This is a genomic window from Paraburkholderia aspalathi, from assembly GCF_900116445.1.
In the GTDB taxonomy this organism is placed as follows: Bacteria; Pseudomonadota; Gammaproteobacteria; order Burkholderiales; family Burkholderiaceae; genus Paraburkholderia; species Paraburkholderia aspalathi.
The window spans coordinates 171,944-216,058 of the sequence record NZ_FPBH01000014.1 but is presented as its reverse complement, the minus strand read 5'-3'; the positions used below and the strand labels follow the sequence as shown (position 1 = coordinate 216,058).

General features: G+C 57.0%; 36 protein-coding genes and 1 pseudogene (1 of these 37 running past the window's edge). 24 read left to right on the top strand and 13 right to left on the bottom strand.

The features are described 5' to 3' along the window. Window positions 1-75 precede the first annotated feature (75 nt). The 13 genes from BM438_RS22130 (at window position 76) to BM438_RS22070 (ending at window position 15,778) form a co-directional block, all read left to right on the top strand. Window positions 76-810 carry a hypothetical protein gene (locus BM438_RS22130; RefSeq protein ID WP_093637763.1) on the top strand — a complete coding sequence of 245 codons (735 nt, stop codon included), beginning with the start codon at window positions 76-78 and terminating at the stop codon, window positions 808-810. A gap of 104 nt (window positions 811-914) precedes the next feature. Beyond that, a complete protein-coding gene (locus BM438_RS22125) occupies window positions 915-2,087 on the top strand; it encodes a polysaccharide biosynthesis/export family protein (RefSeq protein ID WP_244179424.1) in 1,173 nt (390 codons plus the stop codon). Then, window positions 2,084-2,524: a low molecular weight protein-tyrosine-phosphatase gene (locus BM438_RS22120; protein WP_208620687.1), complete on the top strand. Its 441-nt coding sequence runs from the start codon at window positions 2,084-2,086 to the stop codon at window positions 2,522-2,524. The genes BM438_RS22125 and BM438_RS22120 overlap by 4 nt, the downstream gene beginning before the upstream one ends. Before the next feature lie 15 nt (window positions 2,525-2,539). Next, complete coding sequence (locus tag BM438_RS22115; RefSeq protein WP_093637755.1) at window positions 2,540-4,783, top strand: polysaccharide biosynthesis tyrosine autokinase; 2,244 nt, start codon at window positions 2,540-2,542, stop codon at window positions 4,781-4,783. 81 nt (window positions 4,784-4,864) lie between these two features. Further along, window positions 4,865-6,112, top strand: coding sequence for an oligosaccharide flippase family protein (locus BM438_RS22110; RefSeq protein ID WP_093637752.1), 1,248 nt, complete (start codon window positions 4,865-4,867; stop codon window positions 6,110-6,112). Between the two features lie 219 nt (window positions 6,113-6,331). Next, window positions 6,332-7,414 carry a Coenzyme F420 hydrogenase/dehydrogenase, beta subunit C-terminal domain gene (locus tag BM438_RS22105; protein WP_208620686.1) on the top strand — a complete coding sequence of 361 codons (1,083 nt, stop codon included), beginning with the start codon at window positions 6,332-6,334 and terminating at the stop codon, window positions 7,412-7,414. Window position 7,415: 1 nt separating this feature from the next. Further along, a complete protein-coding gene (locus BM438_RS22100) occupies window positions 7,416-8,663 on the top strand; it encodes a polysaccharide pyruvyl transferase family protein (protein WP_208620685.1) in 1,248 nt (415 codons plus the stop codon). Window positions 8,664-8,689: 26 nt separating this feature from the next. Beyond that, the gene (locus BM438_RS22095; protein WP_167378432.1) at window positions 8,690-9,676 is read left to right on the top strand and encodes a glycosyltransferase family 2 protein; all 987 of its coding nucleotides are present in this window, start codon (window positions 8,690-8,692) and stop codon (window positions 9,674-9,676) included. Window positions 9,677-9,690: 14 nt separating this feature from the next. Further along, on the top strand, window positions 9,691-10,875 hold the full coding sequence (locus BM438_RS22090) for a glycosyltransferase (protein WP_167378431.1): 1,185 nt from the start codon (window positions 9,691-9,693) through the stop codon (window positions 10,873-10,875). Next, complete coding sequence (locus tag BM438_RS45580; RefSeq protein ID WP_093637739.1) at window positions 10,868-12,157, top strand: hypothetical protein; 1,290 nt, start codon at window positions 10,868-10,870, stop codon at window positions 12,155-12,157. Before BM438_RS22090 ends, BM438_RS45580 begins: the two co-directional genes overlap by 8 nt. Beyond that, entirely contained in the window at window positions 12,154-13,269 is a 1,116-nt protein-coding gene (locus BM438_RS22080; protein ID WP_167378430.1) for a glycosyltransferase, read from the top strand. The genes BM438_RS45580 and BM438_RS22080 overlap by 4 nt, the downstream gene beginning before the upstream one ends. A gap of 19 nt (window positions 13,270-13,288) precedes the next feature. Beyond that, complete coding sequence (locus BM438_RS22075; protein ID WP_093637733.1) at window positions 13,289-14,431, top strand: glycosyltransferase; 1,143 nt, start codon at window positions 13,289-13,291, stop codon at window positions 14,429-14,431. Window positions 14,432-14,437: 6 nt separating this feature from the next. Beyond that, a complete protein-coding gene (locus BM438_RS22070; protein WP_093637730.1) occupies window positions 14,438-15,778 on the top strand; it encodes a DUF4832 domain-containing protein in 1,341 nt (446 codons plus the stop codon). A 700-nt stretch (window positions 15,779-16,478) separates the two neighbouring features. On the opposite strand, the gene BM438_RS44925 is transcribed toward BM438_RS22070, so the two are convergent. The 6 genes from BM438_RS44925 to BM438_RS22040 all read right to left on the bottom strand — a co-directional run bounded on the left by BM438_RS44925 (window position 16,479) and on the right by BM438_RS22040 (window position 21,606). After that, on the bottom strand, window positions 16,479-16,745 hold the full coding sequence (locus BM438_RS44925; RefSeq protein ID WP_143131736.1) for a hypothetical protein: 267 nt from the start codon (window positions 16,743-16,745) through the stop codon (window positions 16,479-16,481). A 1,359-nt stretch (window positions 16,746-18,104) separates the two neighbouring features. After that, window positions 18,105-19,742: an MFS transporter gene (locus BM438_RS22060; RefSeq protein ID WP_093637727.1), complete on the bottom strand. Its 1,638-nt coding sequence runs from the start codon at window positions 19,740-19,742 to the stop codon at window positions 18,105-18,107. A 19-nt stretch (window positions 19,743-19,761) separates the two neighbouring features. Next, window positions 19,762-20,046: a DUF3303 domain-containing protein gene (locus BM438_RS22055; RefSeq protein ID WP_093637723.1), complete on the bottom strand. Its 285-nt coding sequence runs from the start codon at window positions 20,044-20,046 to the stop codon at window positions 19,762-19,764. A 488-nt stretch (window positions 20,047-20,534) separates the two neighbouring features. Continuing rightward, window positions 20,535-20,762, bottom strand: a complete 228-nt coding sequence (locus BM438_RS22050; protein WP_093637719.1) for a hypothetical protein — start codon at window positions 20,760-20,762, stop codon at window positions 20,535-20,537. A 183-nt stretch (window positions 20,763-20,945) separates the two neighbouring features. After that, a complete protein-coding gene (locus tag BM438_RS22045; RefSeq protein WP_093637715.1) occupies window positions 20,946-21,230 on the bottom strand; it encodes a hypothetical protein in 285 nt (94 codons plus the stop codon). An 88-nt stretch (window positions 21,231-21,318) separates the two neighbouring features. Beyond that, a complete protein-coding gene (locus BM438_RS22040; RefSeq protein WP_093637712.1) occupies window positions 21,319-21,606 on the bottom strand; it encodes a hypothetical protein in 288 nt (95 codons plus the stop codon). A 415-nt stretch (window positions 21,607-22,021) separates the two neighbouring features. Between BM438_RS22040 and BM438_RS22035 the strand changes: the two genes are divergently transcribed. Then, entirely contained in the window at window positions 22,022-24,229 is a 2,208-nt protein-coding gene (locus tag BM438_RS22035) for a serine/threonine protein kinase (RefSeq protein ID WP_093637709.1), read from the top strand. Between the two features lie 27 nt (window positions 24,230-24,256). Here the strand turns inward: BM438_RS22035 and BM438_RS47035 are convergent, their stop codons facing one another. Beyond that, on the bottom strand, window positions 24,257-25,516 hold the full coding sequence (locus tag BM438_RS47035; protein WP_425270745.1) for a formylglycine-generating enzyme family protein: 1,260 nt from the start codon (window positions 25,514-25,516) through the stop codon (window positions 24,257-24,259). Next, a pseudogene (locus BM438_RS47030) lies at window positions 25,496-26,143 on the bottom strand (caspase family protein); the annotation flags it as partial. The gene BM438_RS47035 and the pseudogene BM438_RS47030, both read right to left, overlap by 21 nt. A 615-nt stretch (window positions 26,144-26,758) precedes the next feature. On the opposite strand from BM438_RS47030, the gene BM438_RS22025 reads away from it, so the two are divergent. The 9 genes from BM438_RS22025 (at window position 26,759) to BM438_RS21985 (ending at window position 39,369) form a co-directional block, all read left to right on the top strand. Beyond that, window positions 26,759-27,163 (top strand): DUF4399 domain-containing protein, encoded by a 405-nt coding sequence (locus BM438_RS22025; RefSeq protein ID WP_234487025.1) that lies wholly within the window; start codon window positions 26,759-26,761, stop codon window positions 27,161-27,163. Window positions 27,164-27,210: 47 nt separating this feature from the next. Continuing rightward, window positions 27,211-27,654, top strand: a complete 444-nt coding sequence (locus BM438_RS22020; RefSeq protein ID WP_093637699.1) for a DUF4399 domain-containing protein — start codon at window positions 27,211-27,213, stop codon at window positions 27,652-27,654. Between the two features lie 268 nt (window positions 27,655-27,922). Then, a complete protein-coding gene (locus BM438_RS22015; RefSeq protein ID WP_054035557.1) occupies window positions 27,923-28,207 on the top strand; it encodes a hypothetical protein in 285 nt (94 codons plus the stop codon). 329 nt (window positions 28,208-28,536) lie between these two features. Beyond that, window positions 28,537-29,949, top strand: coding sequence for an efflux transporter outer membrane subunit (locus BM438_RS22010; RefSeq protein ID WP_093637696.1), 1,413 nt, complete (start codon window positions 28,537-28,539; stop codon window positions 29,947-29,949). 230 nt (window positions 29,950-30,179) lie between these two features. Then, a complete protein-coding gene (locus BM438_RS22005; RefSeq protein ID WP_093637693.1) occupies window positions 30,180-32,786 on the top strand; it encodes an FHA domain-containing protein in 2,607 nt (868 codons plus the stop codon). Beyond that, the gene (locus BM438_RS22000) at window positions 32,764-34,137 is read left to right on the top strand and encodes a beta-barrel domain-containing protein (protein ID WP_093637690.1); all 1,374 of its coding nucleotides are present in this window, start codon (window positions 32,764-32,766) and stop codon (window positions 34,135-34,137) included. Before BM438_RS22005 ends, BM438_RS22000 begins: the two co-directional genes overlap by 23 nt. A gap of 37 nt (window positions 34,138-34,174) precedes the next feature. Beyond that, the gene (locus BM438_RS21995) at window positions 34,175-34,927 is read left to right on the top strand and encodes a peptidylprolyl isomerase (RefSeq protein ID WP_093637686.1); all 753 of its coding nucleotides are present in this window, start codon (window positions 34,175-34,177) and stop codon (window positions 34,925-34,927) included. A gap of 30 nt (window positions 34,928-34,957) precedes the next feature. Further along, window positions 34,958-38,014 carry a peptidase domain-containing ABC transporter gene (locus BM438_RS21990; protein ID WP_093637683.1) on the top strand — a complete coding sequence of 1,019 codons (3,057 nt, stop codon included), beginning with the start codon at window positions 34,958-34,960 and terminating at the stop codon, window positions 38,012-38,014. Then, window positions 38,011-39,369, top strand: coding sequence for a sigma-54 interaction domain-containing protein (locus BM438_RS21985; RefSeq protein WP_093637679.1), 1,359 nt, complete (start codon window positions 38,011-38,013; stop codon window positions 39,367-39,369). The genes BM438_RS21990 and BM438_RS21985 overlap by 4 nt, the downstream gene beginning before the upstream one ends. A gap of 23 nt (window positions 39,370-39,392) precedes the next feature. On the opposite strand, the gene BM438_RS21980 is transcribed toward BM438_RS21985, so the two are convergent. Continuing rightward, on the bottom strand, window positions 39,393-40,145 hold the full coding sequence (locus tag BM438_RS21980) for an SDR family oxidoreductase (protein WP_093637676.1): 753 nt from the start codon (window positions 40,143-40,145) through the stop codon (window positions 39,393-39,395). Window positions 40,146-40,335: 190 nt separating this feature from the next. On the opposite strand from BM438_RS21980, the gene pdxR reads away from it, so the two are divergent. Next, on the top strand, window positions 40,336-41,865 hold the full coding sequence (gene pdxR, locus BM438_RS21975; protein WP_093637673.1) for a MocR-like pyridoxine biosynthesis transcription factor PdxR: 1,530 nt from the start codon (window positions 40,336-40,338) through the stop codon (window positions 41,863-41,865). Between the two features lie 6 nt (window positions 41,866-41,871). Here pdxR and BM438_RS21970 read toward each other — a convergent pair whose 3' ends face one another. The 4 genes from BM438_RS21970 to BM438_RS21955 all read right to left on the bottom strand — a co-directional run. Beyond that, window positions 41,872-42,546: an FMN-dependent NADH-azoreductase gene (locus BM438_RS21970; RefSeq protein ID WP_093637669.1), complete on the bottom strand. Its 675-nt coding sequence runs from the start codon at window positions 42,544-42,546 to the stop codon at window positions 41,872-41,874. Next, complete coding sequence (locus tag BM438_RS21965) at window positions 42,543-43,010, bottom strand: GNAT family N-acetyltransferase (protein ID WP_093637664.1); 468 nt, start codon at window positions 43,008-43,010, stop codon at window positions 42,543-42,545. Before BM438_RS21965 ends, BM438_RS21970 begins: the two co-directional genes overlap by 4 nt. A 119-nt stretch (window positions 43,011-43,129) precedes the next feature. Continuing rightward, complete coding sequence (locus tag BM438_RS21960; protein ID WP_093637660.1) at window positions 43,130-43,900, bottom strand: PP2C family protein-serine/threonine phosphatase; 771 nt, start codon at window positions 43,898-43,900, stop codon at window positions 43,130-43,132. Window positions 43,901-43,905: 5 nt separating this feature from the next. Continuing rightward, a protein-coding gene (locus tag BM438_RS21955) for a hypothetical protein (protein ID WP_093637794.1) crosses the window boundary here: on the bottom strand, window positions 43,906-44,115 show its 3' portion. It continues 78 nt past the right edge of the window; 210 of the gene's 288 nt are visible here — the last part of the coding sequence; its start codon lies off the right edge, out of view; its stop codon occupies window positions 43,906-43,908.

Genomic DNA, 44,115 nt, shown 5'->3' with positions numbered 1-44,115 from the left:
ACGGTTTGCAGGGTGTAAGCGACGGACGGGCACTGGTGCCGGTCAATTGTGAATGACTTTCTTTGGAGATAGGCGATGAAGCTTCTAAACGGCGCCACGCTGCGCACGCTGCAGTTCGGATCGATAGTGCTGGCGACCAGTGCGCTGGTTGCATGCGGTGGTGGAACCAGTAGCGGCGGCTCGCCGGTCGGGACGGTGGGCGGTACGGCCGCTGTCGGCGCGGCACTGGCTAACGCGAGCATCACGCTGACTTGCAAGAACGGTTCGGGTAGTGCGACGGCTAATGCCAGCGGCGCTTATACGGCGACGTTCGCGTTTGATGGTCCTTGCGCGATTACGGCGACAGGTGGTGCGGTCACTATTCATTCGTTTGCGGCAGGGGCGGGCACGTACAACGTGACTCCGCTGACCGAATTGCTGCTGGACTACCTTGCGGGACAGTTGGGTACGACGGTTAGTGGGTTGCTCGCCGGGATTACTTCTAATTCTTCGTATCAGAGCGCGCTGTCGAATAGCACGGTGATTGCGAATGCTCAGGCTGCGGTTGTGAAGCTGATCAAGGACACGTATGGGATCACGCTTTCTTCTTCGTCGTTCTTGACGGTTTCGTTTACGCCGGGCGCTCCGGGTGCGGATGCGGATCTCGATACGTTGCTGGCGGCTGGGGCGATTACGAGTAACGGGCAGCCGGCTGCTTCTTTGGTTGCGGCTGCGCAGGCGGCAGGGGCTGCGGCGCCGATTGGTAGTGGGAGTGGTGGGTCGACGGGTGGGACGGGGGGGAGTGGAGGGACGGGGACTACGACGAAGTAATTGACTGAGGTTATTACAAACAATCTTCGCATTCGAGTCGGGTCGTTGTTTGAGACGGCGACTCCACTTGAATGACGAGGGGAGGACCAGTTTGCGAGGGCAGGATGATCACTTTTCAAGAAATAGTAGGTGGAAGGCGCGGATGCCGCGTGGCAAGGGCTAGGACGTTAGGCATTGGTCTGGCCACCTGTGCTGTGTTATCCGCGTGCGCTGTCGCGCCAGGAATGCGCATGTCCGCCCCGGCGACGCTTCCAGTTAGTAGCGCGGATTCTCGCGCACCGGCTGACCAGATCCAAATTCCGATCTCTGACATAAATCTGTCGCTGATTAAACAGATGCATGAATCGGCGGCGGATGACGGCGCACAAGAGGCGAAAGAACTTTTCGATAAGCCAGGTGCGTATCGGCTTGGCGCCGGCGACGTACTGCAAATCACTGTCTGGGACCATCCGGAACTCGCTGCCGCTCTTGGCACGCAGACACAAACGAATACGCGTCCGTCAGACCCGGTGCCTGGATTCATTGTGGATAGCGAGGGGGATGTTCAATTTCCTTATGTGGGTAACGTCCCAGTTGCCGGCTTGCGTGTTGAAGACGCACAGGCAAAGTTAACGCAGCGATTGTCTCAGGTGTTCGTAAAGCCGCAGGTTACGCTGCGCGTTGCCTCCTTCAGAGCGCGACAGGTTTATGTCGACGGTGAAGTCCATACACCAGGTGCTCAGCCAATCAACGACATTCCCATGACCCTCTATGAAGCGATCAATCGCGCAGGGGGGTTCAATCCGACAGCAGATCAGAGTCGAATTTTGCTGGTGCGAGATGGAGCTTCGTACCCCCTCAACCTCTCTCAAATGCTGGAACGCGGCATCAATCCGGCTAATGTGGTGTTGAAGGGGGGGGACATGCTGCGAGTGATGTCGCGTGACGATAACGGCGTATTTGTGATGGGGGAAGTTAACAGGCCCGCGACTGCGCTGCCAATGAAGAGCGGGCGGCTAACCCTAAGTGATGCGCTCTCTCAGGCCGGCAGCCTTAACACTAGCAGTGCCGATGCTGCGCAAGTCTATGTCATTCGCGGATCGTTCGACAAAACACCGAAGGTCTTTCGCCTAGATGCGAGTTCGCCCATATCTATGATCCTCGCCAATCAGTTCGAGCTGCAACCGAAGGATGTCGTCTACGTCGACGGGAACGGACTTGTTCGATTTAGCCGCGTGCTCAATTTGTTGTTGCCTGCAATTAACGCAGGGCTAACAGCCGCAATCGTCACGAAATGATGGAAAAAATTCTGGTCATATGCGAGGGGAATATTTGCCGAAGCCCTATGGTGCAGGCGTTGCTTTCCGTCGCTTTGCCCGAAGTCAAGGTCACTTCGGCAGGACTCGGGGCACTCGTCGGTATGCAGGCTGATCCGCACGCGATCGACTTGATGGCGCAACGAGGCGTTGATTTGAGTTTGCACGTTGCTCGACAGTTCTCGTGGGCGATGGCAAAGGATGCAGACCTTATATTCGCAATGGACTCCGGTCAGAAGAAGGCGGCTGAGAGCGCGTTTCCGTTCGTAAGCGGCAAGGTGTTTCGCCTCGGCGAACACAGCAAGATTGACGTCTTGGACCCGTATCGAAAAGGCCTTGCAGCGTTTGAGCAAGCACTAGCTGCGATTGATCGCGGGATCCTAGATTGGTTGCCCGCACTGAAAAAATTGACTAAATAATCTAAATACACGGCCATGGCAAACTCAACGGAAGCGCAGAGCAATCTGATCCAGAACGAGGAAGACCTTGATTTGATCAACTTCCTCTCCGTTATCTATGATTCAAGATGGCTCATAGCTATAGTGGTTTGCGTCGTAACCGCCTTCAGCGTGATGTACGCATTCCTGGCTAAGCCCATATATGAAGCTAACGTCATCGTTCAGGTTGAGGACTCCGACTTCTCGGCAAAGAACCTGCTTGGTGACCTTAGCCCTCTGCTCGACGCAAAATCGGCGACTACGGCAGAGATAGAGCTGATCAGATCTCGCCTCGTTCTGACAAATGCAGTTTCCTCTTTGCGCCTATTTATAGTCGCTACCCCGAAATACTTTCCGATCTTTGGCTCGTGGCTGGCAGGGCACAACGAGGGCGCCTTGATGGCAGCGCCAAAAGGTACGATTGCTACACCGTTTCTCGGGCTGGACTCCTTCGCTTGGGGAGGGGAAAGCATCGACACGTCTGAGTTCAATGTACCGTCCACCTACTGGGAAAAAGAGTTTACCGTCGTCAAAAGAGACGGCGACAAATACGAACTTTTCGCACCGAATGGCGATCTTGTGCTCAAGGGTACGGTTGGGCGGCAGGCTGTAGGAAGTGTCGATGATGGGCGTGTTAGTTTGACCTTGAAGTCGTTGCATGCTCGTGCGTCTACAAAATTTACACTTATCAGAAATTCTGAGCTCGACACCGTCGAAAAACTTCAGGATAACCTCAAGATTGAAGAGCAAGGGAAGCAGTCTGGCATTTTGAGCGTAACCCTTCAAGGGCCGAGTCCGCTGTTGACGCAAGCAACCTTGAATGCGTTGTCCGCTGAATATGTAAAGCAAAACCTTGATCTCAAATCTGCTGATGCGGCGAAGACGATTGCCTTCTTAGAAAAGCAGCTTCCGGAGCTGAAAAAAGAGCTCGATGAGGCGGAAGAAAAGTATAACCAGTTTAGAAACAAGAGCGGGACCATAAACCTTAGCGAAGAAGCTAAGCTGATTCTTCAGCAATCTGTCGACTCGAAGGCCGCTCTGTTAGATATGGAGCAGAAAAGGCTAGAACTTGCGCAACGTTTCACTCCGTCGCATCCAAGCGTCGTTGCTCTCGATAGTCAAATTGCTTCGGCAAAAGAGCAGGTGAATGCACTGAGTAGCCGCATTGCGACTCTTCCAAACGTGGAACAATCCGCTCTGCGGCTTATGCGTGACGTTGCTGTTGATACAGATCTATATACCGGATTGCTCAACAATACCCAGCAACTTCGTGTCTTAAAGGCCGGGAAAGTCGGCAACGTACGCGTCGTCGACTACGCGCAGCTTTCCGAAAAACCGGTGAAGCCAAAGAAGGCTATCGCTATAGCGTTAGGTATCGTTCTTGGATTTGTGTTTGGTATCTCTGCCGCGTTTGTTCGGAAAAGCCTTCGAGGTGGCGTTGAGAGCGGTGATGCAATTGAGCGCGCAACCGGATTGGCTGTATACGCAGCTATTCCGCACAGCGAGCAGCAACGGCGAATCAATACCGCAATTGGTCGCCACGAAGGTGGGCTTCAGATCCTTGCGGCGCAGTGTCCCGACGACGTCACCGTGGAGAGTCTCCGGAGCCTCAGAACATCACTTCAGTTTGCGATGCTTGATGCACCGAACAATATCGTGGTGGTTACCGGGCCAAGCCCGGGCGTTGGAAAGTCATTCGTCTCTTCCAATTTGGCCGCCGTGCTCGCAACCTCCGGGCAAAAGGTTCTCCTGATCGACCTTGATTTGCGCCGTGGGCACGTACACGATTTCTTCGGAGTCGATAGAGCCGGCGGGATCACGGAACTAATCAGTGGAACGAAGGCGTTAGACAATATCGTCCATTCCGAGATACTGCCAAATCTAGATTTCATTTCGACGGGGGCGACTCCTCCACACCCATCAGAGCTTCTACTCAATAGGCGATTTGCCGAGGAATTGACAGAGCTATCTGACCGGTACGATATCGTAATACTGGATACGCCACCTATCCTGGCAGTAACTGATGCCGCTATCGTCGGCAAGTATGCGGGCACGACGCTTCTGGCTCTCCGGCATGGAAAGCATCCGATGGGCGAAATTGTTGAGTCTGTTCGCCGTCTCCGGCAAGCGGGGGTGTCACTAAAGGGCGTTCTTCTCAACGATTTGCCGCGTCGCTCTCTGGGCTATGGCGGCCAATACGCAGGCTACTATAGCTACACGCACTCGCGCGAGGTTGTTTGAGCATGCTTCCGAACTCGCAAACGAACGGGGGCAGAAAGTGAGTTCCCCCCGTGCCCTGCTACCTCTTGTCGTGAGCGGACAATGAAGCTCATCCACATTCGACAGCTTGGATTGATGACAGTTACGACCGGGGTGCGCCTGGGTGCCAACTTTGTGACCTTGGCAGTGATCGCGCGCATTCTCGGAGCGAATAAGTTCGGCATCTTGATGATCTGGTCAGGTGTGGCAGGTCTTCTGGCTCTCCTATGCAACTATGGTTTCACCTCCTATGTCTTGCGCGAGGTGGGTCGCAGACCGTCATCGAACGTAACGATATTCAGTGGAGTGCTGAGTTCAAAACTAATCGTCGCATGCGCTTTGATTTCCCTTAGCCCCATTGTTTTGCGTTACACGAGCCTGCACAGCTGGATTTTATTCGCCACTTTGCTTTGTGCAGCACTTGTCGACACCTTCATCGAGTTCTTTGGTGCAACTTTGAGATCTGTTGGTAAATACGCTACGGAGTCGAAGTTCTCGCTGCTTGGAGCTGTTTTGTACGGAGGGACGGTGACGTCAGTTGTCATGCTACGGCGCTCGGAGCTCTCGGCGGCAACTGCGATAGTGACCGCTCGTCTAGTGACTGCCATTTTGTTCTTGTTGGCGGTCGTCAGATATCTCCCGGGAAATTTGACGGTATCGCCACGTCGCGGAGTTGAGTTTTTAAAAAAGGCGCGCGCATATGCTTTCGACTTCGGACTGCAGGGTCTTTTTGGACAAATTGATAATGTGATTATTGGATTTTTCTTGGGAGCTTCCTCCGTTGGGATTTTCCAGGCCGGCATGAAATTGACAATCGGACTGTTGCAAGTCGCGCCGATATTTTCAAGTGTTTTTCTTCCGAAATTGTCATCAAAAAATCTAGTGCCCGAGGAGTTTAAGGCAGAGCTGAAAAGGGTGCAAATTGCATTTTTTTCTGTGGGGGGCGTTTCCGCTGCCGCGATGTGGCTATTTTCTCGTGAAATAGTCGATCGAACGTTCGGCGTTCAATATGCGAGTTTGGAAGCGATCCTACCTTGGTTTGGCTTCCTCTTCGTTATCCGCATGATCGCCGCAGGATGGGGGCTTGCTTTGACTGCCGTCGGATTGCAGAGCAGTCGAGTCGCAGTCGGGATCGCCAATTGGATTATCGCCATAGGCCTCGCGGTCATCCTTTTGCCTCGTTTTGGAATAATAGGTTGGCTATATAGCTTGCTGATTTCAAATGTATTCGTTGCCGTGTCATACGTAATAATTTTTAGTCGCTCCGGGCATTCGCGTCAGGTGGTATGTGAAAATAATCTTGGGGTATGACGGTCATTAGTTGAAGTGGTGTTTAATTAAGTTGGATTCGAATAGCATAATTTTATATTCGAAGCGACGAAAATTTTAATCGGGGTTGATATGGTCAAGTCGGGCTTGCTAGAAAGCGTATTGGAGTCGAACTCTTGCACCGGATGCGGCCTATGCGAATCGGCGCTGGATAGCAATCCTGTCCGTATGCAAATGTCGGGTAATGGATTTCTTCGACCTGTGATCATCAAACCCTTGACTCGCGATGACGAAGATAAATTGGCTTCATTTTGTCCGGGCGTTGTTGTTTCCCATCAAAAAACAGAGGGCCAGTTTCACCCCATTTGGGGACCACTAGTTGAGACGCGGGTCGGACATTCCTGCGATGAAGAAATTCGTCGGGTGGGATCTTCGGGCGGAGTTCTGTCTGGCTTGCTGCTGCATTTATTGGAGAGTGGCTCCGTAGATTTTGTCGCGCAGATAGCTGTATCGATACCCGACCCATTGGCCAACGAGCTCCAGATTAGCCGAACTCGCGCCGACGTACTTCGGGCGGCCGGCTCTCGCTATGCACCGTCCGCGCCGTTGAAAGATATCCGATCGATTCTAGACGGAGAAGAGACAGGAGCCTTCGTTGGTAAGCCATGCGACGTTGTGGCTCTCCGTCAATTGGCGCGTGTGGACGAACGTGTGGGAAAAAGGTTTCGATACTTTATTTCGTTTATGTGCGCCGGAGTGCCAAGCCAGAATGGCACGTACGAAGTGCTAAAACAATTGGATATGACGAAAGACGAGGTTGGAAGTTTTCGCTATCGGGGGAATGGCTGGCCAGGGAACGTACGAGCCGTTTCTAAGTCAGGGGACGTGCGAGAAATGGACTATTCCAAATCTTGGGGGACGATTCTCAATCGCTTTTTGCAATTTCGATGCAAGATTTGTCCTGATGGAACAGGTGAATTTGCCGACATTGTGTGCGCAGATGCGTGGTACGGAAAAGACGGTTATCCGGACTTCTCGGACAGAGATGGTCGAAGTCTGATTTTGATCAGAACCGATGTGGGTCGTCAACTTATGGAAAGAGCTACACAAGCTGGCGCGCTTTGCTCGGACGCAATTAGCGTAGGAGAAATAGAGTCAATGCAACCTTACCAGAGCGAACGGAAGAGATTTGCCTTGGCTCGTTTAATCGGGGCCCAGCTCGCATTTGGTCACGCTCCGCGCGTCCGTCGACTAGGCCTGGTAAAAGCTTCGCAATCGTCGAATATGTTTAGCCTGCTAAAAAATTGCGTCGGAACGTATCGTCGGGCGAAAAATGAAAACTAACTTGAACCTCCTGGATAGCAATCGGCCTAGCGAAGACTTTCAAGAATCCGCAATTGAAATTGTGTTGCTTTGGCATTCCGTTACGTCGGATAACTTGGGCGTCGGTGCTTTGACGGACTCGCAAATGGAAATCTGTAAGGCTGCTGCACGACGTGCGAACGTGAGGCTTACGTGCACAGTCCTAGGAACGAAAGGAGGAAGCAGGTATGCCGCAGGCGAAACGTTCGTCGAGCAGGGTCGTAGCCTTTCATTGAAAAATATTTTTTCGCTTGATTCGGAATTTCGTCGCCAAATACGAAAGTGCGACGTTGTTCTTGATATCGGTGAGGGCGACAGTTTTACTGATATCTACGGTCTAAAACGATACTTCTTGCTTCTGGCCACAAAATTACTTGTTCTGGCTGCCGGAAAGCCGCTGATATTGAGCCCGCAGACAATTGGGCCATTTAATCATTGGTGGGCACGTATGGGAGCACGCCTTGTTTTGCGTCGATGCGAAAAGATTGTCGCTAGAGATGGATTGTCGGCCGAGTTCGTCCGGAATCTTGGGATATCAAATAACCTTACTGAAGCGATTGATGTTGCGTTCAGATTGCCATATGAAATCAAATCGACCAGCAAAACTTCGGTTACTCGTATTGGCTTAAATGTTTCAGGTCTTCTGTATTCCGGAGGCTACGATGGCACTAACCAATTCGGACTCGCGTTGGATTATCGCCAATTAATGCGCGGGCTACTTGACGCGTGGACTAGCTGTCCGGAGACGGAAGTGTGGCTCATTCCGCACGTTGTTCCCGACAATATACCAAATGATGATGACAGAGTTGCGATTGAGGACCTACGGAAGGATTACCCTGGCTTAAAGATCGCACCGAGCTTCAGTGGTCCACGGGCAGCTAAATCATTTATTTCGGGTATGGATTTCGTCAGCGGTGCGCGTATGCATGCTTGCATCGCCGCGTTTTCTGCCGGAGTACCTGTGGTCCCTCTGGCCTACAGCAGAAAATTCAGTGGGTTGTTCTCAGCATTAGATTACCCATGGGTAATTGATGCACGCGTTGACAGCACGAAGGATGCCTTAGAAAAGATCTTGGCAGCGTGCAAAAATCGCGCTGAGCTTAAAGCCCGCGTTGGATTGGGCAACGAAATAGCCGCGAATAGATTGATGGATTATGAGAACACGCTGGTAGACGTATTTCTGGCACTTCGCTCTAAAGTCACGCAGCAGTCTAGAATTTGCGAGGTCTGAGGATGCGGCCAAAAACGGAAAATTTAATGGTCGTCGTGGTTGTCCTCAATTGGAACCGCGGTGAGGATACTGTTTGCTGTCTGGAGAGCTTGTATAGGCAGTCTTATACAAACTATTCGGTAGTGGTTGTGGACAACGCGTCTACCGACGATTCGCGCGCGCGTATTTGGCAGTGGGCCAGCAATCAGCCTTCGTTAAGTGAAAGCCGATTCCAAACAACTAAATCAAGTTTGCGCGATGGGGTGCTATTTTCGATTAATCGCGGAGATTTCATTATGGTCAATGCGGAATCAAATGGAGGATATGCCGCTGGCAATAATATCGGGATCAATCTGGGGGTTTCGTCGAGCGCGAAATATATTTGGCTGCTCAATAATGACACGGAGCTACACAGAGATGCGCTAGCGGAATTGGTTGCCGCAGCGGATGATGACGATCGAATAGGGATGTGCGGATCGCTGTTAATTGATTATCGAGAAAGAGAGATCATACAGGCCATCGGGGGCGTCAAGTTCAATGTTTTCAGGGCGAGTGGACGTCAAATTGGAAACGGAAGTCATCTTTCTGACGGCTGTGAAGAGATCACACGTCCCACATACGTTGCCGGTGCTTCATTACTTGCCCGAACTGAAATGGTTCGCGAGATCGGACTTCTTGAAGAGCGGTATTTCTTGTATTACGAAGAGATAGATTGGGCACGACGAGCATCCCAGTGGGAAATAGGCGTAGCGAGTAAAAGCATCGTGTACCACAAGGAGGGGGGGACCATTGGTACTAGAACTTCCGACGGACGGTCGGAACTCTCTCAGTACTATCTGGCTCGAAATATATTGCTTTTTTATTTCAGGTTTCATCGCGCTTTTTACGTGCTGGCGGTATTGAAGGTAGTCAAAGAAATTTTTGCCGAATTGATTAAGGGATCGGGTTTGGCTCGAGTAACACTTCGCGCACTACTGGATGGCCTAAATCAAAAAACCGGCGCCGCGGAAATAGAAATCATAAATCGGCAATAGAGATGGGGATTGACATGAGAGCTGGCTTGACGAATCGCAGTACAAGCACCGTCGCAATGTTTGCACCAACACCTGCCGGGGGCCATGCGTTGTATACGGAAGAAGTGATGGTTGCACTCAATGGCGTCGCTCGTCCTGACAGGAATTATGAGCTTCTCACAAGCCGCGATTTGGACGCAGCAAGACGGAACGCTGCGTATGCGATCAATGACATCTTGCCTGCCCTCAAGTTGCGCGAGAATTTTCGTTTCAAGATCCAGTGGGTGATTTCCCGTCTGACGCATTATTTCCGGCGTGATTTTTTGACCTTCACTTGGTTGCTAAAACGCCCAGATGTTCGGGTGATACATATGCAGGAGTTTGCCACTTGGACCGCCTGGGCCTTAGTTCCAATGGTCCGGATGGCTTTGCAGAGGCGCGTCGGAATAACCGTTCATAATATATATCCTCATCTGTATCCACGATATATCCCACGATTTTTTGTGGATAAAATAAACAAATTTATCTTTTTGAATTGTGAATTTCTGATAGTTCATAGCGAGAAGTTGCGCCATGATCTAATTCAATTCGTGGGGGAATCTCGCCGAGATAAAATTTATGTCGCCCCTCACGGAGTTTGGACTCCCAAAGCAGGTCAAGTCTCGGCGGTAGCTTCTGAGCAGCTTGCGACAGCGTTATTTTTTGGAACAATCAGAAAAAATAAAGGTTTGGATGTACTGCTTGATGCTATGACTTTCTTGTCCAAGAAGGTGCGACTCCTTATAGCGGGATTTCCGGATGACATGGCATATTTTAATCAAATTATCAGGCCAAAGATTGACGCTCTGCGTGTTGATGGTTGTCAGATCGAATTGATTGCTTCGTATATTGACGAAAAAAATTTGCCAGATCTGTTCGCATCCGCCCGGTTGTTAGTGCTTCCTTATCGGGAATTTTCCGCTCAAAGTGGCGTGCTATTTAACGCAATTGCCTTTGGGCTTCCCGTTGTGGCTACGTCAGAAGGCGCTTTGGGGGAAACCGTTGACCGTTTTCGCATCGGCGTCACGATCAAAGAAAATAGTCCGGAAGAAATCGCGGCTGCGATAGAGGCGGTGCTACTTTCTGATTTTAAGAAAACATTTCAGTCTGGATTCGAAGCCGCTCGCGCAGATTTGAGCTGGGACCGTCACGCCGAAATATTGAGCTATATATATGAATAAATATCTCGAATATTCGTCCCGGGAATCTTACTCTCGAACAACCGCATTCGAGAAATTCGTCGGAGTTTTTTCGTTCTGTGTGCTGTTCCCCTATCCCGCATTACCGGTGGGAAATAACACAGGATTGCAATTGGGGCATGTAATCACGATTGCCGCACTATGGCTAATGGCCAAGCGGGTTTTCGTGAAGAAAGATCTTATTGCTTGCTATCTTCTCCTAGTTGTTCCGTCGTTGTTGCCACTGATTCTAGGCCGTCAAAGCGACGTAAACGTCAATGCGACAGCAACGCAGGCTTTTGCGCTTTTGACGGTTATTGCGGCGGGTGGCGCTGTCTCGCGCAAAGGGGCCATACGAAATTTCTGCGTCGGCGCTGCTCTGGCCATGCTCGTCCACGGGGTCGTTGGAATAGTGCAGCAAATATTTTACGTGAACGAGGCCTTCCCGTTTATTCAGATTTATGTTAATCCGTCGTTCGCAGAAATGGAGTCGGGTAAAATAACGGATCTATATGCGGTTTACACGAAAAGGTCATTTGGACTATTTCCCGAACCTTCGTCGATGTTTGCGGTGTTGGCTCCGTGGATTGTTATCTTATTCAATGTCGTATTCGTAGGGAGCTGGAAGATTCGCCGTTTGGAAAGGTTGATATTTATTCAATCGTTAATATTCGGTGGTCTCCTTATATATTTTGCCAAGTCCGGCGGGATGCCGTATCTCGCGCTTGGCATGCTTCCTTCATTAGCTTTGTTTTATAGGAAAACATTACGTCGGCCCTTGCTCCAGAAGCTCGCGATTAGCGTGGTCTCCGCACTAATTTTGGCACTTGCTGTGTACGCATTCCTGATGTCATTTCAAGAGCGGGCGTACGCTGAACTCGACCACGGAGTCTCGTGGACAGAGCGTCTGACATCGATCCTGTTTGCCTTGCAGTCGGTGTTCAGGGGCGATCTAATGCCATTTTTTTTTGGATACGGCTTAGGCGATGTTTCGACTTTGGCTCTGCAGGCGACCGGATCGTCCGGTATTCATAGCTGGATTATAGCTACCTTCATGGGCACCGGCGTGGTTGGTGCGATCGGCATGGCGCTGGTTGGAATGAAGGCGATCAGGAGTATTCGATCTTCATCTCAACGAATGCTCGGATATTCCGTATTTTTTGTTTGGGTGGCATGTGCTGCTTTGGTTACTGGCTACATTCAACTTCTTGGAATGTGGGCAGTTTTAGGAATCCTTTTGCAGTGGAGCACGGCTTTCCCCGCATCGCGGAAGAATTTGCTATGAAAAAGAAAAAAGTGATGTTCGTGATTACGGGCCTCAACATGGGCGGGGCGGAAAATCAAATCGTATTGATAGTTAGGGAATTGTGCCAACTCGGTTGGGAGGTGGCTGTGGTTTCGCTGATTGCACCTCGTTATTTTGTTGACGAGCTGGAGGCGTTCGGTGCGTCGGTATATTCAATGAACATGACCCCGGGAGTTGCGGATCTTAGGGCGATACTTAAATTTGTGTTTCTGGTTAGGAAGTGGCGACCGCAGATTATTCATTCGCACATGTATCATGCAAACGTCTTTGCTCGCATCGCACGGATTTTTTTTCGCAACATTCCATTGGTTTCGACGGCTCACAATATTGATGAATTTGAAGGAAGTCGATTAAAAATACTTGCTTATAGATTGACCAGTCGCTTATCGACCTATATGACCAATGTTAGTCAGGCGGGCTATTTTCGATATGTTTATCTAAAGATTATTGACTCGAAAAAGGGTGGATTTATACCTAACGGGGTTGATACCGAAAGGTTCGATTGGAATTCGGCTACTCGTTCGAAGGTACGAAACATTTTTGATGTGAAGGATGAATTTGTCTGGTTGGCGATAGGGAGATTGGTCCCGGCAAAGGATTTTGAGAATTTGATTGCGGCACTGGCAGAGCTTCGGGAAAGAGGTTGTTCAAAATTTCGCGTGTTCATCGTAGGGGAAGGACCCCAGGAATTCATATTGAAGCAACGAGTGATCGAACTTGATCTTGCCAATAACGTAATCTTCCTGGGGGCGCGTCGCGACGTTCCGGAATTAATGTGTGCGGCAGACGCTTTCGTTATGTCATCAGCTTGGGAGGGTCTGCCGATGGTGATACTCGAAGCAATGGCTAGCGGTCGCATTGTCGTTGCGACTGATGTTGGCGGGGTGGGCGAACTGGTAACTCCACAAGTTGGAAGGTTAATACCGCCACACCAACCAGTTGCTCTGGCTTGTCAGATGTGGGAGGTGATGCAGCTGTCAAATAGTGAAAAAGAGAAAGCGGAGAAGCTTGCGCGAACCTTTGTAAGAAATGAGTTCTCAATAAAAGACGTCGCGCTTCGCTGGGTGGAAGTTTATAACAAAGTAAAATAATAGACCGCAGAGGGAAGAGATGAAAAAAAGTCCGGGGTGTGTACTTCACGTTACGGAAGCATTGGGCGGGGGAGTTCTGTATGCCGTTGCGCAGCTTGTGAATAGTCAAGTCGATCAGGGTTGGGTTGTTGTATTGGCGCACTCCGTTCGGTCAGATACTCCTCCCACTGCCGATCTGGACGAGATTTTTTCGTCACGAGTCAAACGTGTGGTCATACCGATGGTGACTGCACCGGATATTTGGCGGGATTTCTTAGCGATCCTCTTGATTTGGCGCCTTGTAAGACGCGTCAGTCCGACAATTGTTCATCTGCATTCTTCGAAGGCCGGCGTCGTGGGGCGCTTGGCGGGTGTTTTGGCTGGATATCGTCAACGGCTATTTTATACCCCGCACGGATATGCTTTTCTTCGGCAAGATGTTTCAAGAATAAAACGGAAACTTTTTCTATTATTTGAACGTATGGCGACATTCGTTAGTGGAAACGTCATTGCTTGCTCCCCGAGCGAGGCTGAAATGGCAAGGCATAGAGTTTTCGCGCAGCGGGTGCAGTTGGTTGAAAATGCTGTTAGACCGAGAGTGTCAAAGATTGCATCGCTCGAGGAGGGGCGATTGAAAGTTGCTACCGTAGGCCGAATTTCACCGCAAAAGGCGCCAGGCAGATTCAAGGCGATAGCCGATCGGTTCTCGCATTCGCACGCTGAATTTGTCTGGATTGGCGACGGGGAATCAAAGAGTGAATTGATGACGGCGGGTGCCTCTGAACAGACGGTAAGCGTCACCGGTTGGATCAGCCGAGAGGGTGTGCAGGAGACGTTGTTGACAGCCGACGTCTTTCTCCTGCTGTCCCAATGGGAGGGGCTGCCACTCTCATTGATTGAAGCGCAACTAATTGGTTTACCAGCTATTGTCTCCGACATCGATGGATGCAGGGAGGCCGTGATTGACGGTGTCACCGGGTTCGTTTGTCATTCAGACGAAGATGCTGTTTCGGCACTTCAACGCCTGATTGATGACCCTATTCTGCGAGAGAAAATGGGCCGCGCCGCTCGGCTTTTCGCGACGAAGCGGTTTGCCTTGGAAAAAATGGTCGAGGGCACATTTGACGCGTACGGAGTAGATAGGCAAACGGCGCTTGAGAGTGGCTCTCTAGCTAATGGGTAATCAATAATGACGGTCTTAAATTGGAGGTCGATTCTGCGATGCGCAGTATACTTACTGTTGTTGTTCTCTAGGACCACGCCGGCGCATCCTCAGGAAATCTTAACGATCCAACCGACGGAAGATCTTACGCCTTTGATAAATCCTGGGAAGGGCTGGATTTCCTACGATGATCCGTCCAGGAAAACGGCTGAGGAACTATCTCTAACTAGTGTTGGGTACACCAGATTCGCTTGGAGCCAGATCCAGCCAGATGGAGTGGGACGTTTCGACTGGTCGAAGGTGGACGCGTTTATTGATGCATGGACGGCGAAGGGAAAGAAGGTCGCCTTTGGGGTGATGGCTGGAAACACACATTTCGGTGGCGACGGATACGTAACGCCCAAATGGGTTTTCGATGCCGGTGTCCCCGAGCATATTTTTACGATTAATAGCAAATCCGATGCAATGACCGGATCTCCAGGGGTCAAACGAGAGCCGCGAGACTACGACGATCTTATCTTCATGAAATTTCTTGAACAATTGGTTCAGGCGATGGCCTCGAGGTATGACGGCGATCCTCGAATTGAATTTATTGATGTACGGTCATTCGGTAATTGGGGAGAGAGTTTTGATAAATCTCACCTCCTGCTGCATCTAAAATATTTTAAAAAGACTCGTTTGGCACAGAGTAGTCAGAACGCTCTTTGGAGTGAATGGATTGCTTCTCGTGGAGTTGCAGTTCGCCGCGACGGAATAGGGGGATCCCATGGGGAGGAGCTGCGTCCTGCATTTGGGTTGGCTCCGGCGATCATGGAATTTTGGGGGAATATTCCGTACCTTGAGCAGAGGGGATGGTGGGATGATGGACGACTGATTCCAGAGAGCATTGAAATTGGCAAGCCAACTTACATTCAATTTCCGCCGGGCCCAAGCGATATCCTGGTCAAATACAAGAAATTGATAGAGGATGCGACCAATCGCATTGGATTTCATTTTGTTTTGAAGGAGGCAAGCTATCAAGGCTCCGTGTCAAGATCGAAATCGCTACCGATGAAATTTATTTGGGAAAATGATGGCGTTTCAAAAATATTTATGCCGTGCGTTACTGCTGTCGCGTTATTAAATGATTCTGGAGAAGTTGTGCGCGTCTCCACTGTCAACGGTAGCGCGCCAACGAGTTGGGTTCCAGGAAAATCGATCGAAGAGTCGAGTATTGCAAATTTTTCGGGAGTTCAATCGGGAAAGTATAAAATTGCCGTCGGTTTGTTAGCCAGAGAGACGGACAAAATTCCATCTTACAAGATCGCGATAGTGTTGCCCAAGATAGGGAATTGGTATGTGCTCGGCAACATTAACGTGACTCAGTAGAAGCAATTTTCGGACGGGAGTTAATATGTGGGGAGGCCGCCAGTAGCTCTTTTATCAGGAGATTTGGCAGATGGTAGAGCTTCCATTGATGCGACACCTGAGACTTGAGCGGCTTCAGAATTAGCATCGCTGTAGTTAGACTGACCGGAGAATGGCGATTGTGAAGTGCGCGACGTGACGGAGCCTGGTCGGACGCCATATTTGGCCGATGACCCGGCCGTCAAACTCTGACCATGATTAGTGTTTCCGTAGGGTAGCAATGCTTGCACCCTTAATTCAGGATCAGTCGTTGCCTCTTTAAGTAAACTTGGCATCTGATACGACTCGACGAAGCGTTTCTTATCTTCTGTGTCAATTTTCGAGCGACTTTTTCTATCGTTATATCGCTGCGGGTAGTGATTATGAGTTGTGGTAGGGCTGGAATAGGGAGAGTAAAACTCATTCAATGATCCGCGGAGAAGCTCAGGCGAATCTGTCTGCGCGCAGGCGAAATTTGCGGAAAATATGAGTGTAATAAAGACGGTTTTTCGAATCATAATGGTCTGATCCCCTATCGCAGCCGGTGCGCGAATTCTATTTTCGATAATTATACAAAAAAATATTTGAGTTGTCCGTGATAATTGTGGCGAACGGACTTACGGCCTGATTGAATGTCAGTGGCTGCGCGTGGCGCACGTTCCGAATTGGCGAGACACGATCCCTATTTTTTGTAGGAAGCGGTCCGTCTGTCAATGGCGCCGGGAGGGACTGCCGATGAGACTTCGTTATTTGAGGCTTCGGTGACGTTCCAACCTGCGTCTCGAAGGATCTGAGTGTATTCATTCTGAGCTTCACGGGCATCAACGTGGTGTTGCCGACGTGCCTTGACCCGGCGAGCAAAAATGACCACCAGACCTATGCTTAGCGTTATCAAACCACCTGTTTCGAGGATGGTGATAGTCGTATTGACGGCGTTTGGGAATGCCATTTTTTTGTCCGGGATAGGCGATTTGGCCGATGCCTAAGTGCAAAATGCGTTCAATTGCTCGTATCGAATCTTGGGGAACTGATCGCGTTCTTGGCACGAGAGTGGTTGTGAGCGCCCTGCGCGACGCAAGTTCCGTAAGTGGAATTCTCCAATTGTATGGGGAAAATGGTGCGTGCCATCGTGCGCGCCCGTACGTTTGGCCGCTAAAGTCGGCGCTGGCAAGGCGTCGCCCCGCCCGTCATGTCTCTGCGCGGGCGAGCGATGCGCTGCGTGAAGACCTGATCGTCGCGCTTGTTACCGGGCATGATACCTTTGGGGGGCACCTGGCACGAGTTCCAACTGTTTCGAGTCGTCCTTGTCGAATGGCAGGGGCTTAACTCGCTTTGGTTAGGAGGGGTGGTGTGCTGAATGAAATTTCACAAGAATCGAAAAATGCTTTGGTGTTGGGCAGCAAGAGATTCGTGAATATGGGAATTTAATGTTTCTTCACTAGATCGAACCACCGTCTTAAGATATGTCATTGAATTTTCGTCATTCATTGTTGCAATGATTGGAAATCCCCGACGGCTGAGACGTCTATTTTTAGTGCCTCTGTATAACGGCCACTGTCTGCGATTCAATCCGCGTTCTTTGCGTGGGCTTGTCCCCGACACGACAATCGTCTTCCATAGCGATACCCAATCATCGCTCAAGAAGTTCCGCTAGTTCGCGTGCCACTTTGGCACGGTTTGGCAGCCGTAGTCTCGACGGGAGGAGAGGGCCGCCACGTTCACTGCGGAACCCACTAACCCCGTCCCCTCCGCTCCGCCTCAAACCGATCCAACTCCCCAAGCAACCGCTCAATCTGAAACGTTTGCAGTTCGGTCAGAGGGAATTCATCCTGTATGCGTTGTAGTCGTTTTCGCCAATAGGCTGGTGGCAGCACAGGTTCACCACGAAAGGCGCGCAACGACGGCGCCATCACTCGCGCTACGTGCGCGATGTCTTCATCCATTGTCATGCAAGAACCCCGGAAGACCTCGTTGTTTAGTTTTGGCCTTGTTCTATGCGCGCGCCTGGTTGGAAACGAGTTGGTCTTAAGTGTGCAAGCGGCGACGTCCATGTTAAGAAATCGCAATCGTTCGGTCAAGCTTTCCTACGATCATTCGTTCGAGAAATGCGTCGAATGTCCCTTGATTTGAGGGGTATTTTGATTACGGATGGATTTCAAGAAGTACTTGCCGTGCCTCAAATATGGAGGCTTTTACTCGCAGTTTCGCTTCGGCGTGACACATGTCAAACGGCACAAGTTAGTGCCTCCAAACCTGAAGAAGCAGGCAAGCTGATGAAATCAGACACAGAGCCCAACTCCACCACCACCTAAAGCGCATTCCCGCGCGGCGGAATCGCATCCGCTTGCGCCGGCCCACCCACCACCAACTCCGCCTCCGAATAGCTAATCCTCACCGGCGGCACAAACCACGCAAGACACAACCCAATCAACGCTGCCGCGCCCGCCACCAGGATGCCGATATGAATCGACTGCACGAGCGCATCCCGCGCAGAATTCATCATCGCATCGCCCGCATGCCCGGCGCTCACCAGACGATTGATCAACGCCGCCTGCTCCGCGCGATCCACCAGCAGTTCGGGACTCGCAAACGATTTGAACCACTGCGTCGCCTGATACGAAGCAAGCGAGCGATGCACCCCCTGCGTATAGAGATGCCCAAGCAACGCACCGGTCATCACCGTGCCCAGCATCCCACCGAAAGTACGCAACGATTGCAGCAACGCCGTTGCCGCGCCGAGCTGGTCGCGCGCGACGATCTGCTGCGAACAGACCGTCAAACTGGTCGCCACCAGACCGAGCCCGAGACCGCTGATGCCCATGCACGACATCCACACCAGATGCGGCTCGGTACCTCTGAGTACGATCACACCCAGACATGCCAACGCGGACAGCGCGAAACCGACATACATAATGCCGTTCGCGCGACGGATCCGTGTGACGATACGATTGTTCACCACGCTGCCGACCGTCGTGCCGAGCAGCAGCGGCGTGATCAGCATGCCGGAGTCGTGTGCGGACATCGCATAGCCGCCCTGAAACAGCAGCGGCACATAAAACACCAGCGAAAACAGCGCGAAACCGCCAAGCACCGACATCGCGAAGAGCGCCGACAGCTTACGGTCCATCAGCATATCCACCGGAATGATCGGATACTTCATCCTCCGCTCCCATAGCCAGAGCGTCATTGCAAAACTCACTGCAACAACGGCCAGCACGATCGTTATCGTGTCGACGCCGTACCTCGGAAACAATTCGATCAGCAATTGCAACGAACCGAACGTGACCGCGACCACGAACGCGCCGAGCCAGTCGAGCCGCACGGGGCCTTTGTGTCGCAGGTGACGTAGGGGTGGCAAAAACCGCAGCACGAACAGCAGCGACACGAGGCCAACCGGCACGTTAACGAAAAACACTAGCCGCCAGCCGCCGTATTGTGTGAGCATGCCTCCAAGCGTCGGCCCGACCATATTCGCAACCCCGAAGGCAGAGGTGACGAACACTAGCCAGCGCAGCCGTAGTTTCGGATTGGGGAACAGATCGGCGACGGTAGCGAACACCGTGCCGATAAGAATGCCGCCGCCTATCCCCTGCAAACCGCGCGAAATCACCAGCAACAGCATACTGGTAGCGAACCCGCACAATACCGACGCGCCGGTGAACAACAGAATCGCGGCGACCAGAAACGGCTTGCGGCCGAACAGATCACCTAGCCGCCCAAAGATCGGAATGGTGATCACTGAAGCCAGCATGTACGCAGTCGCGACCCATGCGTACAGATCGAAGCCCTTCAGATCGGCGACGATGCGCGGCAGCGCGGTGCCGACAATGGTTTGATCGAGCGCCACCAGCATCGAGACGAATGCAACGCCAAGCATCGCCAGCAGCGACTCGCGAAACGGCAGCAGTTGTCCGGTGGGTAGGGGCGTGTCAAGGTTGGGCGTCATGACGGTCTTACTCGCGCACTTATTCTCGTTTGGCTTGATGCGCGCCCAATGCCGCGCCGAGGTCTTCGTCAGTCGCCGCGGGAAAGATGCTCATTGTCAGCAAATCGCCCCATTCGAGCGCTAGCGCCGACAGTCCGCGCGAATCGTCCGCCTCGACGACTGCGAAGCCATGCAATCCGCCGATCGCATGCCAGCGTCCCAGCAGTTTGACACCTTCAGGCGCCCGTCCGCCGGTTTTCATGAAGCGCTCGATGACGGAGTTTTCCGCGGTCGGCAGGCCATTCCATTGCACGATGAATTTCATTGCGTGTCTCCAATATATGGTTTGGCGATGCCGGCTCGTGGCAGGTCGTGATCGCCGTTCGCGCTGTGCGACGCTTTTGCATGCCTCGCGCCCCAGCGCTTCTGAGCCAGGATGCTGTCCGGATAGCGCTTGCTATTGGCGAACGGCATAAAACCACGTGGCATCCTAAGCATCATAGGTGAGTGCACGATCGCTAACGTCGCCGCGTGCGGACATTCACCAGGTTAATCGAACAAATTCATCCGTCGCAGGAATAGCTTGGCGGTCGCGCTCGTTTCCAATTGCGGACCTCTCGTGCGTCCTATAAGAAGGACCTTTTAATGCGGCTGGCGAAGATGTCGGTATCGATCTATTTCGAAGCGGACCATGCAGTGTGCCGGCAGCACCGGCACACGTGCGAGTGGCGCGCCGAACAAACGCCGATGCATCAAACGCAAACGGCACGCGCGTCAGGCGCGTGCCGTTGTTGCGAGTGTCTGATTGGAGGCCTAGCTACGCGACAAATTGCGCGGTATCGCACCAGCGGGCACATCGACAATGGCCTGATGCGCTGCGGGAAAACCCGGCGGATAGTCGACGACGCGTGTGGATCTAGGCACCACCTGCACGGCGATGCTCGCACGTGCACCAATGCGTGCGCCGCCAACAATGGCGGCCATCGCCTGGCGGTCGAGTTCGACGCTTTCAGTGAGGTCTTGGATAGCGAGCTTTGCCATGGTGGCTCCAGGGAAGCGATCGAGCTGGCGGCTGGTGCGATTGGCCAGCCGTCGCTCGGGACTGTCTTTAAGTGTGCTGAGGTCTCGTCGCACTATCAGTATAGGAAATCTGCTTGCAGCTCGCCTGCCCGATATGAGCAGGCAGCAGTAGGGAAGCCCCCGGTCCTTCGCTACTGCATGCCGTTAAACGTTGGCGTAATTGGCAGCCCACAGCGACGGGCTGACATTCAGATGCAACGGCACGAAGCCGGCGCCGATCACGCCGATGTTGTTGAGAGCGGCAACATTGACGGTTTGAATCTGGCTGAGATTCTGGTTCACCGAGACGTTGACATTGGCGATGCCGCTAAGGCCGGCAATCGAGGGCAGGCCGGGCACGCTGCTGCCGGTGCCGCCGGCCACCGCGGACATTGCCCGGCGGTCGAGCTCGCGGGTGCGGGATAGATCGCGAATCATGAGGGATGACATGGTGATTCTCCAAAGGTGCGCGGAAGACGGGCGTGATCGGAGCGAAGCGGAAATTGCCGAGGGCCTGTCCGCTTCGCCGAATCAGGCGTTAGACGTGGATGTTGTTGCTCGACGTGACGCAGGGGTTGATCGACGAAGTGAGGCCGGCAGCGAACGCGACGTTGTTGCCGTTGGCGTTCTGGATGTTCATTTCGTTGCTGATCAACTGCGTAGCGCTAACCTGCTTGCTGTTGTTCGGCGCGAAGACCGGGCTGATGTTGGTGTACGACGTGCTGGGGTAGCCAAAGCCGAAGCCGAGGCCACCACGTACGGCGCGCATGGCCTTGCTGTCGAGTTGTTCGGTGATGGACAGGTCTTTGATCATCAGCGTGTTCATGGTAAATCTCCTGGAAGGGAACATCACAGTGTTGCGGTTGGGCTCGAGCATCTTGTCTGCTCGAGTGTCACTAACGCATGGGCTGTGCCAGTTTTACTCCCCTCTCCTAAGAAAGTTGACGAACGCCTGATGCACAAGGCTTTCACGTCATGTCGCCGCATCGAAGCGGCAACCAGCTCGCTAGAGGACGACTCGCGGCTGATGGCGCGTACCCAACAACGCAGCGGATTCTGTTGGATGTCGCAAGACACTCATCGGCCGTGCACGCAGCGGGGCAATCCTGGTTTGCGAAAGACCGGGTCGGGAGCTAGTATCGAAGCGGCACATGTAACTGATTACGACAGGTTTTCTATCAGCCAGAAAGGCTCCGGTCGCATGCGATCCGGCCCAACGGCAGCGGGGGCGCTTCGCACAAATGGCTAGCCTTGCGCATGTGATTCGCGACTATCAGAGCGGCGAGCTGTCACGCGACGAGTTCGTGGCTCAGCTCGACAGCACGTTGACGACCGATGGACTCGATCGCACGCAGCTGCTGGAAATGCTCGGCGCAGCGCATCGCAAAGCCGCTCTCCCCGAGGATCTCTACGCCGAAGTGCGGCGGCGCATCGAACAGCTGCGCGTCTCGAACGTGGCGGCGGGCGGCGACGAAACTGGCATGCGGACCACCGTCGAGATACCGTCGGTACGCTCTGCCAGTGCGGCCAACGCCGCAAGCTCGACAGGCGCACCGAGCGCCGCTGGTGTGCCGGGACATGATCAGATCAAAGGTACTGGCGACACGCTGAATAACCGCTTCGTCCTCGAGGAATGTCTGGGCGTCGGCGGGATGGGCACAGTGTATAAGGCGCTCGATTTGCGCAAGCTCGAGGCGTCGGATCGCAAACCGTATCTCGCGATCAAGGTGCTCAACGTTCAGTTCCGCGGCAATCCGAATTCGCTCGTCGCACTGCAACGCGAGGCGCGCAAGGCGCAGGTGCTCGCGCACCGCAACATCATCACGGTGTACGACTTCGACCGGGACGGACCGATCGTCTACCTGACGATGGAGTACCTGACCGGCAAGCCGCTGAGCCAACTATTGCGCACGCCGGGCTACAAGGGCATGCCGGTTCGCGCCGCGCTGCCGATTGTGCGCGGCATGTGCAATGCGCTCGCCTATGCGCATGAGCACGGCTTCGTGCATTGCGATTTCAAACCGGCCAACGTTTTTCTCACGACGAATGCCGAAGTGAAGGTCATCGACTTCGGCATTGCCCGCGTGTTCCAGCGGCCGGAGGAGGAGAGCGACGCAACCGTCTTCGATCCCGGCAGTCTCGGTGCGTTGACGCCCGCGTATGCGAGTCCGGAAATGATCGAGCATCGCGAGCCAGACCCACGCGACGACATCTACGCGCTCGGCTGCATTACCTACGAGCTGTTGACGGGCCACCATCCGTTCGATCGATTGTCGGCGACGCAGGCTCGCAATTCGGACTTCAAGCCGCAGCGTCCGCCCAGTCTCGATGCAAAGCAGTGGCGCGCATTGCGGGCCGCGCTGTCGTTCGACAGAAACACGCGCATGCCGAGTGTCGTGCGCTTCATTGCGGAGTTCGATAACGAAGCGCGCGCGGAGAAGTCAGGGACGCTGGTCAAGGCGGGATTTGCGGGATTTGCGGTGGTGTGTGCGGCGGTTGTCGGTGTGTTTGCTTTCCGTTCGGCTCCGAATCGTCAAGATGCCCAGCAGCCGGCTGCGGCGGTTTCGGAGGCGTCGGCGGATCAAACGGCTTCGGCGGCGACGAATGCGTCTGAATCATCCGCAACTGCCGGACCAGTCGCCGGAGGCGCCGCAAAGTCGGCCGCGGGCTCATCTGCGGGCTCATCTGCCGTGATAACCACAGCGCCGACGGCCGCTGCGTCTGCGGCACCACCGCCCGTGCAGCCTCCTGCGCCGCCCGCGCCCAAACCCGCTTTGACCTTAGCGGCCGTCACACCGGTTTTGGCGCAAGTGCCGTGCTCGGCGCTGTCTGCATCGACACAAGACCATTCGTTGACGGTGCGCGGCTACGTCTCGCAACGCTACGGCGCAGCGCATCTGAAGGACACGCTGACAGCGTTGCCGGGCGTCGATACGCTCGCGCTCCAGGTCGAGCCAATCGCCGACGACAAATGCGACACCATCAAAGCGCTCGCACCCTACTGGACACGCAACTGGCAAGCGGGCCACGTTGCGTCGCTGCATGTGAGGCCACCCGGTGGCCTGTTGAGCGAAGGCGATCCGCTGGTGGTGGACGTCACTACGCCCGCTTACGATTCGTACGTGAACCTCGATTACTACCAGCTCGACGGTAGCGTCGTGCACATGGTGCCGAGTCCGCGTGCGAAGGACAATCAGGCGCCCCCGCACTATGCAGCCACGATCGGCAGCGCGGGTGACTGGATCATTTCGAAGCCGTTTGGATCGGAGATGGTGGTGCTGTTGATCACGCCGACGCAGCTATTCGACAAGCCGCGGCCAGAAAGCGAATCACGTGCGGATTATCTGCGCGCCCTGGAGACGCGACTCGCGCAGATCGCCGGCAAGTACGGTCAGGATCATATCGTCGCGGACTTCGCGCCGATCACGACGAAGCCGCGTACGCCTTAGGTAATGCGTTAGGATCGCCCACAAGCTTTACTTAAGATCCTTCACCACCCTGAAACCATCCTGCGACTGGCGCACACTCGCGCTGTATTTGAAGCGTGTCGCGCTCAGCATGTAGCCCCCGCCTTCACGCCACGAACCGCCGCGAATCACCCGCATGTCGCAGGTGGGGCTGTCCCATGCATGGCCGTCGGCGGGCGCACCCTGGTAGGAGTTGTGCCAACAATCGGCGACCCACTCCCAAACGCTGCCGTTCATGTCATACAGGCCCACCGGATTCGGCGCGAACGAACCAGCGACTTCGGGTCCTTCCTTATGCCACGGATCGCCGCAGTCCTTGCAATTGGCGTTGCCCTTGCGCATCTGATCACCCCACCAGTACGCCGTCGTGGTGCCGCCGCGGTCCGCGTATTCCCATTCGGCCTCCGAGGGCAAGCGGTACGGTTTGCCGGTCGTTTTGCTCAACCACTTCACGTACTGTTGTGCGTCCTCCCAACTGAGATCGCGTGCCGGCGCAGCTTTGTTTGTATTGCTTTCAGGCGTCAGCTTCTGACAGGCGTTTGCTGCGACGCACGCATTCCATTGCTCGACGGTCACTTCGTATTTGCCGATCGCGAACGGCGCGCCGATGGTCACGTGATGGACGGGTTTTTCGGAGGGGTCGTCGGTGCTGCTGCCCATCGAAAACGAGCCCGCAGGCAAGGCGATCATGATCGGGCAGGTGGCGCAGTCACGGCTTTCGCCGGCGCTTGGCGGATGCGTCGCGGCCTTTTGTGCCGCTGCTTGCGCGGCAGGTGCCGCGGGTGGGGCGGTCGTTGCAGGCGGCGTAGTTGGCGTCGGCGTGGCGGCGTGCGGGTGGTCTTGCGGTGCGGCGCTGGCCGGTGCGGCTGGTCGCGCGGCTTGTGGCAATGGTGCAGTCGGCGGTGCAGCAGACGGCGCACTCGCCGCTCCAGCAGCGCGTAGCCGGTCGATACGCGCGTGGGCGAGCGCAGCGAAGCGGCCGTTCGGATAGGCCTTCAAATAGGCCTCGTAATCGCTCGGGTAGTTACTGTCCTTGATGGAGTTCCAGAAGGTGATCTCGTACTGCTCGCTGCTGTCCTTCGGCAGAATGCCTCTACTGTGCAGCGCGACAATTGCGTCGTCGTTGGCAGTGGAGAGGGGCGCTGCACTAGTGCCGCGAGATATCGCCGCTAGTGCAGCGCTCGCGTTGTTGGCAAGCGAAGAGGCGATCCACGGCGTTTGTTCGCCGCTGGTAGCCTCGCTGACTCTCGCCGCGACACGTTGAAACAAGCCCGCAAGTTCTTGTGACGAAGAAGCCTCGTTTAACTCGCGCAGCAATGCGCCCGTATAGAGGCCGTGCCGCATGCCGTCTGCTGCAAAGCCGCCCGGTGTTGTTGCGTAGGCAACCAGAGTATTGACGGGCAACGAGGCTGTATCGACCGACGCGTCGGAGGAGAACGGGTTGTTCAGGCAAGTATCGAGAATCACGAGATTGAGCGCGTCGGCACGCGGTGCGCGCATTGCCTGCAATACGGTATTCAAATCGACGCCTTCGCTAACCAGTCGTGCCGGCGCGCGCGCGTCGAGACCGGCGGGCACGAGCAGCGTCTTCCGTCCGATTTGCATGCCGTGGCCCGCGAAATAGAACAGTCCAATTCCGCCATCATGCAGACGTTGGCGGAATTCGCCTATGGCTTGCTGCATTTGCTGCGGCGTCGCATCGGTGCGCATGATGACGTCGAAGCCGTGCGCACGCAGCGTGTCGCGCATGGCTTCAGCGTCGCGCGGCGCATTGCCACGAAGCGGGTCTGCATGATCGCCGTACGCGCCGTTGCCGATCACCAAGGCGATACGTGCCGCTTGCGGATTGTTCTGTTGCGGTGTGAGCGGCGCGCTGGATGTAGTCGCCGTACGCATAGCGGCAGCGTCGTGCTCTGTGCCGTCACGCTGCGCCGCGGCATAAACACTGCTCCCGTACGCCTGAGTCGCCCCGACCATGCACACCAGCAGGAATGTTCGCCACATATTCGTATCCTGTTTGTTCCGGACAGAACATAGAGTTCCGATGACCGCGACGCCCGCATCAGGCTTTGGCGCGAATAGATCGCAGCATCGATGCCGTGATCGACTCTCCATCGACAACCTATGAACAACGATAGCACGCGGTTTGCGCGTGACAATGGTCCGCGCATCGTTAGTGCGTTATACGGTTAACGAGTATGGCGTATCTTTTTGGCAAGTTACGTCCTAAGCTAATTCACAAAGTAGCGCTGTACGGCCGTTTTAATAGAGCGGCTGCTCATCGACGTCGACATCGACCCGTCACGTGAACCCACGTGCAACTACGCGAGCGCCCGCGACATCCAGTCGGAGCCTCCGGCCTGCGCTTCGCGCAGCCGGGGCGGAGACGACTATTCTTCGGGAGAGTGCGCAATGCGAAGAACCCTCACACCTGGCGTGCTCGACATACGTCGTGGAACGAAGGCGAGCCTTGTAACGCTCTGCACGGCTTCGTGCGCCGCCTTGTCGCTCATGCTTGGTATCGCGTTCACGTCTGAGTCCGCGCGCGCTGAACAAACGCCTTCGCCACCGGGCGCTGAGGAATACATCATCTGGCCGTCGGACGGCACCGTGATTCACGGCGGCAAGCTGTGGGTGCGCATGGGGCTGCGCAACATGGGTGTGTGCCCGAAGGGTGTGGCGGTTCCGAACACCGGGCATCACCATCTGCTGATCGATACGGATCTGCCGGCGCTCGACCAGGAAATTCCATCGGACCGCAATCACCTGCATTTCGGCGCAGGTGAGACCGACGCGCGCATCGAATTGCCGCCGGGCAAGCACACCTTGCAGCTCATTCTCGGCGACCAGAACCACGTGCCGCATGTGCCGCCCGTGTATTCGAAGAAGATCACCATCACCGTGCTAAAAGACTAGCGCGTCCCGTTCATTCAAAGCGGGTCCGTCAGGACGGAGAGACCAACATGTACAAGATCATCGCGCTCGTGGCGTTCGTGGCACTTGCGACATTGGTGTCACTGGCCTCGCCGAATCTCGCCACGGCCGGCACGACGCCGTCGCCGGCCGGCGCGCATGCCTATATCGGCTATCCGAACGATGGCCAGGTGGTGCAGGCCAACAAACCGTTTCGGGTGTGGTTCGGCTTGCGCTATATGGGCGTGGCGCCAAAAGGCGTCAAGTATCCGAACACCGGGCACCACCATCTGCTGATCGACACGGACCTGCCGCCGATGGACCAGGAAATTCCATCGGACCGCAACCATCTGCATTTCGGCGCGGGCGAAACAGAAACGATGATTCAACTCCCGCCCGGCAAGCATACGTTGCAGCTGCTGATGGGCGACGACATGCATATACCGCACAACCCGCCGGTGTACTCAAAGAAGATCACCGTGATTGCGCGCTGACACGGTGCTTCGCTTCAGTGTCACGTCACAGCCAACACAGTTGCGGGCGTTGTTGGTTGTGATCCACCAGCATCAACCAGCCGCATCCCCGCCGTTGCACTGCCACTAGCGGCATACCATCCCAGAAACCCTTTATCTACGGCCATTCGCAAATTTCTTAGGATCGGAAAGCAAAACTGGCACAGCCCATGCATTAGTGACACTCGAGCAGACAAGATGCTCGAACCCAACCGCAACACTGTGCTTTTTCCCTTCCAGGAGATTTACCATGAACACGCTGATGATCAAAGACCTGTCCATCACCGCTCAACTCGACAGCAAGGCCATGAGCGCCGTGCGTGGCGGCTTCGGCTACGGCTATCCGTCGTCGTCGTTCTTCAACTACTCGCCGGTGTATGCACCGAACAACAGCAAGAGCGTCAGCGCCACGCAGTTGATCAGCAACGAAATGAACATCCAGAACGCCAACGGCAACAACGCAGCGTTCGTCGCCGGTGTCACCACCACGATCGACCCGCACGTGACCTCGAGCAACAACATCAACGTGTATTGAACGGCGCAGGCCGCCGCGGAGGCTCTCAGGCCTCCGCGGGACGCGCAAGCTCGGGCAACCCCAGCGCGTCAAAAAGAATTCGCATCCAATCGTTCTTTCCACACGACCCCAGCGTCACCGCTCGATCCCCGCGCCGACCTTCTTGCACTGCTTCAATGGTGAAGCCGGGCAGGACATGCTTTACTTAAATAGCGCGTTCTTCTCGTGCAGCGTAGCGGGTGTCATCGGAGACAATCGTGTCAGCGTTGCTTGATTCAATGGTTCGTCAGCGCTTTTTCAACGCCACAGCGCGGTGCTGTCCCGGCCGCCGGCCGGCGAGTGCGAGCCACATGGCCACGGCGCTGCGCGGACTCTGCGCCGCGACAGTCTGCGCACTGTCGCTGAGTGCGTGTGTCGATGTCAGCATGCCCGACTACAAGCGGCCGGATACGCCCGCCAAGGCCTCGTGGTCCGATCAGAAAGGCTCGCCGGTATCGGCGGCCGCGACCATCGAGCCGGACTGGTGGAAAGGCTTCCACGATCCGTATCTGGACACGCTGATCGCTAAGGCAATCGCGAACAACTTCGATATCAAGGTGCTGGCCGCACGTATCGACGTGGCCTCCACGCAAATCGGCGAAGCCAAAGCCGGCGCATTGCCGACCATGGATCTCGGCGCCGGCGCCGATTTCGAAAAGAGTACCGGTCAGACGTTTGCCAAGCAGTACAACGTCGCGACGCAGGTGAACTGGGACATCGATATCTGGGGCAAAGTGGAGAAGGGCGTGCAGGCGCAAAAGGCCGAGTTCCACGCCAGCGAAGCGGATTGGCGCGCCGGTTATCTGGAACTGGTGGCGAACGTCTCGAGTACCTACTTTCAGATCCTGCAATTCGACGACCAGATCGACCAGCAGCAACAAACGCTGGTCACGAACCGGCAGATTCTCACGATCTACGACGGCCAACGCCGCAACGGTCTCGTGCCGCAGACTCAGGTATTGCGCCAACAGGCCGAGATCAACCGTCTAACCAATCAGTTACTCGAACTGCGCCGCTCGCGCGCTGTCGCGAACAACGCGTTGTGCACGCTGCTTGGCGTGCCGGCGGGCGAGTTCCAGTTGCCTAAAGGACATTTGCAGCAACGCGTACAACTGCCCGCGGTGCCGGACGGCTTGCCTGCGCAACTCCTTGCGCGCCGGCCTGACGTGGTGGCGGCCGAGTTCAGAGTGCTGGAAGCCTACGATCTGGTCGGCCAGGCCAAGCTCGCGCAATTGCCCACCATCAGTCTCACTGGCCACGGCGGCACGGCGAGTTTCGCGCTGACCGATTTGCTGAAGTCGTTCACCTACGGATTCATGCCCAGCATCAACATTCCACTGCTCGACCCCGGCGTGCGGGCTCACGTGAAGGTCACGAAAGCGCAGTCGACGGTTGCCGAACAACAGTACCGCGTGGCTGTCATGGGTGCGTTCGAGGAAGTGGAGAACGCGCTGGTCAATCTGAATTCGCACAAGGAACAGCGGGTGGAATTGCAGCAGCAGGTATCGCGCTTACAGATCGTCGCCGATCAGATTCAGTCGCAACTGCGCCTCGGCGTGGTGTCGCAGCTGGAAGTCTTCGAAACTGAACGGACCTTGCTGCAAGCGCAGCAGGACCTGCTCGCTAACCACCAGTTGATTCTGTCCGACACGGTGTTGCTTTATAAGGCGCTGGGCGGCGGTTGGCCGAGCGTGGATGTGCAAGCGGAAGTAAAGGAACACTGAGCTAATCCGAGGCATGACGCGTGGCGTGGCGCAATTCGGCTGCATATGACGCATGAATGGCCTTTTCAACCGACGATCAGAAAATTGACACTTGCCATGCGTGACTTAAAATTTGTAAGGAGACCGGTTTTGCCCGGCTCACTAAAAACATTCGAAATTCGCCGTAGTTCTTCTTTCCGTTCCCGTTGCGCTCTCGCCGCAGCGGGTAAACGATTAGTGATCCAGATAAAATGACCGCCGGCGAAGCCCCGATTGCTGAGATGCGCGCGACACAGGACACCGCGTTCGACGTGGTGCTGTCGCCGGTTGCGTCCGCGCAGCGTCCCGCACTCGACGCAATCCGGATCGTCGACAACCTGTTCGCGATCGGTCGCAGCGAAGCGCCATTTTCCGAATATCCCGCCGAACGTATTACCCGCCTGTCGCGCCGTCATGCGCGGGTTTTCACGGAGCACGGCGCCGTTTATGTCGCCGATCTCGGCAGCAAGAACGGCACGACGCTCAACGGTAATGCGGTGCGGCAAGCCCCCGCGCGGCTGCGTGCCGGCGACGAATTGTGCTTCGGCGGCGAGCTTTGCTATCGCGTGAGTATCGAGCCGCGCGCGCGGATCGTCGTCGCACGTACGGCGCCTGCACCCGGCCTGCTGCTGGTGCCGCAGCGCGACGACCTCGAGCTTCAGCCGATCGACGTGCAGGCGTTCCCCTTTCTCATCAGCAAGGCGGACGAGGTTTTCTCGCGCTACAAGGATCGCTATCCGCATCAGGTCAACTACATCTCACGGCGTCATGCCCACATCTTTCTGAAGGGCGGTGAGCTCTACCTCGAAGATCTAGGCAGCACCAACGGCACATTCGTCGGCGGAAAACGGCTCGACGAGACCGCGGTGCCGCTTGTGGAGGGGGACCTCCTTGCATTTGGCGGCGACCACTTCGTCTACAGGGTGACGCTGCAGAAACCCCCTGAAGTCGAGCCGACCGTGACCCAGCTATTCCTCAATCCCGTTGCCGACGAGGCTGTCGATGCCGACAAGACCACGTTCGTCGGCGCCGCACATTCGTTCCTCGATATCTTTTGCGTGGACCCGGGGCTACAACGCGAAGACGAAGTCAACGAAGCGGCGCAGGCCGCATCTGCGCACGCGAAGCGCGACACGCTGACAGGCGGTCCGAACGGTACGAGTGGCACGAACGGCACAAACAGAGCGAACGGCACGCATGACAAGCAAAGCGCAAACGGCGCTCATGGCACGAACGCAGCAAAGAGCCGGCCGCAGCGTTGGCGTCTGCTCGCGGGAGAACTCAGCAAGGCCTTTGCGGGCGGTGATCACACCATGTCGCGTCGCGCGGTGTGGTGGAGTGGCGCGGCCTTCGTCATTCTGGTGGCCATTGCGCTGACGCTCTACTTGCGCGGCTCGTCGGAGCGCGAATTGCGAAACCTGCTGGCGAGCGGCGACTACACCAGCGCGGTGACCGCGGCAAACGGCTATCTGGAGAAGCACCCCGCCGACACGAAAGTGAGCGCGCTGGCAAGCGAGGCGCTACTGAAGGCGAAGCTCCCCGACTGGCTGAATACGCTGCAAAAAGCGCAGTTCGACCAGGCCGACACGCTGCTCAAGGAGATGAGAGCGTTGAGTGCGAACAATGCGGACGCCACTTCTCTGGTCGGCGAATTGCAGTGGGTGGGCGATCTGGAACGCTTCGTGGCGGGACGCGGCGGGGTGGACGCACCCATTCGCATGTACGCCGACGAGGCGACCATCAGCGGCCTGCTGCAACGCTGGGACGATGACGCCAGGAGCCATCAGCGCGCGCTCGACCGCATCGCCTCGTATGTGCCCGTTTTTGCGGAACCGTACGCGAGGGCGCTGAGCCATCTGCGCAAACTGGAAAGCGACGACTCGGTCTATCTCGCCGCCATCGACCGCCTGAACGGCACCATTCGTACCGAACTCGGGCGCGACAAACCCGACGCGCTGCCTGCCGTGCTCGACGATTACGCGCAGCGCTATCCGCGCCTCGCCGGCCTCGATCGTGTGCGGGAAGATTTGCGCCACTACACCGATGTGCTGAACGCGGCGCTCAGCCGTCAATTGACGCCATTGCTCGCCTTGCTGAAGACGGTGCGTTTCAACACGCCGCCGTTTCAGGCGCAGTTTCAGCAGTTGTCGGCAAGCCGTTTGCCGTCCACGGACGTTATCCAGCGTCATAACGATGCGAGTGCCGCCTGGCAGCGCGGCGACACCCAGCAGGCGCTGGCGGATTTGCAGGCCATGCCTGCAGGGCCGTGGTCCGACGTGATCGCCACAGAACTGGCGCACAAGAAAGCGCAGCTTGACCAGTTCGCCGACTTGCAGAAGACGCGCGGCGGCAAGGATTATGACGAGCGCCTGCTGTCGTTCTACGCCAGTCTCGATCCGGTGGCGGACGTGTGGTTCGTGCAATCGATCCAGAAAGACGTCGCCGCGTTGCACGATAAAGCGTTGGCGCGCGCCCAGGATTTGATGCTGCGTGCGCAGAGCCTGTGGAAACAATATCGGGCGAGCGGCCCCATCGGCGGCACGCAGCGGCTGGAAGCGGGAATTTCGCCCGGCTTTCGCAGCGAGGCGCGTTTGCTTTCCGATGCACAGTCCTCCGCGCAACAAGGCATGCGCATCTATACGCAACTAAAGGCGGACCATCCCGCCGACTTCGACCGCCTGCTCACGGATATCCAGGCCGAAGCGGATTTGCAGCGCCGCTCGCTGACCGAGTTGCGCATGGTGCTGGACCCCGGGCTCCTGAAGGCGAAGCTGGCGTTGATCGGAGGCGAGCAGAGTGAAGCGCGACAATCACCCTAGGCCGTTGTCGGAGGCGCTGGAGGATCACAGCGTCGAAGGCATCGCGATTCTGACCGCCGAGCCGGTGCGGCTTGCACGCGCGCTGATCTGGGCGATGGTCGCGCTGGTGCTGGCCGGCTTGCTGTGGTCGTTCGTGGGACGCGCGGATGTGATCGTCAGCGCGCAAGGCACGCTCTCGCCGGAATCCGAGGTGCGCCGCATCTATGCGCCGATCGACGGTGAGCTCGCCGATCTGTACATCGCCGAGGGGCAGCCGGTATCGAAGGGCGACGTGCTGGCGCGGCTGAATGCCCGCGGCGCGATCGAGGCGGCGAGTAACGCGCTGCAGGCGCAGCTCAAACTCGAAGACGCCGAGCGCGACTGGAAGCAGTTCCCCGAGAAGAAGGCGCTCATGGAGCGCAAGGCGGCTGCGCTGAAGGCGCAGATGGAAGTGGAAGCGCGCCTGCACGAAAATCGCGTCTCCGAGGGCACAACCAAGCTCGCCGAAGGTCAGAAGGCCGAACTCGACGAAGCTCGCAGCGTGCTCGACAATGCGCGGCGCACGCGTGAGGCGGCGCGTCAGGAACTGGATCGTTACTCGCGGCTGTTCGCGCAGCCGGGTGGCGGCGGCATCGCGGAGTTGCAGGTTGAGCAGAAGCGAACCGCCGCGATGGAAGCGGATAACGCCTACCGCGTCGCACAATCGAAACTCGCGGAACTGGATTTCCGCCTGAGCCACGAATACGCGCAGGCCAATGCGCAACTCGAAACCAGCGGGCAGCAGACCACCGACCTGCAACTCCAGTACGACTCGGCAGTCCGTGACATCACCGACGCCGAAGACAAACTGCGCCTGCAACTTCAGACCGCGCGCCTCGTGTCCGAGGCCGCCGCGCGGATCCGGTTCGAGAACATCGACAAAGACAACTTCCTGCTGATCCTCGCGCCGGTCTCCGGCGTCATCACCGACGTGACCTCCACACAGCGCGGCGACAAGATCCAGGCGAACGCGCCACTCGGCGGCATCGCACCAAAAGATGCGAAGCCCGTGCTGAAGATCGAAATCGCCGAACACGATCGTGCTTTTCTCCACGAAGGCCAGCTGGTGAAGCTGAAATTCAACGCGTTCCCATATCAGCGCTATGGGCTGATCAACGGCACGCTTGCCTATATTTCGCCGGCCACCAAGCCTTCCTTGCAGGACAAGCAGCCGGTGTACGAAGGCCGCGTCACGCTAGACAAGAACTACTACCAGATCGCGGACACCCGCTATCCGCTGCGCTACGGCATGACGGCGAGCGCGGAGATCGTGGTGCGCGAACGGCGCCTGATCGATCTGGGGCTCGATCCATTCAGACAGGTGGCGGGATGAGCGCGCCGAACACACGTCAATTAAAGGAGCGGATGACATGACCGCGATAGTGCGAATCGATGACGAAGTCGTGGACGTTTCCGAGTTCATTCGTCTTCTGAAACTGACCGGCCAGTTCGATAGCCTGATCGAGCAGATTGTGCGCGACAAGCTCACGGTGCATGCGGCCAGGAAGCAGGGCATCACCGTTAGCGCCGACGACATCCAGCAGCGCGCCGATCAGTTCCGCCGCGTGCGCGGCTTGCATCGCGCGACGGATATGAATCAGTACCTCGATGCGCTCGGCGTGAGCCTCGACGAGTTCGAGGCCTTCATTACCGACGGTCTGTATCAGGAGAAGATGCTTGAGGTGGTCGGCAACGAGGCGGCGATCAAGGACTACTTCGCACTGAATTCGCCGAAGTTCGACGCGATCGAGGTGAGCCATATCGTGCTCGACAGCGAAGGCAAGGCGAAGGAAATGATTTCGTATCTGCACGACGATCCCGACAGTTTCGCCGACATGGCGCGCGAGCATTCGATTGCGGATACGCGCGAAGCCGGCGGCGTGATCGGCAAAGTGTTGCGCGGATCGTTGAAGCCGGACATCGAGGCGAAGATTTTCAACGCGGCGGTGGGTGATCTGCTTGGACCGTTTCCGTCGGCGGACCGTTCGTGCTTCGAGATTTTCGCCGTGACCGCGAAATATCCGGCGGTGCTCGATGCGGATGTCGCCTCTGAAGTGAGACGTCTGCTGCGCGAGAGCTGGCTGATTGCCCGCTCGCAGGAACATGTGATCGAAGCACGCTAGCCGAATAGCCGAACCGAGGTCCGCAAGCCCATGGATGCACCCCAGACCACGCCCTCCGCAGCCGAGTTTCTCACCTCGGTGGAAATTCTCTCGCCGTTTTCGCGCGACGAGATCGATCGTCTTGCCGAATATGCGCAGGCACGCTTCTATTCGTTCGGCGAAACGGTGTGCTCGGCGGGTGAGACGGCTGACGGTCTTTACGTGGTTCGCTCGGGCTCGGTCCGTATCTTCACCGAGGAGCACGGCAAGGAAACCAGCATGGGTGTGCGCAAAACCGGCGAGATTTTCGCCGACATTGCGATGTTGCGCGCGTACGTGCATGAGGCGTCGGTACGGGCGTCCGCGAAAACCGAACTGCTGTTCATTCCCCGCGCCGCGATCGAACCGGTGATCACCGGCAATCAGGCCGCGTTGGCATTTGTCGCGAGCTATGTGGCGATCAATTCGGCCGGCGGTTTCGTCGCGCAGTTGTTCGATCTGCGCGGCAAGCTCAACAAGGCGGAACTCGAAGAATATGTGCGCAGCGTCGGCGTGAAGCGGGTGGCCGAGGGCAAGGAAATTCTCAAGCAGGATGGGCGCGATGACCGGCGGCTCTATGTGGTGCGGCAAGGCGGCGTGCGCATCGTCCGTCATGAGGAAGGCCACGACTACACGCTTGCAACCTTGGGCGAAGGCGAAATCTTCGGTGAAAAGGCGTGTTTGATGCGGCAGGAGCAAATGGCGTCGGTGGTGGCAACGACCGATACGCGGTTGCTGGTGATACCGGAGCGCACCGTCCATTTCATTCTGGAGCGCAATCCGAAGCTGCGCGAAGTCCTGGACGAGCGGATTCGTTACGGCGACCGTGAATTGCAACGGCAAAAGCGCCTTGAGCAGCGGCGCAAATTGCCTTTGATGCTCGACCTGCAGACCAAGCCCGAATTCGGCGAAAAGGTCATCAAGCGCTTTGCGCTGGTCGAACAGGCCGAAGAAATGGACTGTGGCGCCGCGTGCCTCGCCATGGTATGCCGCCACTACAGCATCCCGATGACGCTCGGCAAACTGCGCGAACTCGCCAATGTCACGACACAAGGCGCGACGCTCGACAGTCTCGCGCGCGCCGGCGAGTCTCTCGGCTTCACCGCACGCGGCGTGCAATGCACGTTCGATTCATTGCGCGGTTTCGATCTGCCCTTCATCGTGCATTGGGAGGGCTACCACTATGTAGTGGTGTACGGGCTCTCGAAGGACTACGTGTGGGTCGCCGACCCGGCACTCGGCTTCCGGAAAATGACGGTTGAGGATTTCGAACGCGGCTGGAGTGGCACGTGTCTGCTCTTTACCGGTGGACCGAATCTCATGCAGATGTCGGCCGCGCGTTCGCCGTGGATACGCTTTGTCGGCTACCTCAGGCCGTACAAGAAGATTCTCGGTCACCTGTTTCTCGCCACGTTCGTGATTCAGGTACTCGGCGTGATTCCGCCGCTGATCATCCAGAACATTCTCGACGGCGTGATCGTGCATCAGAACGTCAGCCTGCTGCATCTGCTGATCGGCGGCCTGATTATCGCCAATGTGTTTTCGCAATTGATGTCGACGATTCGCGCGTATCTGGCGAATTTCATGGTGCGCAACATGGACTTCGCGATGATGTCGCAGTTCTTCAAGCACACCATGTCGCTGCCGTTCTCGTTTTTCGCCAAGCGGAAGACCGGCGACATCTTCGCGCGCTTCCAGGAGAACCAGACAATCCGGGCCTTCCTCACCGAATCCACGGTGACCACAGCATTGAATCTGCTGATGGTGTTCATCTACTTCACGATCATGTTCGTCTACAACGTGAAGATGACACTGGTACTGATCGCGTTCGTGATACCCATCATGGCGTTGACTGCGCTGGCCACGCCGAAGATCAAGAACTATGCGCGTGAGGTGTTCACGGCGTCGACCGAGTCGAAGTCATTTCTGATGGAAGCGCTCGCCGGTGTCGAGACCATCAAGGGTATGGGCATCGAACGGCCGGTGCGGTTGCGCTGGGAGAAGAAGTACGCGAAGGCGCTCGAAGTGCAATACCGGGCACACGCCTTCAACATTCTCATTGGGCTTGGCAGCCAGTTGCTGAACGCCGCGACAACGATCGCTATCCTCTGGGTCGGCGCGAATCTGGTGCTGGCGCGCGAAATGACCATCGGTCAGTTGATTGCGTTCAATGCGTTCATGGGCAGCGTGTTGGGTCCGCTGATGGGCCTGGTCGGCTTATGGAGCATGTTGAACGACGCGGGCGTGGCGATGGAGCGCCTCGGCGACGTGCTCGATATCGAGCCGGAACAGAAGCCACAGGATTTGCCTTCGCGCGTGATGCTGCCGGAGCTGCAAGGCGAAATCAGTTTTAGCGGCGTCTACTTCCGCTACGGCGAGGACGACTCGGCATATGTACTGGAAAATATCAGCTTCGACATCAAGCCCGGCGAACTGGTGGCGATTGTGGGCCGTAGCGGTTCCGGCAAGACAACCCTCGCCAAGCTGCTGGTCGGCTTTTATGCGCCAACCGAGGGCAAGATGACCATCGACGGCTACGACCTCGGTGTGGTCGATAAAGCCTACTACCGTGCGCAGATCGGCTATGTGATGCAGAGCAATCTGCTGTTTTCCGGCACGATTGCCGAGAACATTGCCAGCGGCGACGATGCGCCCGAACGGCGCCGTATCGAGGAAGTCGCGAAGATGGCCGACGCGCACGCATTCATCAGCAAGATGCCTCTCGGCTACGAGCAGGTTGTTGGCGAACGTGGCATTGGCCTATCCGGTGGGCAGATCCAGCGGCTCTGTATTGCGCGGGCGCTGTATCACGATCCTCGTCTGCTGGTTTTCGACGAGGCGACTTCAGCATTGGATTCGCAATCGGAAAGCAATATCCTCGGCAATATGCACGACATTCTGAAGGGCCGAACGGCGGTGATCATTGCACACCGGCTCAGCACCATCATGCGCGCGGACAAGATTCTTGTGCTGTATGAAGGGGCGATTGTCGAACAGGGCCGTCACGATGAACTGATCCAGCGCGGCGGCATGTATTACCAGCTGGTCCAGAAACAGTTGAGTGCGTGATGAAGATACTCGACCAAGTAGAGGAAATCAGCCCGGCGATTTCATACGCGGGCTTGATAGAACGCATCGAGATACTGCGCTCGACGCTGCGTTGGTCGTCCCGGCTCGAGCGCGCCGACATCGACAAGCTGCTCCGGCAGGCCACCTCGTTGCGCGACGAGGTCATGCAGCTCTCGCACAAGGAGCGTTTTGTGCAGGCCGCAACGGCCGCTGAGCCTGCTGTGTCCGCGGATCAATCTCGTGGCGCGCGCAGAAAGGCGTTGATCGAGCGCAGCTTCATTTTCGAAGGGACGTTCGGTGACAATCCGCGTTTGCTCGAATCGCTTGAAATCGCCGAGAAGGCGGCGCCGACAGATTTGCCGGTGTTGATCGACGGCGAAAGCGGCACCGGCAAGGAGCTGATGGCGAAGGTGATTCACGCGAATGGCTCGCGCTCGGACAAACCTTTTATCTCCGTGAATTGCGGCGCGATTCCGGACAATCTGCTGGAGTCGGAATTGTTCGGCCATCGCAAAGGCGCGTTCACGGGCGCTTCGAATGACCGCAAGGGCAAATTCGAAAGCGCGCATACCGGCACGATCTTTCTCGACGAAATCGGTGAATTGCCGCTGGCCGGCCAGGTGAAGCTGCTGCGCGTGCTGGAAGCACACGAGATTCAGCGCGTGGGCTCCGATGAAACGATTGCTGTCGATACGCGCATCGTCGCGGCGACTAATCGCAATCTGCGGCAACTCAGCGAAGAGGGTAAGTTCCGCGAGGACCTGTTCTACCGTCTCAGCGTGATTCATGTCACGTTGCCGCCGCTGCGCGAGCGACGCGATGAGATACCGCTGCTGATTGCCTGGTTCGGGGATGAAGCCGCCGGAACGCTAAAACGCAGGCCTGTCAGATTGACGCCGCGTCTGCGGGACTTTCTGCTGAACTATGCGTACCCGGGCAATATTCGTGAACTGCGCAACGTGATGTATCGCGTGTCGTGCCTGGCCGGCGATATGGCGGATGTCGATCATCTGCCCGTGGATATGCGGCCGGCCGCGCCTGGATCAGCCGCGGCAGCGTCGAATGTAGCCACTGCGACGGGACAGGAGCCAATCAGCGTGGCGAATCTGATGTCGCTGAGCGACGCGAAGCGCGCCGCGAGCGACGACGCGGAAAAAGCCTTCCTTGAGCGCGGCCTGCGCGAAGTGAGCGGCACCGTTGCGGAACTGGCGCGGCGCATCGATATGAACCGCTCACATCTGCAAATGCTCCTGAAGAAGCATGGCCTGCATTCGAAAGATTTTCGCAATCGCAATGCGCCGTCGACGGGCAGAAACGGCGCTGACGAGCACGACGAAGAAGACAGCGATAGTTGAGGCTTGCCGCGTTCGTACTGCAATCAACCCTTTTTGGCCTCCGCCAGCCACTGGTCGAGACCGATGCGCCCGATCCGCGCGTCGCCGAGCGGCACGAGCGATTGTTCCTCGACACGGCCGCCGTAGTACGGCGCATCGCGATCCGTCACCACCGGGCGTGCGTCGCCTACCGATTTCAGATAGCGGCTAACGATCTCCGCGAAGGGCGCGCGGTCTGGCCCGGCGATATCGACCGTGCCGTTCAGTGGGGCTGCGAGCGCGACCTGCGCGAGGCTCGCCGCGACATCGTCGGCGGCGATCGGCTGAAACAGGCCGTCGCTGATGCGCACCGCGCCGTCGACCGTGCCGTAATCCGCGATCCCGCCGATGAACTCCATGAACTGAGTCGCGCGCACGATCGTGTACGGCACGCCCGCCGCTTCGATCACCTCTTCCTGCGCGACCTTGGCAACGAAATACGCGTTCTCCGGTGTGCGATCACAGCCGACGATTGATAGCGCGACGTGATGGCGCACGCCTGCGGCCACTTCGGCTTTGCCGAGGTTACGTGCGGAGGTGCGGAAAAAATCGAGCACCGCCTGCGGCTCCCAGGACGGCGCGTTCGTCACATCCACGACGACGTCCGCGCCCACGAGCGCGTTGCTCAGGCCTTCACCCGTAACGGCGTTCACGCCGGTGCGCGGCGACGCGGCAAGCGCTTCATGCCCCGCGTTATTGAGCAGCGTGACGAGACGCGATCCGATCAGGCCGGAACCACCGATTACGACGATTTTCATGGCAGATTCTCCAGATGAGAGTAAATGGACGCGGGTGGCGGCGGGCGGGCGTTGTATTGCGTGAAAGTGTTCGCCGCAGTCGCATCGCGTGAGGCTATTGTGGAAGAATCATGCTCTATCGAAAAGTGACAAGAATTGTCGATTTGACTAGTCCATGTCAGTTGCCGCTCCCCTTGCCCGCGAGACCGTCATGACCGTAGCAACGCCCGCATTAAGCATTGAAATCGATCGGCAGCAACAGTTGCCGATCTATCTGCAGATTTGCGAACGCTTCAGGACCGCGATCGCCGCGGGGCATCTGCGTCCCGGCGATCGCGTGCCTGCGCTGCGCGGCCTCGCCACGCAGTTAAGCACGGCTCGTGGCACGGTCGAGCTCGCCTACACGATTCTCGTCGACGAGGGCTATCTGCAGATGCGCGGCGCGGCGGGCACGTTCGTATCGTCGTCGCTGCCGGCATCGGTGACGCGCTCGTCGCGTGCGCCAGGCGTTCAGGACGCGCGCGGCAAGCAGAGTAATGGAGGAGCGGGCACGCCGGAGACGCCGGGCGAGTCGCGCAGTGGTCAAGCGGCGCCACGTCAGCAGGCCCTCGCCGTCGCCATGAGCGGCGCGCCGCGGCCGTTGCAACCAGGGCTGCCCGCGCTCGACGCATTTCCGAACAAGCTATGGAACCGGCTCGTATCGCGCCGCGCGCGCAGCGGCGACCGCGCGATGCTCGCGTACCCGGATCCGTCCGGGTACCGGCCGTTGCGCGAACATATCGCCACGTACCTCGGGCTCTCGCGTGGTGTGACCTGCCTGCCGGAACAGGTCTTCGTGACCGGCGGCTACCGTGCGACGCTCGAACTCGTGTTGCGCAGTCTCGCCCGCCCGAACGATCGCATGTGGTTCGAGGATCCCGGCTATCTGCTCGCGCGAGGTTATCTGGCAGAGACCGGCGTGCAGCTCGTGCCTGTGCCCGTGGATAGTGAAGGAATCGACGTTGAACGCGGCACGGTGCTGGATGCAGAGGCGCGCTTCGCCGTGGTCACGCCCTCGCATCAGAGTCCGCTCGGGCAAACGCTATCGCTCGCACGACGCATGGCGCTGCTGGACTCGGCAGAGAAAGCGTCCCGCTGGATCATCGAGGACGACTACGACAGCGAGTTCCGTTATCTGGGCCGGCCATTGCCTGCTTTAAAGAGCCTCGACCGGCGCGATCGCGTGATCTATTCCGGCACGTTTAGCAAGGTGATGTTTCCCGGGTTGCGGCTCGCGTATGCGGTGATGCCGGAGCGGGCAGTCGAGCGTGTCGAACGGGTAGCGCACAGCATGAATGCCGGATCGCCGACGCTTTTGCAGGCGGCCGTGGCGGATTTCATTGGGCAGGGGCATTTTGCGCGGCATCTGAAGCGCATGCGTGCGTTGTACGGCGAGCGGCGCGTGCTGATTGTGAACGCGCTGGAGCAGGCGTTTGGCGACCGGCTGATTGTCGATTTGCCGCCAGGTGGAATTCAGTTCGCGGTGCGGTTCGCCGAAGGCCCCGATGGCCCGGTCGACGACGTCGCCGTCGCCGCGCGCGCCCGCGAGGCGGGGCTCGGGGTGCTGGCGCTTTCGATCTGGTACGCGAATGGCCGCGCGCGGCGCACGCCGCGCGGCCTGGTGATGGGCTTCGCGAACGTCGCCGATGCGCGTGAGGCAGGCCGTCTCGCGCGAACGTTGCGCGCGTGTCTGGACGGTTGACGCGCTTTATGCGCTCTGCTGGGCCGCACCCGCCGCCATGCTCGCGCTGCGGGTTGCCTGCGCGGCAAGCGAGGCGAACACCGCATCGCCGGTAAGTTGGGCACGTGCCGCATCGAGTGCCTCGGCTACGGCCGCTTCGCCCATCACAAGCCCCTGCAGGAGAAGAAATTGCACGCTGTGGATGCCGATCGTTCCGAGTGCATAGCGCAGATACGGCGTCAGAAAGTCCGGCTGCCGCGCGCGTTCGCCGCTATGGACACCGCCGGAACCGACGATCACGATGGTCGGCCGGTCGCGCATCAGCCCAACCTTGCCTTCCGGTGTCGAGGCAAACGTCCGATGAATGCGCAACGTGTAATCGATCCACAGCTTGAGCGCTGCCGGCACCGTGAAGTTGTGCATCGGCGTGTTGATAATGAGCGCATCCGTCGTTTCGATTTCATCGATCAGTTGTTCGGAGACATCGAACAGAGCCCTATCCGGCGTGCGCGATGTGACGGCGCGCGCATAGTCGCGGGCGACGGGCGGCAGTGGCGCAGCTGCCAGATCGCGTTCGATAACTTCGATGTCCGCTGCAGCGGGTGCGGTGTGCTCGTGCAGTACGCCGACGATCTCGTCGGCAAAACGGTAGCCGTGGCTTTCCTCGCCGTGTGGGCTGGCGTTGATCAGTAGAATTTTCATGACGTAACCGTCGCGGAATGGGCAAGAGGAGCGAGGGGTTCGACGAAGTGCATGCCGCGAGCGAGCAACCCATTGCGGAAATAGAAGCGCTGCGCAAGCGGCATGTGCAGGCCCGTATCGAGTACGAAGTGCACGCAGCCCGCTTCGCGCGCAATCTGCCGTACCGCGTCGAGCAGCTGCGCGCCGATGCCGCCACGCTGCAACCTGTCATCTACAACCAGATCGTCGACATAGACGAAGCGGCCATACAGCAGATTGGTCAGCGTGCGATAACCGGCGAGGCCGACGACGCTGCCCGCGTCTGACGCAGCGAGCAGGCGATAGCCTTCAGCATGCTGTTTTGCCACCTGCGCGGCGAACGAGTGCGCGTCCGTCAGATGCGGGCGCAACTGACGCATAACGTCGAATGCGGGCAGTAGCGATTCGGGCGTGTCGAGGTGAACGAAGCGAAGCGGGGCAGGCATGGGCGTCTCCATAGGGAACGACGCTCACGATACCTGGCGCACGGCCTGGTCGATAGAGCCAAGAATCAGCGATTGGACCAGGCCATCCGGTGGACACACCGGCAATCAAAGCTGTGTTTTCAAGGTGCCGGGTTCAGCAAGGTTTTGTCGGACGCATACGGATCTTCAGCATGCACGACAACGGCGGTGACATTATCGCGTCCGCCGCGCGCAATGGCCAGGTCGACCAGTTCATCAGACGCGCGCTCGCACGTCACCGTGGTCAGCACGCCCAGTATTTCTTCGTCGCTGATTTCGTTGCTCAAGCCGTCGCTACAAAGCAGAAAGACGTCACCGTCCGCGACTTCGATCGCATCATCGTCGAGTTCGAGCACGTCCGTTGCGCCCACCGCGCGCGTGATCATGTGCTGCGCGGGATGATGCCGCGCCTCTTCGTCGGTAATCACGCCGAGCGACTTGAGTTCTTCCACCTGACTATGATCGCGCGTGAGTTGCCGCAATTGTCCTTCGCGATACAGATAGAGACGACTGTCGCCGGCCCATAGGTAGCCGCAGAAGCGGTCGCACGCGAGCAGCACGATGACGGTGCTGCCGATCCGCTGCACCTGGCGGCGCGCGGCCTCGTCCCGCAGTTGGCGGTTGGCCTTTTGCAGCCGTGCTCGCGCATCGGCGATACAGGTTTTCATGGCGAGCGGCGGCGCGAGGTGGCTCAGCGCATCGATCACCAGCCGGCTCGCCAGATCGCCGACCGCGTGCCCGCCCATGCCATCGGCGACCGCCCAGCGTCCGGGTTCGGACTGGGCGAGGCAGGCATCTTCGTTGATTTCACGGACGCGTCCCGCGTCGGACCGCGCGGACGACGTCCATCGAAATTGGCTCGGACAGGTCACAAGAGCTACACCATATCGTTTCTACTGCGCGCGTCGGGGGAGACGTTGATGTTCGAATTCGCACCGGTGTTGCGTACGTCAACCGACTGGAACGTGTTGATCATCTGGTTAGCATAGAAGTTGTTCGAGATGTCGTACAGGTTCACTACCGGACCGATGCTCGGCGTTTCCCGCACATAGGGCTGAATCCAGCCGTACACCCACGGCGCACCGCC

What these genes read in the sequence shown, in the direction of transcription:
- BM438_RS22130 (WP_093637763.1), top strand. Translation starts at nt 76, where the DNA reads ATGAAGCTTCTAAACGGCGCCACGCTGCGCACGCTGCAGTTCGGATCG.
- BM438_RS22125 (WP_244179424.1), top strand. Translation starts at nt 915, where the DNA reads ATGATCACTTTTCAAGAAATAGTAGGTGGAAGGCGCGGATGCCGCGTG.
- BM438_RS22120 (WP_208620687.1), top strand. Translation starts at nt 2,084, where the DNA reads ATGATGGAAAAAATTCTGGTCATATGCGAGGGGAATATTTGCCGAAGC.
- BM438_RS22115 (WP_093637755.1), top strand. Translation starts at nt 2,540, where the DNA reads ATGGCAAACTCAACGGAAGCGCAGAGCAATCTGATCCAGAACGAGGAA.
- BM438_RS22110 (WP_093637752.1), top strand. Translation starts at nt 4,865, where the DNA reads ATGAAGCTCATCCACATTCGACAGCTTGGATTGATGACAGTTACGACC.
- BM438_RS22095 (WP_167378432.1), top strand. Translation starts at nt 8,690, where the DNA reads ATGGTCGTCGTGGTTGTCCTCAATTGGAACCGCGGTGAGGATACTGTT.
- BM438_RS22090 (WP_167378431.1), top strand. Translation starts at nt 9,691, where the DNA reads ATGAGAGCTGGCTTGACGAATCGCAGTACAAGCACCGTCGCAATGTTT.
- BM438_RS45580 (WP_093637739.1), top strand. Translation starts at nt 10,868, where the DNA reads ATGAATAAATATCTCGAATATTCGTCCCGGGAATCTTACTCTCGAACA.
- BM438_RS22080 (WP_167378430.1), top strand. Translation starts at nt 12,154, where the DNA reads ATGAAAAAGAAAAAAGTGATGTTCGTGATTACGGGCCTCAACATGGGC.
- BM438_RS22075 (WP_093637733.1), top strand. Translation starts at nt 13,289, where the DNA reads ATGAAAAAAAGTCCGGGGTGTGTACTTCACGTTACGGAAGCATTGGGC.
- BM438_RS22070 (WP_093637730.1), top strand. Translation starts at nt 14,438, where the DNA reads ATGACGGTCTTAAATTGGAGGTCGATTCTGCGATGCGCAGTATACTTA.
- BM438_RS44925 (WP_143131736.1), bottom strand. Translation starts at nt 16,745, where the DNA reads ATGGCATTCCCAAACGCCGTCAATACGACTATCACCATCCTCGAAACA.
- BM438_RS22060 (WP_093637727.1), bottom strand. Translation starts at nt 19,742, where the DNA reads ATGACGCCCAACCTTGACACGCCCCTACCCACCGGACAACTGCTGCCG.
- BM438_RS22055 (WP_093637723.1), bottom strand. Translation starts at nt 20,046, where the DNA reads ATGAAATTCATCGTGCAATGGAATGGCCTGCCGACCGCGGAAAACTCC.
- BM438_RS22050 (WP_093637719.1), bottom strand. Translation starts at nt 20,762, where the DNA reads ATGGCAAAGCTCGCTATCCAAGACCTCACTGAAAGCGTCGAACTCGAC.
- BM438_RS22045 (WP_093637715.1), bottom strand. Translation starts at nt 21,230, where the DNA reads ATGTCATCCCTCATGATTCGCGATCTATCCCGCACCCGCGAGCTCGAC.
- BM438_RS22040 (WP_093637712.1), bottom strand. Translation starts at nt 21,606, where the DNA reads ATGAACACGCTGATGATCAAAGACCTGTCCATCACCGAACAACTCGAC.
- BM438_RS22035 (WP_093637709.1), top strand. Translation starts at nt 22,022, where the DNA reads ATGGCTAGCCTTGCGCATGTGATTCGCGACTATCAGAGCGGCGAGCTG.
- BM438_RS22025 (WP_234487025.1), top strand. Translation starts at nt 26,759, where the DNA reads ATGCTTGGTATCGCGTTCACGTCTGAGTCCGCGCGCGCTGAACAAACG.
- BM438_RS22020 (WP_093637699.1), top strand. Translation starts at nt 27,211, where the DNA reads ATGTACAAGATCATCGCGCTCGTGGCGTTCGTGGCACTTGCGACATTG.
- BM438_RS22015 (WP_054035557.1), top strand. Translation starts at nt 27,923, where the DNA reads ATGAACACGCTGATGATCAAAGACCTGTCCATCACCGCTCAACTCGAC.
- BM438_RS22010 (WP_093637696.1), top strand. Translation starts at nt 28,537, where the DNA reads ATGGCCACGGCGCTGCGCGGACTCTGCGCCGCGACAGTCTGCGCACTG.
- BM438_RS22005 (WP_093637693.1), top strand. Translation starts at nt 30,180, where the DNA reads ATGACCGCCGGCGAAGCCCCGATTGCTGAGATGCGCGCGACACAGGAC.
- BM438_RS21995 (WP_093637686.1), top strand. Translation starts at nt 34,175, where the DNA reads ATGACCGCGATAGTGCGAATCGATGACGAAGTCGTGGACGTTTCCGAG.
- BM438_RS21990 (WP_093637683.1), top strand. Translation starts at nt 34,958, where the DNA reads ATGGATGCACCCCAGACCACGCCCTCCGCAGCCGAGTTTCTCACCTCG.
- BM438_RS21980 (WP_093637676.1), bottom strand. Translation starts at nt 40,145, where the DNA reads ATGAAAATCGTCGTAATCGGTGGTTCCGGCCTGATCGGATCGCGTCTC.
- pdxR (WP_093637673.1), top strand. Translation starts at nt 40,336, where the DNA reads ATGACCGTAGCAACGCCCGCATTAAGCATTGAAATCGATCGGCAGCAA.
- BM438_RS21970 (WP_093637669.1), bottom strand. Translation starts at nt 42,546, where the DNA reads ATGAAAATTCTACTGATCAACGCCAGCCCACACGGCGAGGAAAGCCAC.
- BM438_RS21965 (WP_093637664.1), bottom strand. Translation starts at nt 43,010, where the DNA reads ATGCCTGCCCCGCTTCGCTTCGTTCACCTCGACACGCCCGAATCGCTA.